Below are 56,959 nucleotides of genomic sequence, written 5' to 3'. Positions count from 1 at the left end.
CAGAAGATGCTCTCGCCGTTGTAGGTGAAGTAGGCGACGAACTCGCCAGCCTTGTTCTTCTTGATCAGGAACTTGTGGGCCATCTGGTGCTCCCGGGATGATGACTTGTCGTTGGTCGACGAGCCGACGTAGCGACCCTCGCGCCCCTGACGCGACCCTGTCAACCGCGTTGCGGTGAAGCCCGACGCACGGAATGATGGAGAGGCACCAAGCCGGACGGACCCATGAGCGCGGACAAACTCGACCACCTTTCGCGCACCCTGCTGGGCGAGGCCTATGCCGAGCTTTCCGCCGTCAAGCGCAGCGTCATCGACCTGATCGCCGCCGAGGCGCCGACGGGGCTCGCGCCGGGCCTGGCCGAGAAGGAAGGCAGCTTCTGGGAGCGGCTGGCCGACCGTGTGGCGGCGATCGGCGGCTCCTGGGGCTTCATCGGCGGCTTCTCGGCGGTGCTGGCGGCCTGGGTGATCCTGAACCTCGCCCTGATGCCGTTCCACAAGGCCTTCGACCCCTATCCCTTCATCTTCCTGAACCTGGTGCTCTCGACCCTGGCGGCGATCCAGGCTCCGATCATAATGATGAGCCAGAACCGCCAGGCCACGAAGGACCGCGAGGCGGCCGAGCACGACTACGTCGTCAACCTGCGCGCCGAGCTTGAGATCATGCGCCTGCACGACAAGCTTGACGCCCTGCGGATGGCCGAACTGTCCGAGCTTGCCCGCGCCAACACCGTCTGCCTCGACGAGTTGCGCGCCGAGGTGAAGGCCCTGCGGGGCGCTTAGCCCGCCTTCGCCGCCCGGCGCAGCGCCTGGGGCGGCTGGCCGTAGACGCGGATGAAGGCCCGGCGCATGCGCTCGGAATCGCCGAAGCCGGCCTCCAGGGCGATGTCCTCCACCTGCAGCGGGGCGCTGTCGAGCAGGGTGCGGGCGGCCTCGACCCGCAGGCGCTCGATGGCCTTGGCCGGGGTCGAGCCGGTCTCGGCGGCGAACAGCCGGGCGAAGTTGCGCGGGCTCATGGCCGCCCGCTCGGCCAGGTCCTCCACGGAAAGGGAGAGGGCCAGGTTCTCGCGCGCCCAGGCCAGCAGGGCGTCGAAGCGCCCGCCTTTCAGCTCCAGCAGGGCCGAGAACTGCGACTGGCCGCCTGGCCGGCGGTGATAGACCACCAACTGCTGGGCCGTGCGCTTGGCGATCGCCTCGCCCAGGTCCGCGCCGATCATCGCCAGGGCCAGGTCGATGCCGGCGGTGATGCCGGCCGAGCTCCAGATCGGGCCGTCCTGCACCCAGATCCGGTCGGCCTCCAGCCGCACGTTCGGGAAGCGCTTCTGGAAGTCCTTGGTGCGACTCCAGTGGGTGGTCGCGCGCTTGCCTTCCAGCAGGCCCGCCGCCGCCAGCACGTAGGTTCCCGAGCAGACGCTGGCCGTCCGCCGCGCCGCGCGGGCGCTCCCGCGCACATAGTCGAGGGTCGCTTCGCAGGTGGAGGGCGCACGGACGCCGTCGCCGCCGGAGACCAGCAAGGTGTCGAAGGTCGGGGCCTTGTCGAAGGCGACCGTGTCGAAGGCCGCGCCAGAGCTGCTGGCCGTCCAGCCGCCGTCGCGCGACACCACCGTCAGGCCGTAGGCGCCCGGATCGAACCGGGCGGCGATCTCGAAGGCCGAGATCGGTCCGGCGGCGTCCAGAAGCTGGAAGCCGGGATAGACCAGCATGCCGATCGCGCGAGGCATGGCATTCCCTCGAATGGTGGCGGAAATCGAGGGATCTCCGTCATTTCCGCCGCACGCTATCTGGGAGAGCATCGGTCGTCAAACGAGGAGCCCGACCATGGCCGACCCGATCCGCATCGTCTTCGCCCTGTTTCCGGGCGTGACCCATCTCGATTTCACCGGTCCGCACCAAATCCTGGCGCGCCTGCCGGGGGCTCAGATCACCGTCGCCAGCCTGGCCGGCGGCGAGATCGAGGCCGATGGCCTGATCTTCGCCCATCTGGCGCGGCTCGACCAGATCGAGGCGTGCGACATCCTCTGCATTCCCGGCGGCTTCGGCACGACGCAGGCCATGGGCGATCCGGCCTTCCTCGCCGAGATCAAGCGGCTGGCCTGGAGCGCGCGCTACGTCACCAGCGTCTGCACCGGTTCGCTGGTGCTGGCGGCGGCCGGACTGCTGGAGGGCAAGCGCGCGGCCTGCCACTGGGCCTGGCGCGAGCAGTTGGCGCTGTTCGGCGCGATCCCCGACGAGGCCCGCGTGGTCCGCGACGGCCGCTTCGTCACCGGCGGCGGGGTCACGGCCGGCGTCGACTTCGCCCTGACCCTGGTCGCCGAGATCGCCGGGCCAGCCGTCGCCCAGGCCATCCAGCTGGCCGTGGAGTACGCGCCCGACCCGCCGTTCCAGTCGGGGCGGCCCGAGCTGGCCCCGCCCGAGATCCTGGCCCGGGTGCGCCGCATCTATGACAACGGCATGGACGAGCGCCGAGCCGCGGCCGTGGCGGCGGCGGCGAGGTTGGGGAAGGGGGCGCTGGAGAGGGCTTGAGAACGGCGTCTCCATGCTCCCGTCATTCCCGCCCTTGTTGCGGGAAACCCTCGTTCCGCTCGCAGGGGCATGCAAGCGGCGTGCTGAGCACGCCGCCCCTCCCGCACCTGCGGCTGACAGAGAGGTTCCCGCCACATGGGCGGGAATGACGGGAACTTGGGAGGGGCTTTGGCTACCCCACCTGCACGCCCGTCATCGAGATCGCCGCGAACACGTCGTCGGCGAAGAACGACACCGACTCGCCGGGCTGCTGCGCGCCCAGCACGTAGAGCAGCGGCAGGTAGTGTTCGGCGCTGTTGATCGACAGCGCCGCGTCCGGGCCCAGGCTCTCCCAGTCGATCAGCGGCTGGTGGTCGCCGGCCGCGATCAGGGCCTTGGCGCGCTCGTTGAAGCGCGGCGCCCAGTCGGGGGTCTCGCCGGTGCGGAAGTTCACGGCCCGCAGATTGTGGACGATGTCGCCGCTGCCGATGATCAGCACGCCCTCGTCGCGCAGGGCCGCCAGCCTGCGGCCGGCCTCGTAGTGCCAGGCGTTGGGTTGGCCGCGGTCGATGCTCAGCTGCACCACCGGCACGTCGGCGTCGGGATACATCGGCAGCAGCACGCTCCAGGCGCCGTGGTCGAGGCCGCGGGTCGGGTGCTGCACCGTGCGCTGCGGGGCCAGCAGGTCGGCGGCGCGCTGAGCCAGGGCCGGATCGCCCGGGGCGTTGTAGCGAACGTCGAACAGCGCCTGCGGGAAGCCGCCGAAATCATGGATAGTCTCGGGACGCTCGGCGGCGCTCAGCGCGGTGCCGCCCATGGTCTCCCAATGGGCGCTGACCATCAGCACGGCCTTGGGGCGCGGCAGGTCGCGGCCCAGCTGCGCCCAGACGCGGCTCCAGGCGTTGTCCTCGATGGCGTTCATCGGCGAGCCGTGGCCGATGAAGAGGACGGGCATGCGGGTCATGGCGGCGATATCCGAATAGAAACTTGTGCAGTTACAGATGGGCGCTCGCGCCTCGGTGGTCAAGCATGGCCCAGCGCGACCTTCCGCCGCTTCCCCCGGGGGCTCGGCTTTGTTAAGGCCTCCCCTCGTGAGCACGTCCCAGTCATCCTCGGAGTCGGCCGCGTCCCCGTCGGGATCCGCCGTCCCGGTCGCGTCACCCGTCGGCCATTCGTCCCGTCCGGCCACCCGTGGCGGCGCCCTGGACCTGCTGCGCCTGCTGGCCGCCCTGCTGATCGTGGTCTACCACTTCGGCGCCGAGAGCCCGCTGCGGATCGAGCGCTTCCACCCGGTGTTCGCGCGCGGCTATCTGGCCACCGACTTCTTCCTGATGCTTTCGGGCTATGTGCTTGGCCGCGCCTACGGGCCGTCGGCCATCTCCGGCCGCATCACCCACTTCCAGTTCTGGCTGCGCCGCGCCGCCCGCGTCTGGCCCGGGCACCTGATGGTGCTGGCCGCCATGGCCGGCCTCGTCTTCGCCCTGAACCTGGTCGGCACCGACGCCCACAAGCCCTCGCGCTTCGCCTGGGATCAGCTGCCGCTTCAGGCCATGCTGATGCACGCCTGGGGCTTCAACAGCGACGGCTGGAACCTGCCCAGCTGGTCGCTGTCGGCGCTGATCGTCTGCTACGCCCTGTTCCCCTGGTTCTGGCGCGCCGCCAGCGCCACGCGCCGGCCCTGGCTGCCCATCGCCCTGGCCGCCGTCGTCGTGGTGCTGTTCGACATTGCTGCCCGCAGCACCAAAGGCTTCGGTTTCGCCGAGGTCCCGATCGGCCTGTCCGACCTGCCGCTGCGCATCGGCGTGCTGCGCGCGATCCCGCTGTTCCTGCTGGGCCTGTGCCTGGCGCGGGCGGTCGAGCTGTCCTGGCCGAGCGAGAAGGCCGCCAAGGTCCTGCTGACGCTGGGCTGCGCCGGCCTGGTCATATTGCAGATGATCGGCCGCTTCGACCTGCCCAGCCTGACCTGCCTGGCCGCCATCATCCTCGGCGCCGGACGCCTGCCGGTGAAGCATCCCAAGGCCTGGATCGAGGAGGGCGCCAAGCTGTCCTTCGCCCTGTTCATCACCCACATCCTCGTGGGCGTGATCTACTGGAGCGCCGTTCACAAGCTGATCGACACCGTGCCGATCGGCATCGGCTGGCAGTGGCTGATGTGGCTGGCCGGCTTCCCGCTGGCCATCGGCGCGGCCTGGCTGTTCCACACCTATGTCGACCAGCCGGTGCAGGACCGCATCATGCCCTGGGTGCGCGGCCGGGGCTGAAGCGCGCGTCGGGCGTCTTGCTCCCCGGTGAGTCGTAGCCTCCTATCCTCTCCACGCAGAGTTTCGTGGGGAAGACGATGTCCGATGCTCCGAGCCGCCGCGCGCTGATGACCGGCGCGGCCGCCGCCACCCTGCTGGCCCCCGGCCTGGCCGCCGCCAAGCCGTCCGCGCGCGAGGCCGACATGGCCGCGATCCGCAAGGCCGCCGAGGCCGGCTACGACGCCTCGGTCAAGCGCATCCAGGACTGGATCGCCCTGCCGTCGATCGCCGCCGAGAACCGCGACATGGACAAGGGGGCCGACTACATGGCGGCCCTGGCCAGCGACGCCGGCTTCACCAACGTCGAGAAGATCCCAACCGACGGCGCGCCGGGCGTGTTTGGCGTGCTCGACGTCGGCGCCAGGCGCTGGCTGGCGATCTACTTCATGTACGACGTCAAGCAGTACGATCCGGCCGAGTGGAGCTCGCCGCCGCTTGAAGCGCGCATCGTCGACAAGCCCGGCTTCGGCAAGGTCATCGTCGGGCGCGGCGCGGTGAACCAGAAGGGCCCGCAGGCCTCGCTGCTGGCCGCGCTGCACGCGATCCGCGCCGCCGGCAAGAAGCCGCCGGTGAACCTCGTCCTGGTCTGCGAGGGCGAGGAAGAAATCGGCAGCCCGCACTTCCGCCAGATCGTCACCCGGCCCAACGTGCTGGCCGCGCTCAAGAAGTGCGAGGGCGTGATCATCCCGGCCGGCTGGCAGAGCCCCAGCAACGGCGGCGTCAGCGTCAACCTGGGCGCCAAGGGCGTCGTCGAGTTCGAACTGGTCGCCAGCGGCGAGAAGTGGGGCAGGGGTCCCAAGACCGACATCCATTCCAGCGAGAAGGCCCGCGTCGACAGTCCCTCCTGGCGGCTGGTCCAGGCCCTGACCACCCTGGTCACGCCCGACGGCAACACGCCCGCCGTCGACGGCTATTTCGAGAAGGTCCGGCCGCTGACCGCCCGCGAGAAGGAGCTGATCTCGCTGGCCGCCCAGCGCATGACCGAGGCCGACGCCAAGAAGGCGCTCGGCGTCGACCGCTGGATCGACGACCTGCCGTGGGAGAAGGCGCTGGAGCGCCTGGCCTCGCAGCCGACGATCAACATCGAGGGCCTCGTCTCGGGCTATACCGGTCCTGGCGGCAAGACCGTGCTGCCCGGCCGCGCCGTGGCCAAGATCGACCTGCGCCTGGTGCCGAACATGACCATGGACGACGCCGTGGCCAAGATCCGCGCCCACCTCGACAAGCGAGGCTTCAACGACGTCGAGATCAAGGTCAGCGGCGGCTACGACCCGACCGAGACGCCGGAGGACAGCCGCCTGATCCGCGCCCAGCTGGCCAGCTACAAGCGCCTGGGCGCGCCGGCGACGCTCTATCCGCGCCTGGCCGGTTCATGGCCGGGCACGGTGTTCACCTCGCCGCCGGTCAGCCTGCCGGCGGGCCAGTTCGGCCTTGGCCACGGCAGCGGCGCCCATGCGCCCAACGAGTATTACGTTATCGACAGCAGCAATCCGAAGGTCCAGGGCCTAGTCGGCGGCGCGATGAGCTATGTCGACCTGATGTACGAGATCGCCGAGGCCAGGTGAGGGAGCTCCCAGGCTAGTCGAGCCTGGCCCTGACCCGGTCGTAGAGCGAGGTCCCCGCCAGCGCCGCTTCCAGGCGCTCGATCGCGGCCAGGGCGTTGGCCGCCTCGTCATTCAGCTCGATGGCGGCCGCGTTCAGGGCGGCCCACAGCGGCGCCAGGCGAGCCGCCAGGTCGCGGCCCTTCGGTGTCAGGCGCAGTCGGCGCAGGCGGGCGTTCCTGGCGTCGATCTCCCAGGCTATCAGGCCGGCCTTGGCCAGGCCGTCGCGGATCTGGCTGATCGAGGCGTGGCTGACGCCGAGCGCCGCCGACAGGTCGCCGACCGACAGCGCGTCCTGGCGGCTCAGCAACTGGACGACCCCGTACCAGCGCTGTTCGAACGCTTCCCCGCTTTCCTGGTAGAGCCGGGCGGCGTCACGGTCGATCCGCTCGGACAGCCGGCGCAGGCGCGCGCCTATGGCGGCCGCGCCGCTGCCTTTGCTGAAGTCGGAGGGAGGTGGGAGCGGCTCGGTCATTGACTCTCGTCGTAACTAGTTACAACGGTTTCGCGCAAGCGATTTCGGGGCAGGGGGGGGCGGCATGCGGCGTCGGGAGTTCATGGTCGGGGGCGCCGGGGCGGCGGCGTCGGCCGGCGCCGCGCGGGCCCAGGCCGGTAGCGAGGCGGATCGCATGCGGACCTGGCTGAAGCGCTGGCTGGCGGCCTTCAACGACGCCGACCTCGCCGTCTACCAGGCCTTCGTGACCCGCACGGCCCCAAGCGTCGCCCCCTATCTCGACGACGACCTGTCCGTGCGCGAGATCAGCGGCGGGTTCGACCTGATCGCGGTCGAGGCGGTCACGGCCGACAGCATCACCGCCCTGGTTCGGGATCGGGCCTGGGATCGTCGCTCGCGCCTCACCTTGCAGGCGTCGGGCGACCAGAGGCTGGACGATATCGCCTTCGCCGGCGCGCCGGCTGGCGAGCCGATCCCTCGCCTGAGCGAGGCGATGGCGCTGAAAGCCGCCCGGGACAAGATCGAGGAGGAGGGGCGGGGCGGCCGCTTCAACGGCGCGGCGCTGGTCGCCCGAGGCGACCGGGTGCTGTTGCGCCAGGCGCGTGGCCTGGCCGACGAGGCCGCGCGGACGCTCAATCGCCCGGACGTGCGTTTCTGCATTGGCTCGATGGGCAAGATGTTCACCGCCGTCGCCGTCATGAGGATGGTCGAGGCGGGGAGCCTCACCCTGGATGCGCCGATCCGGGCCTATCTTCCCGACTATCCCAATGCCGCCGTCGCCGATCGCGTCACCGTTCGCCACCTGCTGACCCATACCGGCGGAACCGGCGACATCTTCGGTCCCGGCTATGACGGCCGCGCCGGCGCCAGCGCCGAGCCGGCCGCCCTGGTCGCGATGTACGGCGGCCGGGATCCGCTGTTCGAGCCGGGCTCGCGGTGGGGCTACAGCAACTACGGGTTCGTGCTGCTGGGACGGATCCTGGAGCGTGTCGGCGGCCGGCCTTACGCCGCGCTTGTCGACGCCCGGGTCTTCAAGCCGGCGGCCATGACGGCGACCTCGCTGAACGCGGACCATGCCGGGATCACGGCCGCCGCCTATGCCGGCGCGCGGGCCACCGGCCTGAAGCCGCTGGGGCCCTATGTCGGCCTGCCGGCCGGCGGGGCCTATTCGACCGTCGACGACCTGCACGCCTTCGTGGTCGCTTTACGGGCGGGCAAGCTCGTGCGGGCCGAGACGCTGCGGGCCATGACCCAGCCGCTGGTGGTCGCCGGAAGCGCGCACTGGGGTCTGGGCCTGGCGATCCGCGAGCGCAACGGCCTGCGCTACTACGGCCATGGCGGCGCCGCGCCCGGGATCAACGGCGACCTGGCGGTCTTCCCGGACTTCACGACGATCACGCTGTGCAACCGCGGCCATCCCGCCGCCGCTTGCCTCGCCGACTTCATCGGCGCGCGGCTGCCGGCCAAGGCGGAACGGGCTTAGAGCGTAACCCCTGACTTCCAGATCGCGATCTCGCGCTCGCCGTTGCGCTCGGCCTTGGTCTCCTGGCCCGAGGCGGTGGCGACGACGAGGTCGAGCAGCGAGTCCGCCGCCTGGTCCATGGTCTGGCCGTCGAGCACCACGCCGGCGTCGAAGTCGATCCACGACGGCTTGCGGGCGGCCAGGGCGCTGTTGGAGGCGATCTTCAGGGTCGGGGCGGGGAAGCCCAAAGGCGTTCCCCGGCCGGTGGTGAACAGGATCACCGTGGCGCCGGCCGCCGTCAGGGCCGTGGACGACACAGCGTCGTTGCCGGGCGCTTCGAGCAAGGTGAGCCCGTGCGGACCGACCCGCTCGCCATAGCGCAGCACCTCGACCAGCGGCGCGCGGCCGCCCTTCTGCACCGCGCCCAGGGATTTCTCCTCCAGCGTGGTGATGCCGCCGGCGATGTTGCCGGGCGAGGGGTTCTCGTAGATGGGCTGGTGGTTGTCGATGAAGTAGCGCTTGAAGTCGTCGATCACCTCGACGGCCTCGTCGAAAACCTCGCGGCTTGCAGCTCTTTGCAGCAGCACGTTCTCGGCTCCGAACACCTCGGGGATCTCGGTCAGCACCGGCGTGCCGCCGGCCGCGGCCACCTTGTCGGCGATGCGGCCGACCAGCGGGTTGGCGGTGACGCCCGAGAAGCCGTCCGAGCCGCCGCACTTGAGGCCCACCACCAGCTCGGAGATCGGGGCGGGCTCGCGGCGGTCCTTCTCGGCGATCTCGATGAGCGCCTCGATGGCCTCCAGCCCCTGTTCGTACTCGTCTTCCACGAATTGGGTGGTGAACGAGCGCAGCCGCTCGGGATCGAGGTCCGGGGCGCTGTCGAGCAGGGCCTTCAGCTGGTTGTTCTCGCAACCCAGGCCCAGGATCAGCACGCCGCCGGCGTTGGGGTGGGCGGCCAGGCCCGCGATCAGCTGGCGGGTGTGGGAAAGATCATCGCCCAGCTGCGAGCAGCCGAACGGGTGGGGGAAGGCGAAGACGCCGTCGACGCGGCCGGCGAAGCGGGCATTGGCTTTTTCGGCGATGCGGCGGGCGGTGTTGGCCACGCAGCCGACGGTGCACAGCACCCAGATCTCGTTGCGCGTGCCGACCCGGCCGTTCTTGCGGCGATAGCCCAGAAAGGTTCGGTCGCCGACCACTTCGGTGTTGTCCGTCTCGGCCGGGGCGTAGGCATAGCCTTCGACGCCTTCCAGCCGGGTCTCGACATTGTGGACGTGCACGTGGTCGCCGACGGCGATGTCGACCGTGGCCCGGCCGATCGGCCAACCGTACTTCAGCACGTCCTCGCCCTTGGCCGCCGGCCGCACGGCGATCTTGTGGCCCTTGGGAATGTCGCTCCGCACCAGGATCTGCTCGCCGTGCAGGTCGACGCTTTCGCCGGCCGACAGGGGGCGCAGGGCGGTGGCGACGTGGTCGCGCGGATCGACGCCGTGGATCGATTCGCCGGGAAAGGTGGCCGTTTCGCTCATCTGGGGTCTTTGTCTTTGCGACTTTTTGTGTTGCCATCCGGTCCTAAGGGAGTGGAAACCGGTGTCAAGAGCTTCGCCAGCGCGCTTTTAGCCGCAGATTGGCTACGCTTTCGACGCTGGAGTATGACAAAAGAAAAGAACGCCCGCCGCATGGAAACGCCGTGACCTCGTCAAAGACGCCCAAAAAGTCCGCCGACGAGTCGGATGTGAACGCAGCGCTGGAAAGCGGCCGCCGCCGCGCCACCATCAACGACATCGCCCGCCTGGCCGGGGTCTCCAAGAAGACCGTCTCGCGCGTGATCAACCAGTCGCCCTTCGTTCGCGAAGAGACGCGGGTGCGGATCGAGGCGGTGATCGCCGAGTGGGGTTACGCCCCCGATCCCCAGGCCCGGGGCCTGGCCTTCCGCCGCTCGTTCCTGATCGGCATGATCTACGACAACCCCAACCCGCAGTACGTCGTGAACATGCAGCTGGGCCTGCTGGACGGCATGCGCGGCTCGGGCTTCGAGCTGGTGGTTCATCCGTGCGACCGCTCCAGCCCCACCTTCCTGCAGGATGTGCGGATGTTCATCGAGCGGCAAAAGCTGTTCGGCGTGATCCTGCCGCCGTCGGTGTCCGAGGACGAGCGCGTCGCCGACCTGCTGCGCGACATCGGCTGCGAATACATCCGCATCGCCTCGGTGCCGCTCGACGAAGAAGAGCACATGATCGTCGGTCACGACCGGCTGGGCGCCCAGGCCATGGGCGAGCACCTGGTGGGTCTGGGCCACGAGCGCATCGGCTTCATCACCGGCCTGCCCAGCTTCCGGTCGTCGCACGAGCGGCGAGGGGGCTTCGAGGACGCGCTGACAAAGGCCGGCGTGAAGCTCGATCCCGACTATGTGGTGCAGGGCGCCTATACCTTCGAATCGGGCCTGGCCTGCGGCGAGGCGCTGTTGGCCAAGACCCCGCGTCCGACCGCCATCTTCGCCGGCAACGACGAAATGGCCGCCGGCGTGCTGCAGGCCGCCCGCCGCGCCGGCCTGACGGTGCCGGCAGACCTGACCGTGGTCGGCTTCGACGACTTCCAGATCGCCCAGGCCGTCTGGCCGCCGCTGACCACGATCCACATCCCGACGAGGGAAGTGGGCCGCATGGCGGCCGAGAAGCTGATCGCCCGCGACGGCTACGAGCCGGGCGATCCGGCCAAGACCATCCCCTATCTCGTGGTGCGCGAGTCTTCCTCGTCACCGAAGAAAGTGTAGGGTGCGCGCCGCGCCCTGCACCTTGCACCGAACTTTGACACCGGTTACCAAGCGCCACGAAGCGGCCAGTTAGCAGCCGCCGGCGAAGGGACGAGGAGACACGCCATGGCCCGGCCCCTGATTTTGCACGACGATCGCCTGTTCCCGGCCGATCCCACCGTCCGCGGCATCGCCCGTGAGCTCTATTCGACGGTCGCGGCCCTGCCGATCATCAGCCCACACGGCCACACCGACCCGGCCTGGTTCGCCACCAACGAGCCGTTCCGCGACGCCACCGACCTGCTGCTGGCGCCCGACCACTACGTCTTTCGCATGCTCTACAGCCAGGGCGTGGCGCTGGACGACCTGAAGGTGCCGCGCAAGTCGGGCGTGCCGGCCACCGATCCGCGCGCGGCCTGGAAGCTGTTCGCCCAGAACTTCCACCTCTTCCGCGGCACGCCGTCGTGGATCTGGCTGAACCACGTGTTCAGCAAGGTGTTCGGCTTCACCGAGTTCCTCGGCGAGGACAACGCCGACGCCTATTTCGACGGCATCAACGAGGCCCTGGCCACCGACGCCTTCCGTCCGCGCGCCCTGTTCGACCGCTTCAATATCGAGACCCTGGCCACCACCGAGGGCCCGCACGATCCGCTGAAGCACCACAAGGCCATCCGTGAGAGCGGCTGGGGCGGCCACGTCATCACCGCCTATCGCCCCGACGCGGTCATCGACTTCGAGGACGAGCGCAGCCCGCGCGCGTTCGAGCGCTTCGCCGAGATCTCGGGCCAGGACGTCTACAGCTGGAAGGGCTATCTCGAAGCCCACCGCATCCGCCGCAAGGCCTTCATCGAGGCCGGCGCCACCTCGTCCGACCACGGTCACCCGACCGCCGCCACCGCCGACCTGAGCGACGTCGAATCCGAGGCCCTGTTCGCCGATCTGGTGAAGGGGAACGTCACGCCGGAGAAGGCCGAACTGTTCCGCGCCCAGATGCTGACCGAGATGGCCAAGATGAGCCTCGAGGACGGCCTGGTGATGCAGATCCACCCCGGCTCGCACCGCAACCACAATGTGGGCCTGCTGGAATCGCACGGCCGCGACAAGGGCGCCGACATTCCGATGCGCACGGAATATGTCGATGCGCTGAAGCCGCTGCTGACTCGCCTGGGCAACGACAAGCGCCTGTCGGTGATCCTGTTCACCCTGGACGAGACAACCTACAGCCGCGAGCTGGCCCCGCTGGCCGGCCACTATCCGGTGCTGAAGCTGGGTCCCTCGTGGTGGTTCCACGACAGCCCGGAAGGCATGATGCGCTTCCGCGAGCAGGTCACCGAGACCGCCGGCTTCTACAACACCGTCGGCTTCAACGACGACACCCGCGCCTTCCTGTCGATTCCCGCCCGCCACGATGTCGCTCGCCGCGTCGACAGCGCCTTCCTGGCGCGCATGGTGAGCGAGCACCGCATGGATTTGGTGGAAGCTCAGGAGCTCATCGTAGACCTGACGTACAATCTGCCTAAGAAGGCCTACAAGCTCGATCAGCCGCGGCCGCTACCGGCCCCGGCGCTCGCTGCCGAATAAGAACACCACTTCCGGAGTAAACTCGATGTTCGCCAAGACCTACCACGCCACCCATCCGGACATGATGTTCGCCGTCAGCAACGACGACCTGCGCGACCGCTACCTGATGCAGGACCTCTTCGTCGAAGGCGAGATCGTCCTGAACTACAACCACGCCGAACGCTTCGTGGTCGGCGGCGTCGTCGCCTCGACCGCCGTGAAGCTGCCCGACCAGACCGAGCCCGCCTCGGCCGCCGGCCACCCCTTCCTGGAGCGCCGCGAGCTGGGCGTGATCAATGTCGGCGAGACCACCGGCAAGATCACCGTCGACGGCGTCGTCTACGACATCGTTCCGCGTGACGGCCTGTACGTCACCATGGGCGCCAAGGACGTGACCTTCGAAGGCGTGAACGGCGAAGCTGCTCGCTTCTACCTGGTCAGCCTGCCGGCCCACGCTTCGTTCGAAACCAAGAAGCTGGCGTTCGCCGACGCCATCCCGCTGGAGCGCGGCGCTCTCGAGACCAGCAACGAGCGCACGATCTACCAGTACATCGTCCCGACCACCTGCAAGTCGGCTCAGCTGCTGCTGGGCATGACCGTCCTGAAGCCGGGCAGCGTCTGGAACACCATGCCGCCCCACCTGCACGACCGTCGTTCGGAAGCCTACTTCTACTTCGGCCTGGGCGAGAACGACCGCGTGTTCCACTACATGGGCGAGCCGGACGAGATGCGTCACATCGTGATCGCCAACGAAGAGGCCGTCATGAGCCCGCCGTGGTCGATCCACATGGGTTCGGGCACCGCCAACTACACCTTCATCTGGGCGATGGGCGGCGAGAACCTCGACTACACCGACATGAACGTGCTGGACATCTGCCAGCTGAAGTAGGGCCAAAGCCCCTTCCAGTTTTGCTTCGGTTGTCATCCCGGCCGAAGTGGAGCGTAAGAGCCGGGACCCGGAGGCGCGACGTCGTCCCCGGGTCCCGCGCGGCTTTCGGGCCGCCGGGATGAAGCAATTGGGATTCAGGAAACTAAGCATCATGGCCAATCCGTTCAGCCTCGAAGGCAAGGTCGCGCTCGTCACCGGCGCCAACACCGGCATCGGGCAGGGGATCGCCATCGCGCTCGCTCAAGCCGGCGCCGACATCGCCGCCGCCGGCCGCAGCGAACCGACCGAGACCAAGGCCGCCGTCGAGGCGCTGGGCCGCAAGTTCGTGTCGATCAAGGCCGACTTCTCGACCACCGAGCCCGTGCAGCGCGTGATCGACGAAACCGTCGCCGCCCTCGGCAAGGTCGACATTCTCGTGAACAACGCCGGCATCATCCGCCGCGCCGACTCGATCGAATTCTCGGAAGCCGACTGGGACGCGGTGATCGACACCAACCTCAAGGTCGTCTTCTTCCTGACCCAGGCCTTCGCCAAGCAGGCCCTGGCGCAAGGGACCGGCGCCAAGGTGATCAACATCGCCAGCCTGCTGTCGTTCCAGGGCGGCATCCGCGTGCCGTCGTACACGGCCGCCAAGTCGGGCCTGGCCGGCCTGACCAAGATCCTGGCCAACGAGTGGGCGACCAAGGGCATCAACGTCAACGCCATCGCGCCGGGCTACTTCGACACCAACAACACCGAGGCCCTGCGCGCCGACGCCGACCGCAACGCCTCGATCCTGGCCCGCATCCCGGCCGGCCGCTGGGGCCGTCCGGAAGACCTCGGCGGCGCCGCCGTGTTCCTGGCCTCGTCGGCGGCCGACTACGTGCAGGGCGTGACCCTGCCGGTCGATGGCGGCTGGCTGGCCCGCTAAGTCTCCAGGTCTTCGGGCCTGCCGAGCGTTGGATCCCCGCGAAGGCGACTTCGCGGGGATTTTTCGTTTCCGGGGCGCGATCACGCTCGACCACGCACAAAATGCGCGCCGCTGAACGATGGTAGCGCAACCATCGCATCGCCCCGCTTCCCCAAGGCGAAGAAGGGCGCTAGAGCCCGCACAGCGTTCGACCGGGCCGGGCTGAACGCGAGAACCGTTAGATCTGTTCTTACAGTCCCGACGATCCGCCGTTCTCCCTGATGGCGGTGATGGAGCATGCGCATGCGCGACTCGGCCCTCTCCCTCGGCGCCAGCCGTCCCACCAGCCGTGATGTCCGGCAGAACGCCAACCTGCTCGGCGACCTGCTGATCGAGGCCATCGGCTATCTGGAAGGGGAGGAGGCCGCCGGCCTGGTCAGCAAGGCCCGCAAGGCCGCCGCGCATGAGACCGCCGAGGGCGAGGCGCCCGGCCTCGACCACCTGTTCGCCGATCTCTCCAACGACCAGGCCGTGTTCCTGGCGCGGGCTTTCGCCAGCCACTCGCTGCTGGCCAATATCGGCGAAGACGTCGCCGGCCGCCGCCGCCACGCCGAGGCCGACGCCCGTCCCGGCGACGAGCGCGCCCGCACCCTGGTCGACGCCGTCGCGGCCCTGAAGGCCTCGGGCAAGACCGACGCGGAACTCGCCAAGATCTTCGCCGCCATGAACGTGGTGCCGGTGCTGACCGCCCACCCGACCGAAGTGCGCCGCCGCAGCATGGTCGACCGCGAGACCGAGATCTCGCGCCTGATGACCCTGCGCCGCCATCACCTGCCGGCCGACCTGGAAGCCGACATCCGCGAGCGCCTGTTCCGCGAGATCGCCCTGATGTGGCGCACGCGCCTCTATCGCCCCGAGCGGATCACCGTGAAGGACGAGATCCGCAACGCCCTGTCGATCGTCCGCACCTCGATCCTGCCGGCCATGGTCGATCTCTACGAGGAATGGTCGGGCAAGATCGGCAGCCATGGCCATATCGCGCCGCTCCTGAAGATGGGCTCGTGGCTGGGCGGCGACCGCGACGGCCACCCCGGCGTCAACGGCGACACCCTGAAGCTGGCCCTCTCGTCGCAGTCGCGGGTGATCCTCGACTGGTACGCCGGCGAGGTGCGCAAGCTGTGGTCGAACCTCGCCGTCTCGACCGCCTACACCCCCGTCTCCGACGAACTGCTGGCCCTGGCCTCCCAGGCCAAGGACCCGTCGGTGCATCGCCTGGACGAGCCCTATCGCCTGGCCCTGGAGCTGATCTTCGACCGCCTCACCGCCGTGTCGCAGAAGCTGACCGGCCAGTGGGTGGCCTACGCCACCAGCCGCACGGACGTTGCGCCCTACGCCCACCCCGACGCCTTCGTCGCCGACCTGCAGATCATCATCGAGTCGCTGGAAGCCAACGGCGGCGAGCGTCTGGTCGGCGCCTCGCTGCGCACCCTGGTGGCCGTCGCCAGGGCCTGCGGCTTCCACTTGATGAGCCTGGACCTGCGCCAGAACGCCGATGTCCACGAGCGCACCATCCACGAGCTCTATCAACGCTCGGGCTCGGGCGTGCGCTACCTCGACCTCGACGAGGAGGCCCGCTCCAAGCTGCTGATCGAGGAGCTTTCGCACCAGAGGCCCCTGGTCTCGCCGTTCACCGCCTATGGCGAGGAGACGGCCAAGGAACTGGCCACGATGGAAGCGGCCGCCCAGGCCGTGCGCGACTACGGCCACGCCTGCATCGGCGCCTACATCATCTCCAAATCCGCGACCCTGTCGGACATCCTCGAGCCGCTGGTTCTGCTCAAGCAGGTCGGCCTGGTCTGGGGCGGGGCGGCGCCGCGCTCGTCGCTGAAGATCGCCCCGCTGTTCGAGACCATCGAGGACCTGGAGAACGGCCCGCGCGTGCTGCGCCAGTGGCTTGAGCTGCCGATCAGCCGCACCATCCTGGGCGACCGGCCGGTGCAGGAGATCATGCTCGGCTACTCCGACAGCAACAAGGACGGCGGCTATGTCGCCTCGCGTCGGGGCGTGGCGCGTGGGGCCTCGGCCCTGGCGTTCGAGGCCGACCGCATGGGCGTCGGCATCCAGCTGTTCCACGGTCGCGGCGGCAGCGTCGGGCGCGGTGGTGGTCCGGCCGCCGAGGCCGTGCTGGCCCAGCCGGCCGGCACCGTCCAGGGCCGCATCCGCATGACCGAGCAGGGCGAGATGATCGCCCGCCGCTTCGGCGACCAACCCACGGCCCGCCGCAACCTCGACGGCCTGGCCGCCGCCGTGGTTCAGTCCAGCCAGCGCGACGTCAATCGCCCCGATCCCAAGGTCGAGACCGCGATGACCGCCCTGGCCCAGGCCTCGTTCGAGGGCTACCGCGCGCTGGTCTATGATGATCCGGCCTTCGAGGACTTCTTCTGGTCGGCCACCCCGATCGGCGAGATCGTCGGCCTGAACATCGGCAGCCGCCCCGCGTCGCGCACCGCCAGCCGCAAGATCGAGGACCTGCGGGCAATCCCGTGGGTGTTCTCGTGGTCGCAGGCCCGCTTCATGCTGCCGGGCTGGTACGGCTTCGCCTCGGGCGTCGAGCGCGCGGGCCTGTCGACGGGCCAGCTGCAGGACCTTGCCGGCGACTTCGACTTCTTCGCCTCGCTGCTGTCGAACATGGAGCTGGCCCTGGCCCAGAGCCACATGGGCATCGCCGCCCGTTACGTGGCCCTGTCGCCCGACCAGGAGAACGCCCAGCGGATCTTCGACACCATCAAGCGCGAGCACGACGCGGCCCAGAGCATCGCCCTGGCCATCCGCGGCGGCGCCAGCCTGCTCGACAACCAGCCGGAGCTGGCCGAGTCGGTGGCCCTGGCCGGCCACTCGGTCGATCCGCTGAACCACCTGCAACTGGAGCTGCTGGCCCGCCGTCGCGGCGGCGAGCAGGCCGAGGACGTGCGCCTGGCCATCCAGTTGACCGTGGCCGGTATCGCGGCCGGCCTGCGCAACACTGGCTGATCCCGACTTGAGCAGGGCACGCGGGATGAATCCGCGCGCCCGTCAAAAACGCGACGCTCGGGAACCTGCGTTTTCTACAGGCTTGCTCAAATGCCGAAACTGCGCTTATCTGTCTATGACACCGGTGACAAAACGAGCCGAGCTCTTGTTGCTACCGGTGTCACGACGTTTTGGGTCGGCTCCCCCGATCCGGCGTCCTGCGGCTCTTTGAGTTCGCTCCTGCGCAAACTTTTCCAGGGCGTCGAGCTTTAGCTCGACGCCCTTCATTTTACCTTGGGGTGCGCGCCGGGCCTTGGCTCGGCGCCCTTTATTTCGCCGGGGGCGGGGGGCTCGCGGAAAGTGACGCGGCGGCAGCCACGCCCTGTGGCGCAAGTCGCGCGCGCGGGCTAAGGGATCGCCCGAACAGATCTTCCACGCGCGGCGCGCCACGGCGGCGCCTCGCGCAAGAACGGCCCTTTCCGGGAGGAGTACGAGAATGCTGAAGAACCGTATGGCGGTGCTGCAGGCCCTTGAGACCCAAGGCGTGGTGCCGGTGTTCTACCACCCGGACGTCGAGATCTGTAAGAACGTCATCCAGGCCTGCGCCGACGGCGGCGCGCCCTGCATCGAGTTCACCAACCGCGGCGATTTCGCCGCGAACGTCTTCTACGAAGTCACCAAGCACTTCGCCTCGGCCGATCCGCGCGTGATTATGGGCGTCGGCTCGATCGTCGATGCGCCGACCGCCGGCCTCTACATCGCCAACGGCGCCAAGTTCATGGTCAGCCCGATCGTCAACGCCGACGTGGCCAAGCTCTGCAACCGCCGCATGATCCCCTACAGCCCCGGCTGCGGCTCGGCGACCGAGATCTCCTACGCCCAGGAACTGGGCTGCGAGATCGTCAAGGTGTTCCCCGGCTCGTCGGTCGGCGGCCCGGACTTCATCAAGGCCGTCATGGGCCCGATGCCCTGGACCAAGATCATGCCGACGGGCGGCGTCGATCCGGACGAGGCCTCGATCAAGAAGTGGTTCGGCGCGGGCATCGTCGCCGCCGGCATGGGTTCCAAGCTGATCACCCAGGAAGCCCTCGACGCCAAGGACTACGCCGGCATCTCCAAGAAGGTGCGCGAGACGGTCGACCTGATCGCCAAGGTGCGCGGCAAGGCCTGATGAGCGACCCGATCCTTAAGCTTCGCCCGGCGTCGGAGACCCGCTGGGACTGCGCGGCCCTCGGCGAGGTGATGCTGAGGCTCGATCCCGGCGACGGGCGGGTGCGCAACGCCCGCCAGTTCCAGGTCTGGGAAGGCGGCGGCGAATACAACTTCGCCCGCGGCATGAGCAAGTGCTGGGGCAAGCGCGCCACCGTCGCCACGGCCCTGCCCGACAGCGACCTGGGCTGGCTGGTCCAGGACCTGATCGGCCAGGGCGGCGTGGACATAAGCCACGTGGTCTGGCGCGAGTTCGACGGCCTGGGCCGCAACACCCGGGTCGGCCTGAACTTCACCGAGCGCGGCTTCGGCGTGCGTCCGGCCCTTGGCGTCTCCGATCGCGCCAACTCGGCGGCCTCGCAGCTGCGTCCCGGCGAGATCGACTGGGAGCGGCTGTTCGGCGAGGAAGGCGTGCGCTGGTTCCACACCGGCGGCGTGTTCACGGCCCTGGCCTCCAACACCGCCGAGGTGGTTCTGGAGGCCCTTGAGGTCGCCAAGAAGCACGGCGTCATCGTCAGCTTCGACCAGAACTACCGCGCCTCGCTGTGGAAAGACCGCGGCGGCCTCGACGCCGCCCAGGCCCTGAACCGCAAGATCGCCGCCATGACCGACGTGATGATCGGCAACGATCATGACTTCGTGGTGTGCCTGGGCATGGAGATCGACGGGTTGGTGAAGGGGCTCGAACCCACCGATCCGGCCAACTTCAAGACCCTGGCCCCGCAGGCGGTGAAGGCCTTCCCGAACCTGAAGGTCCTGGCCACCACCCTGCGGGCCGTGCGCTCGGCCAGCGTCAACGACTTCGGCGCCATCCTGTGGGCCGGCGGGGCCTTCTATGAGGCCCCGATGCGCGACGGCCTGGCCATCTACGACCGCATCGGCGGCGGCGACGGCTTCGCCTCGGGCCTGGCCTACGCCCTGATGGAGAACCTGGGTCCCCAGGCCGCCGTCGATTACGGCGCGGCTCACGCGGCCCTGGCCATGACCACCCCGGGCGACACCTCGATGGTGCGCCTGAAGGAGGTCGAGGCCCTGGTGAAGGGCGCCGGGGCTCGGGTTATTCGATAGAGAACCTCCCCCTTTGGGGGAGGCGGCCGAAGGCCGGTGGGGGGACGTTTTCAGCTTCCGTTGAATTGGCCGGCCTCGCAGCCACTCCCCCCACCGATCGCTTCGCGATCACCTCCCCCACAGGGGGAGGTTCCCAAGAAAAAGCCCCGGTCCTGCGACCGGGGCTTTTCCATTTTCAGCTCGCGAGAGCCTTACTTGCCCGCGCTGACCGCCGGCCCGTACAGCATGCCGTTGAACAGGAACTTGAAGGTCCCGTACGACTGCGCCCGCTGGGTGATCTCCGGGCCCATGACGAACAGCTTGCCCTTGCCCACGTCGACGTCGAGGATCGCCGTGGTGTCCTTCAGGCGCTCCTGGCCGACGGCCCAGCCGCTGCGCAGGGGCCTGTCGCTGTCGAACCACGAGACCTTCGACACGCCCTTGGCGTCCGACTTCAGGGTGAAGGTCGGCGAGCGGTCGTAGAAGATGTCCACGTCCGCCGGGATGCCGTAGGCCAGCGGCTGGGTGACGTCGACCTTGGCCCGCAGCACCGAGCCGGGGATGTAGAGCTCCTTGGTCGACAGGCCCACCAGCTTGCCGTTCTCGGTCTTGGCCGTGGCGACCTCGACCGGCGCGCCGAAGGCGGTGGCCAGGCGGGTGGAGGCGCCGATGGCGATCACCGTGCCGCCGTTCTCGGCGAAGGCCTTGAGCTGCGGGATGGTGGTCTCGTCGGTCACCGTGCCCAGCCACGAGTGGTACTCGGCGGGGATCTCCTCGGCCTTGGGCTGCGGATAGCCGCGGCCGGCGCGGAACGGACCGCCGGGCGTGGCCGGCACCACGCCGTCGGCGAACACCAAGACGTCGAAGTCCTTGGCCAGGTCGCCGGCGTCCAGGCGCTGCGGGTAGACCACCTGGAAGGGGGCTTCGAACTTCTCGAACATCCAGCGGTTCCAGCCCGAGGGCATCGAGCCGCCATAGACGTCCACCAAGCCCACGCGGATCGGCTTCAGCGGCAGGGCCGAGCCGCCCGGCTTGGCGCCCACGGCCCAGGCGTCGATGCCCAGTTCCTTGACGCCGGCGCCGATCACCTCGGCAGCGGCGGGCGAGTAGGGGACCCAGATGGCCCCGGCGGCGAAGCTCTGCTTGCCGGCCTTGGCCCCGTTCTTCAGCCACGAGACCTGGGCGCCGGCCTTCAGCAGGCGGTTGGTCAGGGTGAAGGCGTTGTTGGGCGCGTGGTCGATCAGCCAGCCGGCCTTGCCCGAGCCCTTCACGGCGCCCGGCTTGACGGCGATCAGGTCGGGCACGCGCTGGAACGGCCCGTCGAAGCCGTCGAGCACGCGGTCGAACTTCACGCCCGTCTGGTAGGCCAGGGTGTAGCCGGTGACGTCGTAGGGGGCCTTTGGCGGGCCGCCCGGATACTCGGCGTCGTGCGGGTGGTCCTGCGGCTCGAACATGTCGAGGATGTGCGGGCGATAGGCCTGGCCGGTCTTCACCACATAGGAGCCGGCCGGATAGGTCTTGCCGGCCACGGTGAAGGGCTTGGTGGCCTCGTCCACGTCGACGCCGGCCTTGATCAGCGCGTTCAGGAACGCCACCACGGTCGGCTTGTCGGCCTGGTCGGCGGTCAGGATGTAGCCGCGCGGATCACGCTTTTCCGGGGCCTGCAGGATGGTCTTGTAGAGCGACGGATCGACCGAGGCCGAGGTCGGCGAGCCGGTGACGCGGCCCTCGAACTTCACCTTGGCGCCGGCGGCCTTCAGGTCGTCGATCTCGGTGGGCGTGATGGTCCAGCTGTCCTTGCTGCCCTTGGCGATCGAGTTGCTGGCCATCTTCCAGATGTTGAACAGCATGCGCTCGCGGTTGCGCGAGGCGTAATCCATCACCGCGCGGTCCAGGCTCCACTGGTACTCGACCGTCTGGGCCAGATGCCAGGTCTGCGGCGGGGCCGGCATCGGCCGGTCGCCGTTGGGCAGCTGCACGTCCGGCACCAGGTTCAGCGGCATCGGCGTCGGCGAACCGGTGATCTCGGTCAAGAGGCCCACGGCGTTGTGGAAGTAGGCGATGGAGCGTTCCATGCCGTTGTGCCAGGTCGAGTAGGGGGCGGCGCTGCGGGCGCCCGAGCCCGGCTTGTCCTCGGCCACCAGGCGGCTGTGCATGGCCATGCCGACTTCCTGCAGCGAGGTCATGACCAGCGGGTCGTAGTTGTAGTTGAAGGGGTCACGGAACGGCGGGACGAACACCACCATGCCGTTCGGGGCCGGCTGGTGCTGGTTGTAGATGATCTGCGGATACCACTCGCGGAACAGCACCTTGTTGACGTTGGTGGTTTCCGACATCTGCGACATGAAGCTGTCGCGGTTGTTATCGTGGCCGACGTACTTCTGATAGAGGCGCGGGATCGAGTTGTACTCGCGCTTCTGCGGATCGGCGTTGCGCATGTACCAGTCCGAGACCAGCTCCATGCCGTCGGGATTGTCGTGGCCGAACAACACGATGACGTCGTCGAGGATGCGCATCGTCTCGGGATCGGTCTTGGTCAGCATCCGGTACAGCACCTGGATCTGGCCCTGCGAGGTCACCGTTTCGGTGGCGTGCATGCCCGCGTCGATCCAGACCACTGCCTTGCCGGTGGCGGCCAGCTTCTCGGCCTCTTCCTTGCCGACTTCGCCCTTGGCCAGCTTGCGGGCGACGGCCTTGTATTCGTCGAGCTTGGCGAGGTTCGCCGGCGAGGAGACGATGGCCACCCACTGGGTGCGGCCTTCCTCGGACTTGCCGATGTCGACCAGTTTCATGCGGTCCGACTGGCCGGCCAGGGTCTTCAGATAGGCCTCATAGGCGGTGTAGTCGGCCAGGAAGTAGTCGCTGCCCGGGTCCTGGGCGAAGGCTTGGGCGGGCGGGGTGATCTCTGCCGAGTAGGCGGCCTGGCCGCCGAAAGTCATCACCAGCGCCAGGGCGGCCCCGGCCATCGCTACGTGTCGCGTCATCGCACTCCCCATCCACCAAAGCGGGGCGTGCTTTTTCGCCGGCCCCCTAAGCTTGACGCAGGCGGAGCACGAAACCGCAAGTTGGGCCACCATCGACGGAAAAATAGTTCGCGGACGGGGTGCTTGCCCCGCGCGGCCGGATGCGGCATCAGCAGGCCGCACAACGGATCCGGCCTCGCCGGATGGCTACCCCGGGCGCCGATCCCCCGGGAAACCTTCGCGGCGCCCGTCTCGTCGCACCACGCAAGACAGATCCCATGAGCTTCCTCGCCAAGACGCGCCAGCAATGGCTCGCCAATCCTGGCCGCGACCTGCTGGCCGGCACGGTCGTCGCCCTGGCCCTGATCCCCGAGGCTTTGGCGTTCGCGTTCATCGCCGGCGTCGATCCGGCCGTGACGCTCTACGCCTCTTTCGTCATCGCCATGACCATCGCCTTCGTCGGCGGCCGGCCGGCGATGATCTCGGCCGCCACCGGGGCCATGTCGCTGCTGATGGGCGGCCTCGTCCGTGACCACGGGATCGAGTACCTGTTCGCCGCCAGCGCGCTGACCGGTGTCATCCAGATCGTCATTGGCCTGCTGCGGCTGGGCCGCTACGTGAAGTTCGTCTCGCGCTCGGTGATGAGCGGCTTCGTCAACTCGCTGGCGATCCTGATCTTCATGGCCCAGCTTCCCCAGTTGATCGGCGGCAACTGGCAGACCTTCGCCCTGGTCGGGGCGGGCCTGGCGATCATCTATCTTTTCCCGCGCCTGACGAAGGCGGCGCCCTCGTCGCTGGTGGCGATCCTGGCGCTCAGCGCCGTGGCCATCGCCCTGAACCTGCCGGTGCGCACCGTCGGCGATATGGGCCAGCTTCCCACGGCCTTGCCCGGCTTCCACCTGCCGGCCGTGCCGCTGACGCTCGAGACCCTGAAGATCATCGCCCCGGTGTCGCTGACCCTGGCGTTCGTGGGCCTCCTGGAAAGCCTGCTGACCGCCAACCTACTCGACGACCTGACCGACAGCCCATCCGACAAGGACCGCGAGACCCGGGGGCAGGGGATCGCCAACATCGTCTCGCCGCTGCTGGGCGGCATGGCCGGCTGCGCCCTGATCGGCCAGTCGATCATCAACGTCAAATCCGGCGGCCGCTCGCGCCTGTCGACCTTCTGGGCGGGCCTGTTCCTGCTGATCCTGATCCTCGTCCTGCGCGACTGGGTGGCCCGCATCCCGATGGCCGCCCTGGTGGCGGTGATGATCATGGTCGCCTTCACCACCTTCGACTGGAACTCGGTGCGCAAGCTGCGCTCGACGCCGCTGCAGTCGACCATCGTCATGCTGGCCACGACCGTGACGGTGCTGATCACCCACGACCTGGCCAAGGGCGTCGTGCTGGGCGTGCTGCTCAGCGTGCTGTTCTTCGCCCGCAAGGTCGGCAAGATGATCAACGTCGCCGAGCGCGCCGACAGCACGCAGACCGCCCGCCGCTACGTCGTCGAGGGCCAGCTGTTCTTCGTCTCGGCCGAACTGTTCGCCGCCGGCTTCGAGTTCCACGGCCATCCCGAGCGCGTCGAGATCGACATGACCGGCGTGCGCCTGTGGGACCTCACCGCCGTCGGCGCCCTCGACAAGGTGGTCCTGCGCTATCGCCGCCAGGGCGCGGCGGTGGAGGTGCTGGGGCTGGACGAGGCGGGCGCGGCGCTGGTGGCCAAGTTGGGGACGGCCTAAGAACTCTCCCTCTCCCTCTGGGAGAGGGTAACGTTCTCACCCCTGCGACAGGCTCAGCACGTTGCCGTCGGGATCGGCGAACCAGGCGACCCTGGCCGCCCCGCCCGGGGCGGTCCAGATCCCCAGGGCGTCCTGGCCGAAGCCCTCGTAGATCGTGAAGACCACGCCCCTGTCGGTCAGCGCCTTCACGCCGACCTCGATGTCCTCGACGTGCCAGCCGAATACCGGATGGGCCCCGGCCTTGTAGTCGGGCAGGGCGGTCAGGCGGATCAGCGCCGCGCCGACCTCCAGGAAGTCGCCGAACGGATCGGAGCTGCGGACTACAAGGCCCAGCTTGCCGACATAGAAGTCCAGCGCGCGCTGGCGGTCGCTGACATGGATAAAGGCGACGGGCGTTCCGGAGGCGGCCGGCATGGTCTTTCACTCCCCGCGAGGTGCTTTCCGCGAATCCTGCCGCGAAAGCTAGGGCTTGGCGATGGACCCGCTCAACATGACCTGGGATTTGAACTGCGCATTGCGGCCCGTCGCCCCCGCCGCGCCTTGGGGACCGTTCGGTCCGAGGGCGTTGCTGTCGCATGCGGGCTGGACGGGAACACCGCTGCCGCCCGCGCCGCCTGGACCGCCGAAACCCCCGCAGATGTGGCCGCCGCAATCCTGAGGCTGCCCGGCGGCGTTCGTGTCTGTGAGCACCTGGAAGGCCGCCAAGTTCGACTGCGATATGGTGGAGATGGAGACACTGCCCGCGTCACCACCGTTCTGTCCCGGCCCGCCGGGGTTGCCCGCCGAGGCGGCGGCGTCGGCTGCGCAGGTGGATTGGTCGCGAGGCGAGGCATTGGGGCCTGGCAAGCCCGGCGTCCCGGCGTTGAGGATCGAGAGACCGCTGCCGGCCACGGCGCCGACCGTCAGCTCGATTGGGTCGGTGTTGAGCCCCGCGGGGGTGTTGGCTATTAGCTCGGCCGTGTCTTCGATGATCAGGACCTGGATCTGCAACTGCACCGAAGCGCCTCTGGTGATGATCTGCGCACCGGGCCCGAGCTGCAGCTGGCCTATTAGCGTCAAGCCAGGGTTCAGAATAAGCGTCGAGCCCTGCGGAACGGTGATGTCCTCGATGGCCTTCGCCTTGTCGGCTTCGGCCGCTGCGGCGGCCGTCGAAAGCGCCAGAAGCGCCAGTCCTAGGCCGAGCCTGCACGCATATGGAACACGCACCATTTTCAAGAAGTCTCTCCTGCTGCTGCAAGCAAGAGTTTAGCTGTTGCCGCGAGCGGTCAAGCTTGTTGGGTCGTTTTTGTCGACAGGACGTCTCTACGCCACCGCGTAGTCGCGCACCTGCATCGGGCTGCTCTGGCTGATCGGCAGGGTGAAGCTGACCGTGGTGCCGTCGCCGGGGGTCGAGACCATCTCCAGCGCGCCGTCGTGCATCTCGACCAGCGACTTGGTCAGCGCCAGGCCAAGGCCCGTGCCTTGCGTGGTCTTGGAGTGCTGGCTTTCCACCTGCTCGAACGGGCGGGCCAGGCGCGCCAGGTCCTCGGCGGCGATGCCGATGCCGGTGTCGGTCACCGAGACCTTCACGCGCTCGCCCAGCGGGTCGCGGCGGATCTCGGCGCGGACGACGACGCGGCCCTGGCGGGGGGTGAACTTGATGGCGTTGCTGAGCAGGTTCAGCAGCACCTGCTTGACCGCGCGATAGTCGGCCTCGATCTCGGGCAGGGGCGGGAAGTCGACCTCTAGCTTCAGGCCCGCCGCCTCGGCGCGGTTGCGCACCAGGCGCACGGCGTCCTCGGTGACGTCCTCCAGGTGGAGCGGCTCGAACTTCAGCGCCATCTTGCCGGCCTCGATCTTCGACATGTCGAGGATGTCGTTGATCAGGGCCAGCAGGTGCTGGCCGCTGTTGTGGATGTCGAGGCTGTAGCCCTTGTAGCGCTGGTCGCCGAGCGGGCCGAACATCTCGTTCATCATGATCTCGGAGAAGCCGTTGATGGCGTTCAGCGGCGTACGCAGCTCGTGGCTCATATTGGCCAGGAACTCGCTCTTGGCCTTGTTGGCGCCCTCGGCCTTGACCTTCTCCATCTCGTACTTGCGGGCCAGCTCGGCCAGCTGCTCCTGGCTGCGCTCCAGGCCGGTGACGGCGTTCTGCAGTTGCTCCTCGTTGCGGCGGCGGGCCTCTTCCTGGGTCTTGATGGCGGTGATGTCGGCGGCGGTCATGACGAGGCCGCCCTCGGCCGTGCGCCGTTCGCTGATCTGGATCCAGCGGCCATCGTTGAGCTCGGCCTCGCGCACGCCCTTGGCGCCGGTGGGGTCGGGGATCTCCTGGCGGATGGCCAGGGCCGCGAAGCGGTTGACCTCGGCGCGGGCCGCGCCCGGCTTCAGCAGCTTGGGCTCCAGCGAGAAGACGCTGCGGTAGTTCCTGTTGCACATCAGGAGGCGCCCCTGACGGTCCCAGAGCACGAAGGCCTCCGACACGCTCTCGATGGCGTCGCGCAGGCGGTTCTCGGCGGCCTGCGCGCGGGCCTGGGCCAGGCGCTCCTCGGTGACGTCCAGGGCAACGCCGATGATCCGCGAGTAGCCGTCCTCGCCCGGCTTGCCGAAGCCCTGGCCGCGGGCGTCCACCCAGATCGAGCGGCCGCCGTGCTCGCGGGCCGGGATGCGGAACGAGACGTCGAAGGCGCCGAACTGGGCGGCGTTGGCCAGGGCCTGGCGCACCCGGTCGCGATGATCGGCCGAGATCCGCTCGACCAGGTCCTGGCCGGGCGCCACGCCGCCGCCGCCCCAGCCGAACATCGCCCCGGTGACGTCGGACATGTAGACCTCGTCCGAGCGCAGGTCCCATTCCCAGATGCCGCAGCGGGCGGCTTCGACGGCCAGGCGGAAGCGCTGCTCGCTGTCGATGAATTCCTTCTGGGCGCTTTCGGCGCGGCGGCTTTGCAGCATCAGGATCAGGGCCAGCGCGATGCCGGCGGCCAGCGGGATCAGCAGGGTCAGCGCGCCTTCCATGACGCGGCGATCGACATTGGCCACGGTGTGGCTGGGGGTGCTGACGGCGGCGATGACCGCGCCCTGGGCCAGGGGCTCGAAGGCCACGTCCAGGCTGGAGCCGTCGACGCCGCGGCCGGTGAGGGCGGCCGCGCCGCCCTGCAGGTCCTCGACGGAGAGGGTGTAGGCCTGGCTCAGGCTGGCGGCGCCCTGCACGGCGCGCCCGGCGCCGACCAGCAGGCCGCCGTCGGCCAGGAACAGCGCCACCGAGCGCTCCTTGGCGGGCTCGCCCAGCAGGCGCGAGGGATCGCCGGCGGCGATGACATAGCCGCGGCCGGCGCTGGTCTGGGCGGCCATGGCGACATAGAGGCGGCCGGTGCGGCCCACGCCCCCGACCCAGACGCTGCGGCCGGAAGCGGCGGCGGCGCGGGCGGCCAGGCGCCAATCGGCCGATGGGTCGCGGCCCGCGACGGCCAGCACCTCGGCGTTGGTGGTCACGGCCACGGCCATGGCCTCGCCGCCGGCGGCGCGCAGGGCGGTCTCGGCCGCGTCGATGGCCGAGGTCGGGTCGCGCTCCAGCATGTCGGCGGCGGCCGACAGGCCCGCGCGCTGGGCGGCCAGGTTGGTCTCGACCTTGCCGGAAAGGATCTGGGCTTCTGCCGCCAGGCCCGCGCCGCCAGGGGGAGCGGAGGCTTCCTTCTGCAGGTTGTGCAGGCCAAGGGCGGTATAGACGGCCAGCAGCAGCAGCGCGGCCAAAATCACGATGCGGACATAGGCCTGCGACGACCGGGCGGCGCGCATGCGGGCCACGCCCGCAGCCGAAAGTCCGGCCTTGGCCGGCCTTCCGGGTTTCGCCCCGCCAATTCGCAACGCTTGAACCTCTAGCACCCCAGGCGAGTCAGTTCGCCGACATGGTGAATCTACCGTACCCGTTCATGCGCCGTCACCCGGGGGAGAGGCGAATAAGCGGGGTATGAGCGCTTTGGTCGCAACCGTTGCGCGGAGGAATCACCTCAGGCTCGCCGCCTGAGGGAACCTCCCCCGTGGGGAGGTGATCGCGAAGCGATCGGTGGGGGGAGTGATCCGGAGCCCGGCCGATGCATCGGACGCTGAAACGTCCCCCCCCCCCACCAGCCTTCGGCCGCCTCCCCCAGAGGGGGAGGTTTCGCTACTCCAGCGCCCGCGTCGCCAGCTCCAGCACGTTCTTCGACAGGCCCTGAACGGCCTTCACGCGCTCGAGTTCGCGGCGCATCAGGTCGCCCAGCGCCGGGACGTAGCGCCGCCAGCCGCCCAGGGGCTCGACGAGGCGCGCGGCGGTCATCGGGTTGAACCCGTCCACCGCCAGGATCTGGTCGGCCAGGAAGCGATAGCCCGCGCCGCTGGCGTCATGGAACCGCGCCGGGTTGGCGCTGGCGAAGCCCTGCACCAGGGCGCGGAAGCGGTTGGGGTTGCCGGCGTCGAAGTCGGCGTGCTCGGTCAGGGTCAGCACCCGCTTCAGCGCGTCCGGCGACGGATCGCGGGCCTGGACCGAGAACCACTTGTCCAGCACCAGCGGCTCGTGCCGCCACTTGGCGTGGAAGGCGGCCAGGGCCGTCTCGCAGGGCTCGCCGCCCACCGCCAGCAGGGCCGACAGGCCGCCCATGGCGTCGGTCAGCGCCGCGGCCGCCTCGAAGTGGCCGACGATGCGCTGCACGTTGTCGGCGTGCGGATCGGCGGCCAGCAGGTCGACGCAAGCGTTGCGCAGCGCCCGGCGGCCGGCCGAGGCCGCGTCGGGCGAGAACTCGCCGTCGCCCTGCATGGCGCCGTGGATGCGGGCCAGCTGTTCGCCCAGGTGCACGGCGATGCGGGCGCGCAAGAGCCCGCGGGCCTCGTGGATCGTCGCCGGATCCACCGGATCGACGGCCAGGGCCAGGTCGCCCTCGCTCGGCAGGGCCAGCAGCAGGGCCTTGAAGGCCGGGTCGGCGGCCGGATCATCCAGCGCCCGGCCCAGGGCCTCGGCGTAGCGTTCCTCGCCGACCTCGTCGGGCGTTCCGGCGGCGCGCGCCAGGATCAGGCCGCGGGCCAGGCCCTGGCCGGCCTCCCAGCGGTTGAAGAGGTCCGGATCGGCGGCGAACAGCACATAGGCGTCGGCCGGCCGCGCGTCGGTGGTCAGGGTCACCGGGGCCGAGAAGCCGCGCAGGGCCGAGATGACCGGCGCCTCCTCGACGCCCTCCCAGCGCACCGTCAGGCTATCGCCCTCCAGCAGCACCACCTCGCTGTCGCGCAGGGGGCTGCCGTCCTGGGCCAGCAGGCCGATGGTCACCGGGATGGGCAGCGCCTTCTTGACCGGCTGGCCGCTGGTCGGCGCGGTCTTCTGGCTCAGGGTGATCGACAGGGCCTTGGCGGCCGCGTCATAGGCGTGGGTCAGCGACACCGACGGCGTGCCGGCCTGTTCGTACCAGGCAAAGAAGCTGTTCAGGTCGCGACCCGAGGCCTCGGCGAAACAGGCGATGAAGGCCTCGACCGTGGTCGCCTCGCCGTCGTGGCGCTCGAAATAGAGATCAAGACCGGCCCGGAACGCGTCGGCGCCCAGGATGGTCTTCAGCATGCGGATGATCTCCGCGCCCTTCTCGTAGATGGTCGCGGTGTAGAAGTTGTCGATCTTCAGATAGCTCGACGGCCGCACGGCGTGGGCCAGCGGGCCGGCGTCCTCGGCGAACTGCCGGGCGCGCAATGCCTTGACGTCCTTGATCCGCTGCACGGCCGCGCCGCGCATGTCGGCGCTGAACGACTGGTCGCGGAAGACCGTCAGGCCCTCCTTCAGGCACAGCTGGAACCAGTCGCGGCAGGTGATGCGGTTGCCTGTCCAGTTGTGGAAATATTCGTGGGCGACGACGCTCTCGATGCGCTCGTAGTCGAAGTCGGTCGCGGTCTCGGGCTCGGCCAGCAGGAGGGAGCTGTTGAAGATGTTCAGCCCCTTGTTCTCCATGGCCCCGAAGTTGAAGTCGCGCACGGCCACGATCATGAAGAGGTCGAGGTCGTATTCGCGGCCGAAGGCCTCCTCGTCCCACTTCATCGAGCGCTTGAGGGCGTCCAGGGCATAGGCCGCGCGCGAGGCCTGGCCAGGATCGACGAACACCTTCAGGGCGACGGTGCGGCCGCTCATGGTGACGAAGTCGTCCTCCAGCACGTCCAGCCGCCCGGCGACCAGGGCGAACAGGTAGGCCGGCTTGGGGAAGGGGTCGTTCCAGACGGCGTAGTGGCGGCCGCCGTCGAGCTCGCCGGCCTCCATCAGGTTGCCGTTGCTGAGCAGGTGCTCGAACGCCTGGTCGGCCTCGATCCGCACGGTGTAGCGGCTGAGCACGTCCGGCCGGTCGGGGAAGAAGGTGATGGTGCGGAAGCCCTCGGCCTCGCACTGGGTGCAGAACCGGCCGCCCGACATGTAAAGGCCCATCAGCGCCTTGTTGGCCGACGGATCGATCTCGACCTCGGTGACCAGTTCGAACACGTCGGGGACGTCGGCGATGGTCAGGCGCTCGTCATCCAGTTCGTACTGGTTGGCGTTCAAGGCCTGGCCGTCGATGGCGATCGACTTCAGCGTCAGCCGCTCGCCGTTCAGCGCCAGGGCCTCGCCGGCCGCGCCCGTGCGGCGCACCTTCAGCGTGGCGGTCACGCGGGTGGCGGACGGCGCCAGCTGGAACGACAGCTGCGTCGTCTCGATCTCGAACGGGAACGGGCGATAGTCGGAGAGCCGGATCGGCTGGGGCGTTTCGGTGCGCATCACCGCAATGTAGTCGCCCGTCCGCGCGGCGGCGAGGCCGGCGGTTGCGCGACTTGTCGATTTATCGGCTAAGTTTCGAAGCTAGACCGGAGGCGCCGTCCATGCTCGAAACGCTCGCCCAAGGCGGCCGTATGTCGCTGGGCCGCTGGGTCATGGCCCTGGTCTGGACGATCATCCTGACGCTGGCGCCCTGTATCGCGGGCGTCGCCGCTGTGACGGCGGTGTCGGTCATCGGCGACTTCGTTTTCGTCGAACTTGCGACACGCTGCGATTGTTACGAGCCCCTTCTGGTCAAGACGCCCGTGGCGGTCCTGGCGGCGATGGTCGTCGCGCTTGGGACCTATGTCCTGGCGGTTCGGCTGGGCGAAAGGCGCTGGCCGTCCGAATTGGCGCCGGCTTCGGCGATCCCGGGACTGGGGTTTGGGATCATCCTGGCCGTGCTGGCCTTCGGCCTGCTGATGGGCGTGCTTGTCTTGAGCGGCGACGTGGTCTGGCGGTCGCCGGCGACCGTTGATTGGCGTTGGGCGCTGGACGGCTCCAGCAACGGCGCGCTCGGGGGCTTGCTAGTGGGCTTGGCCGTGCAGGGCGGAGGCGCACGCTTGGCGACCCAGGCGTTCGGGCCGGTCGTCGGCGTGGTGTTGGCGGCCCTGCTGGCGTCCTGGCTTGTATCGTTCGGGGAGGCGCTGCCGCCGCTCCAGTGGGTGAACGTAGCGCTGGGCGGGGCCATCCTCGGCCTTTTCTGGCTGCGCTACGGGCGGCTGTGGCCGGGGCTTGGCCTGTCGACGGGGTGGGGCGCGCTGTCCGGCGTGGTGATCGCCGGCTATCCGGTGGTCGACGGCGAGGATACGTCCATCTACGAGCCTTGGCAGGGACACCTGATCGCCTGGCTGCGAGGGACGGGCGGCCCGGAAAACTCGGTTCCCTTGCTGGCGGGATGTGTCTTGGCCGTCGCCTTCCTGGCCTGGCGCGCCCGGAAGGAGGGCTGCTTCTCGGACACTTGAGGCGGATCAAGGTACGCCCTGGCGAGCGGGCGCATCACCCCTGGCGACGCCTCGACGCGTCGAAGTCCAAGGGGATAAGACCATGACCGCCCTCCGCACCGCTCGCCTTGCTTTGGGCGCCGCCGGCCTCGCGCTCGCCGCCGTCGCCACGGGCGCTCACGCCCAGGAGGCCTTCACGCCCGCCGCCAAGGGGACCTGGCAGGTCAACCTGCGCGCCACCAGCGTCTCACCCGACGCGGGCGACCCGATCGTCACCGCCGCCGGCGCCGCCAGCGGCCTCAAGGCCGACGTCGAGGACGACGTCATGCCGACGCTGGGCGTCTCCTACTTCCTCACCGACAAGCTCGCCGTCGAGGTGATCGCCGGCACGACCCAGCATACCGTCAAGGCCGTGGGGCCGGGGACCGACGTCGTCGTGCACAAGACCTGGGTGCTGCCGCCGGTGGTCTCGGCCCAGTACCACTTCGCGCCCAAGGCCCGGTTCAATCCGTATGTCGGCGCGGGCCTGAACTACATGATCTTCTACAGCGGCAAGGACAGGAACGGCTTCACCGTCGATCTCGACGACGGCTTCGGCTACGCCCTGCAGGCCGGCGCCGACATCGCCGTGAAGGGCCCCTACGTCGTCAATGTCGACGTCAAGAAGGTGTGGTTCGAAACCGACGCCAAGATCAACGGCGGCGCCCTGAAGTCCAAGGTGAACCTGGACCCGATGGTGGTGTCCGTGGGCGTGGGGCGGCGGTTCTAGGCGGTGCGTGGCCCTCGTCCTTCGACAAGCTCAGGATGAGGACCATTTTTGGGGCCGTGCAGTAGAAAACCTCACCCTGAGCTTGTCGAAGGGCGTGGTTTTCGCCTGGCTCAGCCCTCCACCGTCCCCGCCGCCGGGGTCTCGTGCAGCTCCCGCTCGATGGCCGCGGCCTTCTGGGCCAGGGCCAGCAGGGCTGGGGGCGCGTCCTCGGGATGGTCGCCGACCAGGGTCATGATCTCGCGTGACAGCGCGTGCAGGCGCGGGGCGGCGGCGATCAGCTTGGCCTGGAACTCGATCTTGCGCGGGTCGCGGTCGTATTCCGCGCCCGGCGTGCGCCAGCCGCCCCAGTCGTTGGGGTCGGTGACCACCACCGGATAGGTGCCGGGGAAGGGGTGGTGCAGGCAGTCGCTCTCCTGCTGCCACTTGTTGCGCGCCCGCAGCACCCGCCAGTTGGACAGCACGCCGCCCTCCTGCGGGTCCATGCGGTCCTCGGGCTTCAGCTCGTGGGCCAGGAACTCGCGGCCCAGGCCCACGTCGTAGGTCACCCGCACCGGCTCGTCGAAGCCCTTGGCCCAGATGGGCACGATCTTCTCGATGATCGCCCAGGCGCCGACGCTCTCGACCCAAACCTTCTGGTTCCGCTGATAGACGGTCTTGGCCATGGGATCTCGAACGGCTCCAAATACTGGGCGGCCATAAGAACCTGAAATTCTTGACGCCGGGTCAATCTTTCCACGCACGTAAACGTGGTTCATCGTCGTTTCCAACGGCCGTCGACAAGAACGGCCAAGGGAGAAAGCGGCCGTGGATTTCGACTATTCCGACGACCAGAAGTTCCTCAAGGACGAGGCCCGCAAGTTCCTGGGCGGCCGCTGTCCGCCCGCGGTGGTGCGCGGGGTGCTCGACGATCCGGCCAAGAGCTACGACGCGCCCCTGTGGGCCGCGGTGGCCGAGCAGGGCTGGCTGGGCGCGGCCATTCCCGAGGAGCACGGCGGCCTGGGCCTTGGCCGCGTCGAGCTGTGCGCCATCGCCGAGGAACTGGGCCGGGCCGTCGCCCCGATCCCCTTCGCCTCCACCGTCTACATCCTGGCCGAGGCCGTCATGGCCCACGGCACGGCCGCCCAGCAGGCCGCCATCCTGCCCCGCGTCGCCGCCGGCGAGCTGATCGGCGCCCTGGCCGTCAGCGAGGGTCCGGGCGTGCTGACCTCCTCGGCCCTGTCGGCCCGGGTCGAGGGCGGCAGGCTTTCCGGCGTGAAGATCCCCGTCACCGACGGCGACATCGCCCACGTCGCCATCGTGCTGGCCAGCGAAGCCGGCAAGCCCGGTCTGTTCCTGGTCGACCTGACCGGCGCCGGCGTGAAGCGCGAGACGCTCGAGAGCCTCGATCCCACCCGCAGCGTCGCCCGCCTCTCCTTCGAGGGCGCGGCCGCCGAGCGGCTGGGCGGGGCGGGCGAGGGCTTCGACCTCGTCCAGTCGATCCTCGACCGCGCCGCCGTGCTGCTGGCCTTCGAACAGCTGGGCGGCGCCGACCGCTGCCTGGAGATGGCCAAGGAGTACGCGCTTGGCCGCTACGCCTTCGGCCGCGTGATCGGCGGCTACCAGGCCATCAAGCACAAGCTGGCCGACATGTACGTCAAGAACGAGGTCGCCCGCTCCAACGCCTATTACGGCGCCTGGGCCCTCAATGCCTCCACCCTCAAAGAAAATGGGGCTCCCGAACTGCCCACGGCCGCCGCCGCCGCCCGCATCGCGGCGTCCGAGGCCTTCTGGTTCGCCAGCAAGGAAAGCGTCCAGGTGCACGGCGGCATGGGCTTCACCTGGGAGGTGGACTGCCACCTCTACTACCGCCGCTCGCGGCAGCTCTCCCTGGTCGCCGGCTCGCCGAGGCTCTGGAAGGAGCGGCTGGTCAGCGAGCTCGAGAAGAAGAACGCGGCTTAGCAGCGGCGCGAAATCCTCGTCCTTCGACAGGCTCAGGATGAGGATTTCGAATGTGATCGCGGAGCCAGCAGTAGTCCTCATCCTGAGCTTGTCGAAGGACGAGGCGGACCAACGGAAGATCATCGCCATGGACTTCAACGACTCCCCCGCCGAAGCCGCCTACCGCGAAAAGGCCCGCGCCTGGCTGGTCGAGGCCGCCGCCGCTCATCGCGCCGAGCATGGCGAGCCGAAAGCCAACACCCCCGAGCACATGGCCGCCGCCAAGGCCTGGCAGGCCCGCAAGGCCGCCGCCGGCTACGCCTGCATCACCTGGCCCGCGGCCGTGGGCGGCGGCGGCGGCACACCGATCGAGTCGGTGATCTTCGGCCAGGAGGAGGGCAAGGCCGGCGTCGCCTACGGCTACTTCACCATCGGCCTTGGCATGTGCGTGCCCACGGTCATGGCCTTCTCCGACACCGACACCAAGAAGCGCTTCGTTTCCCCCGCCGTGAAGGGCGAGGAGATCTGGTGCCAGCTGTTCTCCGAACCGGCCGGCGGCTCCGACGTCGCGGCCCTGCGCACCCGCGCCATACGCGACGGCGACGACTGGGTGATCAACGGCCAGAAGGTCTGGACCACCGGCGCCCACTACAGCGACTTCGGTATCCTGCTGACGCGGACCGACCCCGACGTGCCCAAGCACAAGGGCCTGACCATGTTCTGGATCGACATGCGCGATCCGGCCGTGGAGTGCCGGCCCATTCACCAGATGTCGGGCGGACGCGAGTTCAACGAGGTCTATTTCAGCGACCTGCGGGTCAAGGACAGCCAGCGCCTGGGCGAGGTGGGCCAGGGGTGGCAGGTCGCCCTCGTCACCCTGATGAACGAACGTCTGGCCGTCGGCGGCTCGGCCGGTCCCAACTACCGCGAGGTGCTGGAGCTGGCCCGCGCTCTGCCAGGCGCCGATGGCCCCGCCTTGGCCAACGACGCCTTCCGCGAGAAGCTGGCCGACTGGTTCGTGGCCTCGCAGGGGCTGAAGTTCACCCGCTTCCGCACCATGACCGCCCTGTCGCGCGGCCAGACCCCCGGCCCGGAAAGCTCGATCGGCAAGATCATCTCGGCCAACCAGCTGCAGGACCTGGCCAACACCGCCGTCGAGATGCAGGGCGAGTATGGCGTCCTCACCGGCCCCGAAGCCGCCGCCAGCGCCGCCTTCCAGCAAAGCCTGATGTGGGCGCCGGGCCTGCGCATCGCCGGCGGCACCGACGAGATCCTCAAGAACATCATCGCCGAACGGGTCCTGGGCCTGCCGGGGGATGTGCGGGTCGACAAGGACGTGCCGTTCAAGGACATGCCGACGGGGCGGTGAGGGGGCTGCTCCCTCTGGCCTCGCCCCAGCGCTTCCTGGCGATTGATCCGAGATTTCCAACAAATCTATAATTTGAAATTTCGTAGAGGCCGCCATCCTGGATTTGATAGACGGCCTCTACGAAATATTGTTTATAGGTTGGCTTGTGTGATTTTAAACTCGCGACATCATTTCTGTAAGTATGGCCTGTCGCTTTAAGCGATCACTGCTGACTTCTCCTAGTTCTTGGCATATTTTTGTGGCCTTTAGGAATATATCTGTCGCTTCAATACTGTGTTGTCCCATCATGTTTGCTATCGCCGTGGCGGCTTTTTCCGCGGAGCGAGAGTTGAGTGGTGGGTTGTCCTTTCCGGTAATAATTGCTTTTACCAGGGCAAGCATGTGCCATTTAAATCTTTTCATATTTTGAGGAATTACTCGGTTCGAAACGAGCAGGGAGTACCTGTACATTGTGATGCATGCTGAGGAAAATACAATTTCCTTTACGTCATCGGCGAAAATTGTGTCTGTCAGCTCGGCATACATAGTCTTTGTGTATCTGGATGATAATTCTGGTCGATTGCAATACATCGCGGCAACGCATTTTGCGGCATTGTGGAGGGAAAATATTCTTGTTCCCGGTATGTCTTGTCCCACGTATTGCCTATCTCTGCGCTCAAAATAGAGCCTGCCCTCTCTTTCGTATGTGTTAAAGTACTACTCTACTCTTTTTATTATTGGCTTTAGCGACAAAAATTGATTATCTTCAACCTTGCTTTGGCTGTTCGTGGCTCTAACTAACTCTGAAAATACATCCTCATTCTGTGTTTCTACAACCTTAATGTTTACCATAATGTCATCAAGGTTATCCTTGTTCTCAAAAAGAACATTGGATGTTTGGCATCCATTTACTATTTGAAAATTTGTGAGGTGGAGTGTGTTGCCTTGAAGTCTGACATCTGGGCTTACAATGGTTATTCCGTTGTTTAGTACGGGAAATCTTGTTGAGGCATCTGAATTTATCGTTGAAGATATGGATGAGTTCACGGGATTTTCTAATCCAAGAAAAGATCTAACGTTTTCCTCAAATACCTGAGTTCTTAGGTTTCCGTCTGTCGTAAGTAGTAAATTTTTGACGAAGTCGCTAGCCTTGACTACGGCTAGGTACGCTTCATCGATGCCGGATATTGACGGTAGTGCGGCTGTGCTAAATAGGTTCAAGCTGGCGCTAGATCCTGAATAGCTATCAACCCAGAGATTTGTTAGTTCATTTCTATCTATAAATCTAATGTCTACCTTTGAAAAAAGTCCAAGGTCGTCGAGTTGTGTGCAAAAGTCTTTTGCTGCCGTTTCCAATGCTTCTGGATGCCGATATATGCCCGTGGTGACAAAGCGAGCTGTTATGGCAGGTTTTCCGTTTCTCACCTTTGGGACTTCATTTAGAACGACGTCGAAAATATCACGAGCATCTTTCATGACATCATCTGTAACTAAATACGGTGTTTGAGTTGAGAATCTAAGGATGGATTCTTTAAATTTCAGAAAATCCCCTAAATCAAATCCTTCCGATCTTTTTGATTGTATAAATACGATTTCTACATCATGATTTCTACGAATTCCCGAAAATATGGATTCGCTATCCTCTTTAGATACAACAATTTCTTCGTCGATAATTATCGCTATACCGTCGGTTCCGTCATCTCCACCGCCTGTGGTGATATCATCAATATCGTATGGGCTTGAACATAGCGAAGAGATGACTGAAAAATTGACAAACTTTTCAAATTGTTTTGCTTCATCTTCGGCTTCAAGGCCGTTGCTTTTAACAAAGCTTTCAAGGTGAGCCTTGACAATACGATGCATTTCCATGATTTATCCAAAGAATTTACTTTCCCTTATATGGTGTATTTTGGAGTGGCTTGGGTCAAGCTACACTTTTGGGTTGCTTCGCTTTGTACCAATGGCTAACTGCCATTCGACCTCGCCGGACTAGCGACGAGCTCTGGTGATCCTTGGGCGGTGCGGGGCTTAGCGCCATCTCCTGGCGGCCGATGCAGCTGACCCACGTTAAGTTCGAAGCGATGGGTACGCGAAGATGGATTCGGCGAGAGTACTCAAGTAACTTAGAAAATTTCGTGAAAATACACGGGCTTCCGGCGTAGATCCCGCCAAAACCCGTTCCATTTCAGGCACGTCAAACAAGAGTTGATGAACGTCGGTCGGCGAGCTTGACAGTCTCGGGGCGGGCGGCTCATGAACGGACTTCCGATCATGGTTAACGGCGTGCTGGAGGGGGAGCGATGCACGAGGCCGGCGATGCTGTTGCGCTCCTCCGCCGGCTGAGGCGCGCGGGCGTCCATCTCCTCGAGAACAGGCGTCGCCTGATCCGCCGCGTGCCGCTGGGCGCGGTGGCGGCGGTCGCCGTGCTGCCGCTGTTCGGCTGCGACTTCTCCGCGCCGCAGCTGTTCGCCAAGCGGGCCACGGCCTGTCCGCGCCCGCAGGTGGCGCAAGGGTCCTCGGGCCAGTTCAACCAGCAGCAGATCGAGATCCGCAACCTGCGCCAGGGCGGCTTTCGCGGCGACTTCTTCGCCCAGCTGGAGCTGGCTCGCCGCTACGAGGGCCAGCGGGCCAGCGACAAGAACCTCGACGATCCGGTCGAGGCGGCCGCCTGGTACGCCATGGCCCTGGCCAACCCGTCCGGCTATGCGCCGATCGCCGCCTACGAGCCGCGCGGCAAGCCGGGCAAGGCCGTCTCGCGCTTCGACGACTGCCGCGCCTATGAGCGCCACGCCGCCTATGGCGCGCTCGACCGCCAGCTGTCGCGGATGTCGACCGAGGAACGCGAAGAGGTCAGGAACCGGGTGATCTACATCCTGTCGACGCAGGGGGCCGACGGCTACCGCACCCTGGCGCGGATGCATGACGGCTATTTCGGGCCCTATGGCGAGCCGTCCGACAACCTGCAGGCCGTCGAGGCCTATGGCGACCGCCGCCATGTCGGCGCGCCGGCGGCGCTGGACCTGTTCCGCCGCAACGACATCGACGCCTATCTCTACAACTACCTGGCGGTGCAGACCGGCGACGTGTCGGCCTATGTGATGCTCAAGGACTTCGAGCGCTCCTCGCCGCAGCGGGCCTCGTACGGAACCTTCGTAGAGACCAAGGCCAAGCGCTGGATCCCGCCCTACGAGTTCTATCCGCCGGACTCGCCGGACTCCGGCGTGCCGCATTCCGACGAGAGCGATCCGGCCGGCGAGGCCAAGGAGGCGGCCCTGGCCCGCCTGCACGAGCTGCCGTTCGTGCACATCGGCGAGGCTTTGTCGTACCTGCGCATCCTCCCCGCGCCGCTGCTCGACGAGCGGCTGCTCTCCCTCAACGACGCCCAGACTTTCCAGGCTTCGATCGGCCGCCCGACCACGGGCCGCCTGTCGCCGATCGAGAAGGTGAGGGCGGTGCAATACGCGGCGGTCAACGGCTCGTCCAAGGCCCAGCTCGTTCTGGCGGTGATGTATTCCGAAGGGGTCGGCGTGCCGCGCGACTACGCCCGGGCCTACCACTGGTACGAGGAGGCCGAGCGCCAGGGCTCGCCCGAGGCCAAGTACGCCATGTCGACCTTCTTCTCGCTGGGCCTGCAAGGCGTGGCCGACCAGGACCGCGCCAAGGCGGTGGTCTACCAGCTGGACGCGGCCCTGGCCGGCTTCAAGCCGTCGGCCTGGCGGCTGCAGCAACTGCTGGCCCAGGTCTCGCGCCCGCCGCGCGGCCCGGGCGAGCGGCCCCAGCCCTATGCGGCGCGCGCCTATGTGGCCCCGGCCAACGCCGGCCCCGTCGACGCCGTCCCGGTCAACGCCGCTCGTCCTGACGCTGAAAGGGACTATCGATGAAGCGCCTGGCTTCCTTCGCGGCGGCCCTCGTCGTCCTGGGCCTAGTGGGCGCCGCGCCGCAGGTCGCCCAGGCCTCGCCCGACGCCCGAATCGACCAGCAGATCCGCCCATGCTTTGGCCTGCTGCTCGAACCCAACCTGTCGAAGGGCTGCGGCGCGCGCCGGCCGGTCAAGCGCAAGCCGCCGCGCCGGCCCCATTATCCCGGCGGCGGCTACGGCCCGTATCGCACCGTCGTCGACTGCGACATCGCCTATCCGGGCGAGGTAAACGACGTGCTGGCCCGGCTGTATGACGGCGACACCCTGACCCTGGTCTCGCGCAACGGCGGCGCCTGCCTGGAGTCGCTCAGCGTCAACCGCTCGGTGTTGATCACCGCCCGTGACTACAGCCCGGCGCGCACCCGGCCGATCCTGGTGGCGCCGGCCGACCAGCCCTGCATCCGCATCGCCCCGGGCGTCGCCTTCGTGGTGTTGCAGAACCTTGGCCTGGAAGCCTCGCGCGGCGGAACCGCCTCGTGCATCGTCGGCCGCGCCACCGAGCTCGCCCTGAAGGGCGTGGTCGTGCGCTATGACGGCGAGGCCTCGGCCATCGACGTCGCCGACAGCCGGGTGGAGATGATCCAGACGGCCTTCGTCGGACGCACGCGGGCCCCGGTGGTCAAGCTGTCGGGCAGCCTGCAGGCCCAGGACATCGACGTGGCCGCCACCGCCATCGGCATGGCCGTCGAGACCGGCCGCGACAGCCGGCTGCGCGACATCCGCGTCGTCCGGTTGGGCGACTGGAGCGGCTCCTCGCGCACCCGAAACTCGGCTGGTTTCGTGCTGACCGGCGTCAACCGCGACCAGCTGGTGCAGATCGACGGCCTGGCGACCGACGGCTTCTCGCGCGGCATCTACATCAGCGGCGGCGAGACGACCTTGCAGCGTCCCGTGGTCCGCGACAGCGACTGGGCGGTGGTGCTGGAAGGCGCCGACCTGCGGGTGCTGGACGGCCGGCTCGAGGCCGCCGACGTCGGCATCTACGCCGCCTCGGGCGTGGTCTACGCCTCCGACAACGCCATCGCCGGGGTGATGCGCGCGGGTCTGTTCGCCGACAGCGGGGCCCAGATCCGCGCCCGCGACAACCGCGTCTTCGCCCGTCCCGGCGGCTGCGAGGCGCTGGTCACCGGCTATTTCGACGGCGCCCTGACCTGCCGCCCGTGGTTCGAGGCGCCGGAACTGTTCCGCACGCCCCGCGATCGCGCCCGCGCCGATTACGACAGCTACTGGCCGGCCGGCGCGGTGGCCGTGCTGTCGGGACCGCCGTCGAGCGCCCTGGCCGGCGGTCCGGTCGATCCGTACGAGGCCTCGGCCGCCGCCGGCGGGCCGGTCGGCGCCCAGCCCGTTGGTCCTCAAGGGAGCCCGCGATGATCCGCCTGTTCGCTGCCAGCGTTCTCGCCCTGGCCCTCGCCGCCGGCGCCGCCCAGGCCCAGCCGGCGGGGCCCGCCAAGCGTCCCGGTCCGCCCGGCCGCGTTCCGTGCGGCGCGCCCCTGACCGGCCAGGCCCCCGACGTCATGACCTACGATCGCGCCACGGGCACCCAGGTGTTCGTCAGCGGCCAGGGCGGGACCGAGGTCTCGGCCTTCAACCAGCGCACCGGCTCGTCGGCGGGCCTGCGGGGTGATCTCTCCAAGCCGGGCGTCACCGAAAGCTGCGCGTCGGACGCCCTGACCGGCGACGGCTACGCGGTCACCTCGCGCGGGCCGGGCGACATCGCCGTGGTCGGCCGCGACGGCCAGACCGGCGAGCGCTGGGCCATCAAGCGCTCGGACGGCACGACCGAATACTGGGATCCGCGCGGCGAGCACCGCTGCTTCCGCGGCAGCCTGGGCATCTTCCCCGGCGCGCGCGGATGCTGAGCCGCCTCGTGCTCCTGGGCCTGTCCGCCGCCGTCCTGGCCGCCTGCGCGACCCCGCACGGCCACCGCTCACCCCCGCCGCCGCACCCGTCGGAAGTCACGCCGCCCCCGCCGCCGATCGACGCGATCCGCCCGAAGGTGTGATCTGCGCGATCCCTCTCTCTTCGAGAGAGGGAGGGGCCCGCCGCGAAGCGGTGGGAGGGTGAGAGGTTTCACCATTGGCCGGATGGTGCGCGGCCTCGAAGACCAAATCTTTCGTCATCCCGGAAAGCCCGGAGGGCCTATCCGGGACCCAGGGGCGAGCGCAGTGCGGTGACGCCCGGGTCCCGGCTCTACGGTCCGCTACGCGAACCTTCGGCCGGGATGACGAGCTGGGGCGGTGTGTCGAGCGTTGAGTCGTCCGGCCGGCGACTTCACCTCTCACCCTCCCATGGCTTCGCCATGGGCCCCTCCCTCTCTCAAAGAGAGAGGGATCAAACCTACGGCCCCACCGTCGCCTTCAGCACCGGCGGCCTGCGCCGCATCGTCGCCTGTTCGTAGGCGTAGCCTAGGCTCAGCAGGCTGGCCTCGCTCCAGGCCAGGCCGATGAACGACAGACCCACCGGCAGGCCCTCGACCTGGCCCATGGGCACGGTCAGGTGCGGATAGCCGGCCACGGCGGGCAGGGTGGTGGCCGAGGCGCCGTAATGGTCGCCGTTGACCGGATCGATGGTCCAGGCCGGTCCCGTGGTCGGGGCGACGATGGCGACCGCGCCGGTCTCCTTGAGGATCCGGTCGATGCCTTCGGGGCCGGCGAGACGTTTCGCGTCGGCCTTGGCCTTCAGGTAGTCGGGATCGCCCAGGCCCTTGGTCGCTTGCGCCTTCTCGAAGGTCTCCTGGCCGAACCAGCGCAGCTCGTCGGGACTGGCGGTGTTGAAGGCGATCAGGTCGGCCAGGGTGCGCGGCTTGACCGTCTTCGGATCGGTCGAGGCCAGATAGGCGGCGATGTCGGCCTTGAACTCTGTGAACAGCACCAGCCCCTCGGCCTTGCCGATCGGTCCCTCGTCGAAGGCCTTGACCTCCACCAGCGTCGCGCCCTGGGCGGCCAGGTCCTTCAGCGCCTGTTCGAACACCGCGTCGGTCTTGGGGGAATCTCCGGTGTAGAACCGCGCCACCGCCAGGGTGACGCCCTTCAGCGCGTCTTTCGACAGGGCGGCGGCGTAGTCGGTCTTGCGGGCGTCGGCCTCCAGCGTCGCCGGATCGGCCGGGTCCGAGCCGGCCATGGCGGTCAGCAGCAGGGCCGCGTCGCGCACCGTGGTGGTCATGGGCCCAGCGGTGTCCTGGCTGTGGCTGATCGGCACGACGTGGGTGCGCGAGACCAGGCCCACCGTGGGTTTCAGGCCCACCAGGCCATTCATGGCGGCTGGGCAGGTGATCGAGCCGTCGGTCTCGGTGCCGATCGCGGCGGCCGCCAGGCCCGCGGCCACCGCCGCGCCCGAACCGCTGGACGAGCCGCAGGCGCTGCGGTCCAGGGCGTAAGGATTACGGGTCAGCCCGCCGACGGCGCTCCAGCCGCTGGTCGAGCGCGACGAGCGGATGTTGGCCCACTCCGACAGGTTGGCCTTGCCCAGCACCACCACGCCCGCCGCCCGCAGCCGCGCGACCAGGGGGGCGTCACGGCCGGTGACATTGTCCTTCAGCGCCAGCGAGCCGGCGGTGGTGGCCATCGGGTCGATGGTTTCGATGTTGTCCTTGACCAGGATCGGCAGGCCATGGAGGGGCCCGCGCGTCTTGCCCGCCTTGCGCTCGGCGTCGAGGGCGCGGGCGATCTTCAGGGCGTCGGGATTTACGGCGAGGACGCTGTTGAGGCGCGGGTCGAGCGCCTCGATGCGCTTCAGAGCCGTCTCTGTCGCTATGCTCGCCGAAGGCTCGGCGGCGGCGGGGAGGGCCATCAGGGCGGCGGAGCCAGCGAGCAGGATAAGACGCTTCAAGTTTCTCTCTCCTGTGCCGACCTCTGGCCCGCCCTCGTCCTTCGACAAGCTCAGGATGAGGGCTAAGTCCGGCGTCGCAGTAGAAATCCTCACCCTGAGCCTGTCGAAGGGTGAGGATTTCGTACTGGCGCTATTTCCCGATCACTCGCCCCCGATCATTGGCCCTTGAGCTTGCGGTCGAAGAAGTCGAGATGCGTCTTCATCACGTGCAGGCCCTTGGACCGGCTGCGGATGACGCTGTGGCGCTCGCCCGGATACAGCATGGTCTCGAAGGCGACCCCCTTCTTCTGCAAGGCCGCCAGCACGCGGGTGCTGTTCTCGAAGATCACGTTGTCGTCGGCCATGCCGTGGATCAGCATCAGGCTGCCGGGCTTGAGCTTGTCGACGCGGTTCAGGAAGTCCGAGGCTGCGTAGCCGGCCTTGTTCTCGTCGGGCTTGCCCATGAACTGTTCGGTGTAGTGGGTGTCGTAGAGGCCCCACTCGGTCGGCGGCGCGCCTGCGACGCCGGCCTTGAAGGGCGTGCCCTCGGCGGACAGCATCATCAGGGTCATGAAGCCGCCGTATGACCAGCCCATCACGCCCAGGCGATCGGCGTCGACGTAAGGCAGGGTCTTGAGGAAGGCCGCGCCGACGAACTGGTCCTCGACCTCGACCGTGCCCATGCGGCGGTCCAGGGCCGTCTTGAACGCCGTCGAGCGGTTGGACGAGCCGCGGTTGTCGAGCTTGAACACCACGTAGCCGGCGTTGGCGAAGGCCTCGTCGCTGACGTTCCAGGCCTTGGTCACGCGCTGGGCGTGCGGGCCGCCATAGACCGAGACGATCACCGGATACTTCTTGCTGGCGTCGAAGTTGGCCGGCTTCAGCAGCGAGTAGTGCAGCGCCTGGCCGTCGGCGGCCTTCAGCACGCCGAACTCCGGAACTAGATGGTCGGCGGCGTAGGGCGCGTAGGGGTGGGCGGCGTCGAGCCTGTTCTCCTCGATCCAGCGCACGCGCTTGCCGGCCGGGTCGTAGAGCGCGGTCTGCGGCGGGGTCTTCGGATCCGAGTACGAGCCGACGAAGGCGCCGGTGGCGGCGACCTTCGTGGTCCACCAGCCGCCGGCCGGGGTCATGGCCTTGGGCGCGCCGGGCTTGGTGTACGACACCGAATAGAGCCGGCGCTCGATCGGCGTGTCGATCGAGGCGCTGAAGAACACCAGGCCGCGCTTTTCGTCGACCTCGTCCACGGCCTCGATCTTGTCGACCGGCCAGTCGCCCTTGGTCACCTGCGCCAGCAGCTTGCCGTCGGCGGCGTAGTGATAGAGGTGCTTGGCGCCCGACTTCTCCGACGACCACAGGAAGCTGCCGTCCTTCAGCGGGCGGAAGTCGTCGTGCAGCTCCACCCAGTGCGGGTCGGTCTCGGTCAGGATCGTTTTGCCCTGGCCGCTGGCCGGGTTGAAGGCGATCAGGTCGAGGGTCTTCTGGTCGCGGCTCTGGCGCTGGACGTAGAGGGTCTTGCCGTCCTTCGACCAGGCCACGCGGGCCAGGTAGATGTCCTTGTCGGCGCCCAGGTCGATCTGCACCACCTTGCCCGAGGCCAGGTCCTTGACGAACAGGTCGACGATGGCGTTCGGGCGGCCGGCGCGCGGATAGCGCTGGTCGATCACGGTCGCGCCCGCCGGGCCGATGTCGGCGCGCGGCACGATGTCGACGCCGCTCTCGTCGACGCGGGTATAGGCGATCAGGCGCTCGTCGGGCGACCACCAGTAGCCGGTGTCGCGGTCCATCTCCTCCTGGGCGATGAACTCGGCCACGCCGAACGACAGGGCGCCCTTGCCCTCGGCGGTCACCGCCGTCTCCTCGCCGCCGGCCAGCGGGCGGACATAGAGGTTCTGGTCGCGCACATAGGAGACGAACTTGCCCTTGGGCGAGACCTTGGCGTCGACCTCGTCGCCCGGGGTCTCCGTCAGGCGGGTCACTTTGCCGTCGGCGACGCTGTCGACATAGAGATCGCCGTCCAACGGCACGAGCACGAAGCGGCCCTCGCTGTCCCAGCTGTATTCGACGACGCCGCGGGCCAGCACCCGGGCGCGCTCGCGACGGGCCAGCTCGGCCTCCGACAGCGCCTTGTCGCCCGACGACAGGGCGTTGGCGTCGATCAGCCGGTAGGGCTCGCCGCCTTTGACGTCCACCGCCCACAGGTCCTGCACGTTGGCGGCCTCGGGCTTGGCCTTCAGATAGGTCACCCGCTTGCCGTCCGGCGACAGCGCCACGCCCTTGGCGGTCGGCCCGTTGATGTCCGGGTCGGAGAACAGGCGCTCGGGGGTGAGTTTTTCGGCCATCACGGGGGAGGCCAGGGCGAGACAGGCCGAGAGGGCCATGAGCGAGGGACGGATCATGGCGCGGACGCTAGAGCGCAGCGTGGCCGTTGTCAGCCCCCGTGCGTGCGATCCGAAGCTCTGCTTGAGAATCGTTACAATATAACATAACGGAAATGCGCAACGCGGATCGGCTCAGGCGAGCCGTCGCGTTTCCCTGCCATTTCCTTCCCGGACAGCGTGCCCCCTTGCGTAGATTTCTGCTCGCCTTCGCCTCGCTCCTGCCGCTCGCGGCCGTTCCCGCCCATGCGGAGGAGGGCGGCGCGGCGCCCACCGCCGTGCGGCCCGTGCTGGTCGAGAGCGCCCAGGACGAGCTTGGCCCTGTCCTGACCGCCTCGCGTTCGGTTTTGGCGGGCGAGGCGCTGGCCCGCGTGCGCGCCGCCAGCCTGGGCGAGACCCTGGCCAAGACTCCGGGCGTGCAGAACAGCGCCTTCGGCCCCGCCGCCGGCCGTCCCGAGATCCGCGGCCAGTCGGGCCCGCGCGTGGCGCTGCTGGTCAACGGCATGCCGTCGCGCGACACCTCGACCCTGTCGGGTGACCACGCCGCGCCCATCGAGCCGTTCCTGGCCGACCGCATCGTCGTCTCCAAGGGGCCGGCCTCGGTGCTAAACGGCGGCCAGGCCATCGGCGGCGCGGTCGACGTGAGCGACGGTCGCATCCCGACCCGTGCACCCGGCCAAGCCTTCTCGGGCCGGGCCGAGATCAGCGGCGGCTACAACACCGGTTCGGCCGCCATGGCCCGGCTGGACGGCGGCCAGGGCGAGTGGGCCTGGCATGTCGACGCCCTCTATCGCGACGTTCCCGACCTGCGCATTCCGTCCGGCTCCAAGGACGCGGCCTGCCGCACCTGGAAATCCCTGGTGTCCAGCACCTACGTCCAGACCCTGTGCCAGGTGCGTCTGTCCAATCCGACCTGGGTGCGCGACCCGGCCACCGGCCTTTGGGTCGACGGCACGCCGCCCGAGCGCCAGGTGATCACCGACCGCAATCCCGGCGCCGACGGCCGGCTGTCGAACAGCGGCCTGACGACCAAGGTCGTCACCCTGGGCGGTAGCCGGATCACCACCGACGGCTATTTCGGTGCGTCTGTGCAGCGCTATGTCAGCGACTACGGCGTGCCGGGCTTCGCCTACATCACCTCCAGCCATCCCCAGCCGTCGCCGATCGGCCTTCAGGTCCGCTCGACCCGCTTCGACGTCAAGGGCGGCCTGACGCCCGACGCCCTGGGCGTGGCGCGCATCGACTTCGCCCTGGCCCGCACCGAGGGCGACGACCGCGAGGTCATCGACGGAGTGGCCCACACCCGCCTGCGCACCGAGGCCGACGACCTGCGCATCGACGTGACGCACAAGCCGTTCGCGGGCTTTACGGGCCTCGTCGGCGTGCAGGCCAGCCAGCGCGACCTCTTCACCGACGGCGCCAAGGCCTATCTGCCGTCGGTCGCCACCCGCGAGGACGCCATCTACTGGGCCGAGCAGTTCGCCTGGCGCGCCCTGACCGTGAAGGCCGGCGCCCGCGCGGGCCGCACGCGCTACGACGTCGACGAGGCCACCATCCGCCCCGGGCGCGGCCTCGGCTCACTGGCCAAGGACCGCGACTACTCGACCACCGACCTGTCGGGATCGGTGCGCTACGACGTGCTGAAGGGCCTGTTCGTGGAGGCGCGCTACGATGAGACTGAACGCGCCCCGTCGCTGATCGAGCTCTACGCCAACGGCGACCACTTCGGCATCCTCACCGAGGAGCAGGGCGACTCCCGCCTGAAGGTCGAGCGGGCCAAGACCACCGAGCTCGGCGCGGGCTTCCAGCGCGGCCGCTACCGCCTGACGGCGGCGGCCTATCGCACCGACTACGACAACTATCTCTATCTGGGGAACACCGGCGTCTCGCGCACCCTGCCGGTGCGCGAATGGCGCCAGGGCGACACCCGGATCGAGGGCCTGGAGATCGAGGGCTCGGTCGCCTTCCGCGGCACGGCGGCCGGCGACATCGTGATCGGCGGCTTCGTCGACCGGGTGCGCAGCAAGCCGCGCTACACCCTGCCGGACGGCTACAGCCCCTTCACCTCGTCCAAGACCACGGCCGACTGGGACAAGGAATACTTCCGCCGCAACCTCGACGGCGACTACCTGCCGCGCATGCCGGTCTCGCGGTTCGGCGGTGACGTCTCGTGGTCACGGGGCGTCTGGAGCGCCAGCCTGGGCGCCGTCCATTATGAGAAGCAGGACCGCGTCGCCAAGAACGAGGCTCCGACCGCGGCCTACACCCTGGTCGACGCCCATGCCGCCTACGCCTTCGAAGCGCGCGGCGCCAAGTGGGAGGCCTTCGTCGACGCCACCAACCTGCTCGACGAGGAGGCCCGGGCCCACAACTCGTTCCTGCGCTACCGGGCGCCGATGGCGGGCCGGGCGGCGCGCGTGGGGCTGCGGGCTAGGTTCTAGCGCTTGCCGCCCCGCAACTTCCATCAGGGCTGTTTGTAGGCTGGAATGGAGGCGGCGTTCGGACGTCTAGGCCGAGGCGGTCTTCAGCCGCCCTGAGTGGTCCTCGCCCTTCGACAAGCTCAGGGTGAGGACCATTTACAGGCCCGATCGCTGGAAAAACCTCATCCTGAGCTTGTCGAAGGACGAGGTTTTCGCCCCGACGCCCAATGTGATCGGACGCCTCACCCCTTCGCAAACCGCCGCCCCAGCCAGTCGATGATCGCCGCGTTCACGGCCTCGGGCTTCTCCTGCTGGGTCCAGTGGCCGCTGCCCTCGACCAGCACCTTCTCCAGGTCGTCGATCTGGTCGCCCATGCGGTCGGCGAGCGAGGGCGGCAGCACCACGTCGTGCTCGGCCATGATCATCAGGCAGGGGATGCCGTCGATGCGGCGGGGCAGGGGTTCTGAACGCTCCCAGTTGCGGGTGAAGTTGCGGTACCAGTTGATCGGCCCGGTGAAGCCGCCGTTCTCGAACGCCTCCACATAGACCGCCCGCTCCTCGTCGCTGAGGAACTGCTTGTCGTCGGCCGCCGGGTCGTAGTGCTCTAGCGCCAGTTGCAGGGCCAGCGAGCGGCGCTCGGCCGGGCGCGACGAGAAGCCCACCACGCTGTCGCCGGGCAGGCGCATGAAGAAGCGCATGGTCTTGTCCACGTCCTGGGCGAACAGGGCGTCGGCCGCGCCGGGCGTCTGGAAGTGCACGATGTACATGTCCGGCCCGTAGGCGGCCTTGAACATCTCGATGGGATCGATCGGCAGCCGCGGCACGAACGGGGTGTTCAGCCCGATGATCCCGGCCACGCGGTCCGGATGCAGCAGCGGCATGGCCCAGACGACGATGCCGCCCCAGTCATGGCCGCAGAAGATCGCCTTCTCCACGCCCAGGTGGTCGAGCAGGGCGACCAGGTCGCCGGTCAGGTGCTCCATGTCGTAATCGGTGACCGCGGCGGGCTTGTCGGTCAGGCCATAGCCGCGCTGGTCGGGGGCGATCACCCAGTAACCGGCCTGCGCAAGGGCTGCGACCTGATGTCGCCATGACCAGGCCAGCTCGGGAAAGCCGTGGGAGAAGACGATGGGAACGCCCTGGCGCGGTCCGGCCTCGTAATAGGCCATCCGCAAGCCGTTGATGTCGGCGAACTGCGGCTGCGGCCAGGTCTGCGCGGCGGCCATCGGCGTCTCCCTTGTTATGTTATCAGCGGTCAGATTGCGGGGCGGTGATCGACCGGGCAAGCGATAAAGGGTTCCCGTCGCGGCGGACGGGAGTAGAAGGCGCCCATGACTTCCGCCGCTCCCGCTTCCCCCTCCGCCACGCCCTGGCGGCTCGTCCTGCTGTTGGGGGCGCTGACGGCCTTCGCGCCGATGTCGATCGACATGTACCTGTCCAGCTTCCCGGCCATCGGCCAGACGCTGAAGGCGGGTCCCGAGCAGGTGCAGCTGACCCTGGCGACCTTCTTCGCCGGCATGGCCATCGGCCAGTTCCTTTACGGCCCGGCGTCCGACCGCCTGGGCCGTCGCGCGCCGATCCTGCTGGGTGTGGTCATCTACACCGTCGCCTCGGTGACCTGCGCCCTGGCGCCCAACATCGAGGTGTTGCTGGGCGCCCGTTTCGTCCAGGCCCTGGGCGGCTGCGCCGGGGCGGTGGTGGCCCGCGCGGTCGTGCGCGACCGCTTCGACCATGCCGAGACGGCCCGGGTGCTGTCGCTGATGACCCTGATCATGGGCTTGGCGCCCGTGCTGGCGCCGCAGCTGGGCGGGCTGATCTTCGCCCTGGCCGGCTGGCGGGCGGTGTTCGGGGTGATGGCGCTGTTCGGCCTGGCCATCGGCCTTTGGGTGCTGCTGGGTCTGAAGGAGTCGCGCTCGGAAGAGACCGCCGCCCAGGCCCGGGCCGAGAACCCGCTGCGCGCCTTCGCCTTGCTGCTGCGCGAAAAGCGCCTCCTGGGCTACGGTATCGCCGGGGCGCTGAACGGCTCGGTGCTGTTCACCTACATCTCGACCTCGCCCGACCTGGTGATGGGCACCTACGGCCACTCGCCGCTGGTCTTCAACATCGTCTTCGCGGCGAACGCCGTGGGCATCATCGGCGCCAGCCAGGTCAACCGCCTGCTGCTGCGCCGGTTCAAGCCCGACGAGGTCCTGACCCGCGCCAGCCTCGCCTCCACGACCCTGGCCCTGGTGCTGAGCTTCTTTGCCTGGACCGGCCTTGGCGGCGAGTGGACCGTGCTGCCGGTGCTGTTCCTGGCGCTGTCGACCTACGGCCTGATGTCGGGCAACACCATGGCCGGCGCGCTCAGCGTCGATCCGCGACGGGCCGGCTCGATCTCGGCCCTGATGGGCGGAACCTCGTTCGGCGCCGGCGCCGTGGCCGCCTGGGCTGGCGGCCTGCTGCACGACGGCACCCCGCGCCCGGTGGCGATCGTGATGTTCGCCTGCCTGGTCGGTTCCAGCCTGGCGATCTTCCTGCTGGCCGTGCCGAAGAAGGCGGCGGCTTCGGCCTGATCGGCGAATATAGAACGAGCCTCCAAACCCGTCGTCATCCCGGCCGTAGCGATGCGGAGAGCCGGGACCCAGGGGACTGGGCTCTGCATATGGATCCTCCACCCGGCGACGGCTGAAGCATTGCCGGCCGCCCCTGGGTCCCGGCTCTTCGGTCCGCTACGCGAACCTCCGGCCGGGATGACGGCTAGGGGGCGGCTAACAGCTATCGCGGCCGCCTAAGGCGCCGTCGGCCTCAGCCCGAACCAGCCGCCGTCGGCGTCGAACAAGACGTCGACGCGGCGCAGCGCGTGCCGGCCGGTGTTCACGAACGCCGTCGGCATCGGCGAGTTGACCAGCACCTGGGTGGGGGCGACGGCGTCGCCCTGGCCCGTCGTGAAGGCCAGGGTCGTGACCGGCTGGGTCGGCACGGTGATGGTCACCGTCTGGCCGTCCGCCAGCACCGTCGACTGGGCCTTGTCGTTGTTATTGGTCTGCGTCCGCGTCTGCAGGGCGGCCGGATCGGCCACGCCCAGATACATGGTCGGGATGCCGGTATCGATCAGCAGCGCGCCGGGCTGGGCGGGCAGGCCGCCGGCGGCCACCTGCATCGGCGCCTGCGGCCAGTCCAGCGGTCCGTTGGGGCCCTGCTGGCCCAGCTTCACGAACCGGAAGCCGCCGGTGTTGGCCGGGGTCAGGCCCACATGCACCCCGTCGCGGGTGACCACATAGCCCCGGCGATAGGTTCCTGCCGCGATCGGCCGGCTGTCGATGGCGGCAAGGTTCAGCAGCGGGTTCTTCTGCGGCGTGCCTTGCGTCTGGCCGTTGCCCTCGCGCCCGAAGCCGACGCCCATATAGGCGATGCCCTTGGGCATGTTGATCGTGGCCTTGGGCGCGGCGCAGGTCCCCGGCGAGGTCTTCACGTCGTAGCCGGGGCATTTGTGCTCGATGTCGACCACCAGGATCGGAACCTGGGCCCGGGCCAGCTCGGCGCCGCCCGCATCGACGAAGGCGACGCTGGTCGGGATCCAGTGGCCGACCCACAGCCGCTTGCTGCTGCTCAGGAACTCCCAGCCGCGCGGATAGGCCTTGGCCTTGTCGGGAGACCAGCCGGGCAGGTCGGCGGCTGAGATCACCACGCCGGTCGAGCCGGTGTCCATCACCACCGGCGGCGGCTCATAGGCGCCCAGCGGTCCGTCCAGTCGCAGCGACACGGTCGGCGGCCCGTCGAACGGCGCCTGTCCGGCCGCCCTGGGCGTGAAGGGGATGAAGCGGCCCTGGTCGTAGGGCTGGAAGTCGGGCCGGGCCTGCGAGCAGGCCTGGGTCGCCAGCGTGGTCGAGGCCAGCAGCACGGCCGCGCAGCCCTGGAATGTCCGGATCGGTCGCATGAAGCCTGTCCTCCCTTGAGTGGAGTCGTGTCGCTTCATGCAGCTTAGAATGATCTATCCGCGCCTTTGCAAGCGTGGCTAGGCCTTGTCGGCGACCTTGCCGGCGCTCCAGGCCAGGGCCAGCCAGCCGGCCAGGAAGGCGACGCCGCCGATCGGGGTGATCGCGCCGAGGATGCGCGGGCCGCCGAAGGCCATGGCGTACAGCGTGCCCGAGAACACCAGGGTCCCCAGCAGGAAGAGGCCGGCGGCCAGCCCGCGCGAGCGTCCCGTGGCTCGGGCCACGGCGAAGGCGGCGAACACCGCCAGGGCGTGGGTCATCTCGTAGAGGGCGCCGGTCTTCAGCAGCTCGGCCGGGCGGGCCTCGTGCACGCCGTGGGCGGCGAAGGCCCCGACGGCCACCGAGACGAAGCCGCTGAGGGCGGCCAGGCGCAGATAGGTCTTCGGGGTCCAGATCTTCGCCATGGGCCTAGCGATGCTTCTCGTGCTGGGTCACTTCGTCGGGCTTGATGTCGATGACGCTCGGCGCGGCGGCGTTGTATTGCTCGGTCTTGTGCAGGTCCATGACCACGCTGCGGTGGCCTTCCCAGATCATGTGCAGGGCGACGTACAGCACGATGGCCAGGCCCACGAAGCCGATCCAGCGGTGCTTGTGCAGCAGCTTGGCGATGGCGTTGGCGGCCAGGCCCATCAGGGCGATCGACAGCAGCAGGCCGAACACGAGGATGCCCGGGTGCTCGCGGGCCGCGCCGGCCACGGCCAGCACGTTGTCCAGCGACATCGAGACGTCGGCGATCAGCACCTGCAGGAAGGCGCTCTTGAAGCTCTTGGCCGGCTTGGCGCGTGGCTCGGTGGTCGGGTCGCTGTCGAGCACGGCGGCGGCGTCGGCCTCGTCGTGCTGGGCCTGGTCGCGCAGCTCGCGCCACATCTTCCAGCACACCCACAGCAGCAGCAGGCCGCCGGCCAGCAGCAGGCCCACCACGCCCAGCAGCCAGGTGGTGATCAGCGCGAAGCCGATGCGCAGCACCACGGCCGCGCCCAGTCCGTAGAGGATGACCTTCTTGCGGTCCTTCACCGGCAGGCCGCCGGCCGCCAGGCCCACGGCCACGGCGTTGTCGCCGGCCAGGACGAGGTCGATCATCAGGACCTGGAGAAAGGCGGCGGCGGGGCCGTCGGGCGTGAAGAGCGTTTCGAGCATGCGGTCTCAATGAGGCAGGCCGCGCGCCCTGGCAAGGGCGTGAAAGCGGGCCGGAAACGAAAGCGGCGCGCCCCGGTCCGGGACGCGCCGCTGAAAGGGTTCGAGGTCTCCGGTCCTAGTGGACCGGCTCGGGCTCGCGACGGGTTTCCTCGCCGGCCGGCTCGGCGTGAATCACCGGTTCGGCGGCCGGCTCGACATGGGCCTGCTCGCTGACGTGCTGCACCTGCGGGCTGTCGTCGGCCGGGGCGGGGAAGGGCTCGTGCTCGGTCGCCTGGGCGGCGGCCTGCTCGGCCTTGGTTTCCTGGTGGTGGTTGAACATCGCCGTGGCCGCGGCCCCGGCGATCGCGCCGCCGGCGGCGGCCACCATCGGGTTCACATAGGCCACGTCCTGCGACTTGGGCGTGTCGAACTCCGGCTCGTTGCGGCCGTAGTCGGTGAGGGTGCGGAACTTGCGGCGACGCTCGGCCCGTTCCTTGGCCTTGGCGGCGTTGCGCGAGATCGCGACCAGGATGATCAGGGCCAGCAGGACCAGGCCCGCGCCCAGCAGCGACTTGCCCGGAACCTTGCCGATTCCCGGAACCTCGTACTGCGCGTCCAGGAAGGCGGGCAGCTTGAAGCCGGCGACCGCTTCCTTGGCCTTGGCCGGCGCGGCGGCGACCTGCTTGCTGATCGAGCCCAGCGAGAACGGCTGGGCGGGCTTTGCGCCGTCCAGCGAGGCGCCGAACGAGGTGGAGAGCTGGCCCTTGGCGTCCGGCGTCGGCTTGACCTGCCAGGCGAAGGTGGTCGGCTCGCCCGGCTTGACGGTCGCGGTCTGGCGGCCGTTCGGAGTGATCTCGTAGCCCTGGCCTTCCAGGTCGGCATAGGCGCTGACCTTCTTGGCCGGCTTGCCGATGCCCAGCTTGGCGGCCTGCTGCTTGATCATGTCGCCCAGGGTGGCGGGCAGCGACAGGGTGACCTGGCCTTCCTTGCCGGTCTTCAGGCTTTCGGCCGTGGCCAGCACCGCGCCGCTGGTGGCGGCGGGGGCGACGGCGGCCTGCAGCTTCTCGACCTTGGGCGGCAGCTTGGCGGCGGCGGGCGCGGCCGGGGCCACGACCGTAGTCGGGGCCTTGGCCAGCTGCGCCGGCTTGGCGGGCGGGGCGACCGGCTTCAGGACCGGGGCCTGGGCGACGGTCTTGGGCGCCGGCGCGACGGGCGCGGCCTTCACCGGAGCCGGAGCCGGCTTGGCGGCGACCACGGCGGGCTTGGCTGCGATCGGAGCCGGCTTGGCCGCGACCGGCGCGGGGCGCGCGGCGGCGACCTGGGCTGGACGGGGGTGGTGGGGCCTGGCGTGCGGACGCGCCGCCGGCTTGGCCTCGCGCGGGTTGGCGATCGGGCGCATGGCGGTGACCAGCGTGCCGTCGGCCCGGCGCCAGGTCTTCAGGCCTTTGTCGCTGCCGCTGACGATCACGCGCTCGGGCTGGGCGATCGGACCGCCCAGCAGGCCGTCGGCCGGCGGAGCCTCGGCCCTGGCGGGCGGCGCGCCCAGCAGTTCGGACTTCTCGACGGGCGGCGGCGGCGCCGGCTCGTTCAGAGCCGACGACGTATCAGCCGGTTGCTTGGCGCCGCACCCCGCCAGCGCCAGCACGACAACGGCGGACGAGGCCATGGCCGCCGTCCGGAACTTCACCTGCAACATCGGGTCCCCCGATCCCATGCTTCAAATCCTCCGCGAGCAAAGCTCGCGGAGGTACTCGTCCGCGAGGAAAACACGTCGTTGCGACGAAATCAAAACGGTTAATCGGGATTCACGAACCGATTTCCCCCGTGGCGCGAACTCGTGACGTTTCATAGAGCGCGATCGCCGCCGCGGCGGACACGTTCAGGCTCTCGAAGCCGCCGGGCATGGGGATTTTTCCCATCGCGTCGCAGTGCTCGGCCACCAGCCGGCGCACGCCTTCGCCTTCCGAGCCCAGCACCAGCACGGTCGGACCGCCGTCCAGCACCTCTTCCAGGCTCTGTTGCGCCTCGCCGGCCAGGGCCACGGCCCGCCAGCCCAGTTCCGCCAGCTCCTCCAGAGCCCGCGAAAGATTGACCACGCGCGCGTAGGGCACTTTGTCGACCGCGCCGACGGCGGTCTTGGCCAGCACGCCCGAGAGGGCGGGGGCGTGGCGATCCTGCAGCACCGCGCCCTTCACGCCGAAGGCGGCGGCCGAGCGGAAGATGGCGCCGACGTTCTGCGGGTCGGTGATCTGGTCGAGCATGACGATGACGCCCTGGGCCGGCGTGCCCAGTTCGGCCAGCGACAGCGGTTCGGGCTCGCTCACCTTCATGGCGATTCCCTGGTGCACGGCGCCCTGGGGTAGAAGCCTGGCGATGTCGCCGGGCTCGAGGATCTGCAAGGCGGGGTGGCGCTGCAGATTCGGCGCGAGTCGCTTGGCCCGGTCCGGGGTGACCAAAAGGCGCTTCGCAGGGGGCCTGGCGGGGTTCGAAAGCGCTGCTTCGACCGCGTGATTCCCCCAGATCCACTCCTTCTCGTCGCCGGACGGCTTGGAAAAGGCCTTGTTTTTCTGTGGCTTGGAGCGAATTTCACGTTCTGGCGCTTTTGGCCTTCTACGGTCGTTGCGTTCAGAATGAGAGGACACTATAAGACGCGCTCCGATTTGGGGGCCACGAGGTTCCGCGAGCCGGTCCGGCGGTGCTTAAGCACAGTCCGTTCCTGCTCAAAGAGCTTTTGTTCCTCGATCCACAGTAGCCGTTTGACACGGCCGCGAAGATCGAAGATATGGCCGCCTCTTCCGGTAGTTCACATCGCGCCGTGGGGGAATGTCCCGAGCGGCAAAGGGGGCGGACTGTAAATCCGCTGCGAAAGCTTCGAAGGTTCGAGTCCTTCTTCCCCCACCACGCGCGATGAACACCGGAAGGAGGGCTGAAGGCCCCCGAGCCAAGAGACGGGAGCCGATCGCGACCCCGCTGCCAGTTTTAGCTAGGCCCAGTTCTAGCTATCGAGGGCGGGTATAGCACAATGGTAGTGCAGCAGCCTTCCAAGCTGAGGATGCGGGTTCGATTCCCGCTACCCGCTCCAGCTCCCCCAAGACGTTATCCGTAAGCAACCAGCCGCCGGCGCGAAGGTAGAGACGATGGCCAAGGAAAAGTTCGAACGTAATAAGCCGCACTGCAACATCGGCACCATCGGTCACGTTGACCATGGCAAGACGACGCTGACGGCCGCGATCACGATCACGCTGGC

General features: G+C 68.4%; 45 protein-coding genes, 2 tRNA genes, 1 pseudogene and 1 other annotated feature (1 of these 49 cut by a window edge). Of the genes and pseudogenes, 27 read left to right on the top strand and 21 right to left on the bottom strand.

What is annotated here, in order from left to right; translation table 11 throughout:
• A protein-coding gene (locus DDF62_RS09985) for a YegP family protein (protein WP_116488979.1) crosses the window boundary here: on the bottom strand, positions 1 to 83 show its beginning. 97 nt of this gene lie to the left of the window's left edge; 83 of the gene's 180 nt are visible here — the first part of the coding sequence; the start codon lies at positions 81 to 83; its stop codon lies off the left edge, out of view.
• 141 nt (positions 84 to 224) lie between these two features.
• Here DDF62_RS09985 and DDF62_RS09980 point away from each other — a divergent pair, with 141 nt between their 5' ends.
• Complete coding sequence (locus DDF62_RS09980) at positions 225 to 779, top strand: DUF1003 domain-containing protein (protein ID WP_116488978.1); 555 nt, start codon at positions 225 to 227, stop codon at positions 777 to 779.
• On the opposite strand, the gene DDF62_RS09975 is transcribed toward DDF62_RS09980, so the two are convergent.
• Complete coding sequence (locus DDF62_RS09975; RefSeq protein ID WP_116488977.1) at positions 776 to 1,717, bottom strand: GlxA family transcriptional regulator; 942 nt, start codon at positions 1,715 to 1,717, stop codon at positions 776 to 778. The two genes, DDF62_RS09980 and DDF62_RS09975, sit on opposite strands and share 4 nt — an antisense overlap.
• A gap of 97 nt (positions 1,718 to 1,814) precedes the next feature.
• On the opposite strand from DDF62_RS09975, the gene DDF62_RS09970 reads away from it, so the two are divergent.
• A complete protein-coding gene (locus DDF62_RS09970; RefSeq protein ID WP_116488976.1) occupies positions 1,815 to 2,519 on the top strand; it encodes a DJ-1/PfpI family protein in 705 nt (234 codons plus the stop codon).
• 172 nt (positions 2,520 to 2,691) lie between these two features.
• Here DDF62_RS09970 and ygiD read toward each other — a convergent pair whose 3' ends face one another.
• Positions 2,692 to 3,462 (bottom strand): 4,5-DOPA-extradiol-dioxygenase, encoded by a 771-nt coding sequence (gene ygiD / locus DDF62_RS09965; protein WP_116488975.1) that lies wholly within the window; start codon positions 3,460 to 3,462, stop codon positions 2,692 to 2,694.
• A gap of 127 nt (positions 3,463 to 3,589) precedes the next feature.
• On the opposite strand from ygiD, the gene DDF62_RS09960 reads away from it, so the two are divergent.
• Both DDF62_RS09960 and DDF62_RS09955 read left to right on the top strand, forming a co-directional pair.
• Positions 3,590 to 4,759, top strand: a complete 1,170-nt coding sequence (locus tag DDF62_RS09960; protein ID WP_244286784.1) for an acyltransferase family protein — start codon at positions 3,590 to 3,592, stop codon at positions 4,757 to 4,759.
• Between the two features lie 77 nt (positions 4,760 to 4,836).
• The gene (locus tag DDF62_RS09955; protein ID WP_116488973.1) at positions 4,837 to 6,363 is read left to right on the top strand and encodes a M20/M25/M40 family metallo-hydrolase; all 1,527 of its coding nucleotides are present in this window, start codon (positions 4,837 to 4,839) and stop codon (positions 6,361 to 6,363) included.
• Between the two features lie 13 nt (positions 6,364 to 6,376).
• Here the strand turns inward: DDF62_RS09955 and DDF62_RS09950 are convergent, their stop codons facing one another.
• Positions 6,377 to 6,874 (bottom strand): MarR family winged helix-turn-helix transcriptional regulator, encoded by a 498-nt coding sequence (locus tag DDF62_RS09950; RefSeq protein ID WP_116488972.1) that lies wholly within the window; start codon positions 6,872 to 6,874, stop codon positions 6,377 to 6,379.
• A gap of 64 nt (positions 6,875 to 6,938) precedes the next feature.
• Between DDF62_RS09950 and DDF62_RS09945 the strand changes: the two genes are divergently transcribed.
• Positions 6,939 to 8,336, top strand: coding sequence for a serine hydrolase domain-containing protein (locus DDF62_RS09945; protein WP_116488971.1), 1,398 nt, complete (start codon positions 6,939 to 6,941; stop codon positions 8,334 to 8,336).
• Here DDF62_RS09945 and DDF62_RS09940 read toward each other — a convergent pair.
• On the bottom strand, positions 8,333 to 9,841 hold the full coding sequence (locus DDF62_RS09940; RefSeq protein ID WP_116488970.1) for a UxaA family hydrolase: 1,509 nt from the start codon (positions 9,839 to 9,841) through the stop codon (positions 8,333 to 8,335). The genes DDF62_RS09945 and DDF62_RS09940 overlap by 4 nt on opposite strands.
• Positions 9,842 to 10,002: 161 nt before the next feature.
• Between DDF62_RS09940 and DDF62_RS09935 the strand changes: the two genes are divergently transcribed.
• The 7 genes from DDF62_RS09935 to DDF62_RS09905 all read left to right on the top strand — a co-directional run bounded on the left by DDF62_RS09935 (position 10,003) and on the right by DDF62_RS09905 (position 19,688).
• Positions 10,003 to 11,085 (top strand): LacI family DNA-binding transcriptional regulator, encoded by a 1,083-nt coding sequence (locus DDF62_RS09935; RefSeq protein WP_116488969.1) that lies wholly within the window; start codon positions 10,003 to 10,005, stop codon positions 11,083 to 11,085.
• Positions 11,086 to 11,190: 105 nt separating this feature from the next.
• Complete coding sequence (gene uxaC, locus DDF62_RS09930; protein WP_116488968.1) at positions 11,191 to 12,645, top strand: glucuronate isomerase; 1,455 nt, start codon at positions 11,191 to 11,193, stop codon at positions 12,643 to 12,645.
• Between the two features lie 25 nt (positions 12,646 to 12,670).
• Positions 12,671 to 13,513 carry a 5-dehydro-4-deoxy-D-glucuronate isomerase gene (kduI, locus tag DDF62_RS09925; protein WP_116488967.1) on the top strand — a complete coding sequence of 281 codons (843 nt, stop codon included), beginning with the start codon at positions 12,671 to 12,673 and terminating at the stop codon, positions 13,511 to 13,513.
• A 151-nt stretch (positions 13,514 to 13,664) separates the two neighbouring features.
• Positions 13,665 to 14,423, top strand: coding sequence for a 2-dehydro-3-deoxy-D-gluconate 5-dehydrogenase KduD (gene kduD / locus DDF62_RS09920; protein ID WP_058348670.1), 759 nt, complete (start codon positions 13,665 to 13,667; stop codon positions 14,421 to 14,423).
• Positions 14,424 to 14,705: 282 nt separating this feature from the next.
• Positions 14,706 to 17,432 carry a phosphoenolpyruvate carboxylase gene (gene ppc / locus DDF62_RS09915; RefSeq protein WP_116489009.1) on the top strand — a complete coding sequence of 909 codons (2,727 nt, stop codon included), beginning with the start codon at positions 14,706 to 14,708 and terminating at the stop codon, positions 17,430 to 17,432.
• Positions 17,433 to 17,907: 475 nt separating this feature from the next.
• On the top strand, positions 17,908 to 18,582 hold the full coding sequence (locus DDF62_RS09910; RefSeq protein WP_058348668.1) for a bifunctional 4-hydroxy-2-oxoglutarate aldolase/2-dehydro-3-deoxy-phosphogluconate aldolase: 675 nt from the start codon (positions 17,908 to 17,910) through the stop codon (positions 18,580 to 18,582).
• Entirely contained in the window at positions 18,582 to 19,688 is a 1,107-nt protein-coding gene (locus DDF62_RS09905) for a sugar kinase (RefSeq protein WP_116488966.1), read from the top strand. Before DDF62_RS09910 ends, DDF62_RS09905 begins: the two co-directional genes overlap by 1 nt.
• Before the next feature lie 191 nt (positions 19,689 to 19,879).
• Here the strand turns inward: DDF62_RS09905 and DDF62_RS09900 are convergent, their stop codons facing one another.
• Positions 19,880 to 22,744, bottom strand: a complete 2,865-nt coding sequence (locus tag DDF62_RS09900) for a M14 family metallopeptidase (protein WP_425267038.1) — start codon at positions 22,742 to 22,744, stop codon at positions 19,880 to 19,882.
• Positions 22,745 to 22,813: 69 nt separating this feature from the next.
• Positions 22,814 to 22,867, top strand: a sequence feature (sul1 is cis-regulatory element that is thought to sense ions involved in sulfur or methionine metabolism; They are found in Alphaproteobacteria).
• Between the two features lie 41 nt (positions 22,868 to 22,908).
• Between DDF62_RS09900 and DDF62_RS09895 the strand changes: the two genes are divergently transcribed.
• Positions 22,909 to 24,357, top strand: a complete 1,449-nt coding sequence (locus tag DDF62_RS09895) for a SulP family inorganic anion transporter (RefSeq protein ID WP_116488964.1) — start codon at positions 22,909 to 22,911, stop codon at positions 24,355 to 24,357.
• A 36-nt stretch (positions 24,358 to 24,393) separates the two neighbouring features.
• Here the strand turns inward: DDF62_RS09895 and DDF62_RS09890 are convergent, their stop codons facing one another.
• The 4 genes from DDF62_RS09890 to pepN all read right to left on the bottom strand — a co-directional run bounded on the left by DDF62_RS09890 (position 24,394) and on the right by pepN (position 31,087).
• Positions 24,394 to 24,771: a VOC family protein gene (locus DDF62_RS09890; protein WP_116488963.1), complete on the bottom strand. Its 378-nt coding sequence runs from the start codon at positions 24,769 to 24,771 to the stop codon at positions 24,394 to 24,396.
• Between the two features lie 48 nt (positions 24,772 to 24,819).
• The gene (locus tag DDF62_RS09885) at positions 24,820 to 25,572 is read right to left on the bottom strand and encodes a hypothetical protein (protein ID WP_133244909.1); all 753 of its coding nucleotides are present in this window, start codon (positions 25,570 to 25,572) and stop codon (positions 24,820 to 24,822) included.
• A gap of 87 nt (positions 25,573 to 25,659) precedes the next feature.
• Positions 25,660 to 28,128 carry a cell cycle histidine kinase PleC gene (pleC, locus tag DDF62_RS09880; protein ID WP_116488961.1) on the bottom strand — a complete coding sequence of 823 codons (2,469 nt, stop codon included), beginning with the start codon at positions 28,126 to 28,128 and terminating at the stop codon, positions 25,660 to 25,662.
• 367 nt (positions 28,129 to 28,495) lie between these two features.
• Entirely contained in the window at positions 28,496 to 31,087 is a 2,592-nt protein-coding gene (gene pepN, locus DDF62_RS09875; RefSeq protein ID WP_116488960.1) for an aminopeptidase N, read from the bottom strand.
• 101 nt (positions 31,088 to 31,188) lie between these two features.
• Between pepN and DDF62_RS09870 the strand changes: the two genes are divergently transcribed.
• Together DDF62_RS09870 and DDF62_RS09865 are read left to right on the top strand one after the other, a co-directional pair.
• A complete protein-coding gene (locus DDF62_RS09870; RefSeq protein ID WP_116488959.1) occupies positions 31,189 to 32,088 on the top strand; it encodes a hypothetical protein in 900 nt (299 codons plus the stop codon).
• 82 nt (positions 32,089 to 32,170) lie between these two features.
• Positions 32,171 to 32,836, top strand: coding sequence for an OmpW/AlkL family protein (locus DDF62_RS09865; RefSeq protein ID WP_116488958.1), 666 nt, complete (start codon positions 32,171 to 32,173; stop codon positions 32,834 to 32,836).
• Between the two features lie 110 nt (positions 32,837 to 32,946).
• Here the strand turns inward: DDF62_RS09865 and DDF62_RS09860 are convergent, their stop codons facing one another.
• Entirely contained in the window at positions 32,947 to 33,498 is a 552-nt protein-coding gene (locus DDF62_RS09860) for a hypothetical protein (protein WP_116488957.1), read from the bottom strand.
• Between the two features lie 142 nt (positions 33,499 to 33,640).
• Here DDF62_RS09860 and DDF62_RS09855 point away from each other — a divergent pair, with 142 nt between their 5' ends.
• Together DDF62_RS09855 and DDF62_RS09850 are read left to right on the top strand one after the other, a co-directional pair.
• Entirely contained in the window at positions 33,641 to 34,774 is a 1,134-nt protein-coding gene (locus DDF62_RS09855) for an acyl-CoA dehydrogenase family protein (protein WP_116488956.1), read from the top strand.
• A 127-nt stretch (positions 34,775 to 34,901) separates the two neighbouring features.
• On the top strand, positions 34,902 to 36,122 hold the full coding sequence (locus tag DDF62_RS09850; protein WP_116489008.1) for an acyl-CoA dehydrogenase family protein: 1,221 nt from the start codon (positions 34,902 to 34,904) through the stop codon (positions 36,120 to 36,122).
• Between the two features lie 153 nt (positions 36,123 to 36,275).
• Here the strand turns inward: DDF62_RS09850 and DDF62_RS26555 are convergent, their stop codons facing one another.
• Both DDF62_RS26555 and DDF62_RS26550 read right to left on the bottom strand, forming a co-directional pair.
• Positions 36,276 to 36,647: a hypothetical protein gene (locus DDF62_RS26555; RefSeq protein ID WP_341871566.1), complete on the bottom strand. Its 372-nt coding sequence runs from the start codon at positions 36,645 to 36,647 to the stop codon at positions 36,276 to 36,278.
• 171 nt (positions 36,648 to 36,818) lie between these two features.
• A complete protein-coding gene (locus DDF62_RS26550; RefSeq protein WP_208866845.1) occupies positions 36,819 to 37,970 on the bottom strand; it encodes an AIPR family protein in 1,152 nt (383 codons plus the stop codon).
• A gap of 431 nt (positions 37,971 to 38,401) precedes the next feature.
• On the opposite strand from DDF62_RS26550, the gene DDF62_RS09840 reads away from it, so the two are divergent.
• Genes DDF62_RS09840 through DDF62_RS25570 form a run of 4 tightly spaced genes read left to right on the top strand, consistent with a single transcriptional unit; the run spans position 38,402 to position 42,022 of the window.
• On the top strand, positions 38,402 to 39,982 hold the full coding sequence (locus DDF62_RS09840; protein WP_116488955.1) for a tetratricopeptide repeat protein: 1,581 nt from the start codon (positions 38,402 to 38,404) through the stop codon (positions 39,980 to 39,982).
• A complete protein-coding gene (locus tag DDF62_RS09835; protein ID WP_116488954.1) occupies positions 39,979 to 41,391 on the top strand; it encodes a hypothetical protein in 1,413 nt (470 codons plus the stop codon). The genes DDF62_RS09840 and DDF62_RS09835 overlap by 4 nt, the downstream gene beginning before the upstream one ends.
• Positions 41,388 to 41,879, top strand: a complete 492-nt coding sequence (locus DDF62_RS09830; protein WP_240621486.1) for a hypothetical protein — start codon at positions 41,388 to 41,390, stop codon at positions 41,877 to 41,879. Before DDF62_RS09835 ends, DDF62_RS09830 begins: the two co-directional genes overlap by 4 nt.
• Complete coding sequence (locus tag DDF62_RS25570) at positions 41,873 to 42,022, top strand: hypothetical protein (RefSeq protein ID WP_165832219.1); 150 nt, start codon at positions 41,873 to 41,875, stop codon at positions 42,020 to 42,022. Before DDF62_RS09830 ends, DDF62_RS25570 begins: the two co-directional genes overlap by 7 nt.
• 335 nt (positions 42,023 to 42,357) lie before the next feature.
• Here DDF62_RS25570 and DDF62_RS09825 read toward each other — a convergent pair whose 3' ends face one another.
• Both DDF62_RS09825 and DDF62_RS09820 read right to left on the bottom strand, forming a co-directional pair.
• A complete protein-coding gene (locus tag DDF62_RS09825) occupies positions 42,358 to 43,809 on the bottom strand; it encodes an amidase (RefSeq protein ID WP_165832220.1) in 1,452 nt (483 codons plus the stop codon).
• A 194-nt stretch (positions 43,810 to 44,003) separates the two neighbouring features.
• Complete coding sequence (locus DDF62_RS09820; protein WP_116488952.1) at positions 44,004 to 46,223, bottom strand: S9 family peptidase; 2,220 nt, start codon at positions 46,221 to 46,223, stop codon at positions 44,004 to 44,006.
• Positions 46,224 to 46,390: 167 nt separating this feature from the next.
• Between DDF62_RS09820 and DDF62_RS09815 the strand changes: the two genes are divergently transcribed.
• Both DDF62_RS09815 and DDF62_RS26140 read left to right on the top strand, forming a co-directional pair.
• On the top strand, positions 46,391 to 48,643 hold the full coding sequence (locus DDF62_RS09815) for a TonB-dependent receptor (RefSeq protein ID WP_165832218.1): 2,253 nt from the start codon (positions 46,391 to 46,393) through the stop codon (positions 48,641 to 48,643).
• A 96-nt stretch (positions 48,644 to 48,739) separates the two neighbouring features.
• Positions 48,740 to 48,835: pseudogene (locus DDF62_RS26140) on the top strand (hypothetical protein); the annotation flags it as partial.
• Between the two features lie 29 nt (positions 48,836 to 48,864).
• On the opposite strand, the gene DDF62_RS09810 reads toward DDF62_RS26140, so the two are convergent.
• Positions 48,865 to 49,848, bottom strand: coding sequence for an alpha/beta fold hydrolase (locus DDF62_RS09810; RefSeq protein WP_116488950.1), 984 nt, complete (start codon positions 49,846 to 49,848; stop codon positions 48,865 to 48,867).
• A 105-nt stretch (positions 49,849 to 49,953) separates the two neighbouring features.
• On the opposite strand from DDF62_RS09810, the gene DDF62_RS09805 reads away from it, so the two are divergent.
• A complete protein-coding gene (locus tag DDF62_RS09805) occupies positions 49,954 to 51,174 on the top strand; it encodes a multidrug effflux MFS transporter (RefSeq protein ID WP_116488949.1) in 1,221 nt (406 codons plus the stop codon).
• 215 nt (positions 51,175 to 51,389) lie between these two features.
• Here the strand turns inward: DDF62_RS09805 and DDF62_RS09800 are convergent, their stop codons facing one another.
• The 5 genes from DDF62_RS09800 to rlmB form a co-directional block, all read right to left on the bottom strand.
• On the bottom strand, positions 51,390 to 52,538 hold the full coding sequence (locus DDF62_RS09800) for a hypothetical protein (RefSeq protein ID WP_116488948.1): 1,149 nt from the start codon (positions 52,536 to 52,538) through the stop codon (positions 51,390 to 51,392).
• A 78-nt stretch (positions 52,539 to 52,616) separates the two neighbouring features.
• The gene (locus DDF62_RS09795; protein ID WP_116488947.1) at positions 52,617 to 53,000 is read right to left on the bottom strand and encodes a DUF423 domain-containing protein; all 384 of its coding nucleotides are present in this window, start codon (positions 52,998 to 53,000) and stop codon (positions 52,617 to 52,619) included.
• Positions 53,001 to 53,004: 4 nt separating this feature from the next.
• Complete coding sequence (locus DDF62_RS09790) at positions 53,005 to 53,733, bottom strand: TerC family protein (RefSeq protein ID WP_116488946.1); 729 nt, start codon at positions 53,731 to 53,733, stop codon at positions 53,005 to 53,007.
• 115 nt (positions 53,734 to 53,848) lie between these two features.
• On the bottom strand, positions 53,849 to 55,426 hold the full coding sequence (gene stpX, locus DDF62_RS09785) for a stalk-specific protein StpX (protein WP_133244908.1): 1,578 nt from the start codon (positions 55,424 to 55,426) through the stop codon (positions 53,849 to 53,851).
• A 91-nt stretch (positions 55,427 to 55,517) separates the two neighbouring features.
• On the bottom strand, positions 55,518 to 56,354 hold the full coding sequence (gene rlmB, locus DDF62_RS09780) for a 23S rRNA (guanosine(2251)-2'-O)-methyltransferase RlmB (RefSeq protein ID WP_116488944.1): 837 nt from the start codon (positions 56,352 to 56,354) through the stop codon (positions 55,518 to 55,520).
• 175 nt (positions 56,355 to 56,529) lie between these two features.
• On the opposite strand from rlmB, the gene DDF62_RS09775 reads away from it, so the two are divergent.
• The 3 genes from DDF62_RS09775 to DDF62_RS09765 form a co-directional block, all read left to right on the top strand.
• Positions 56,530 to 56,613: transfer RNA gene (locus DDF62_RS09775), tRNA-Tyr, on the top strand.
• Positions 56,614 to 56,720: 107 nt separating this feature from the next.
• Positions 56,721 to 56,794, top strand: a tRNA-Gly gene (locus DDF62_RS09770).
• A 55-nt stretch (positions 56,795 to 56,849) separates the two neighbouring features.
• The coding region (locus DDF62_RS09765; protein WP_133149236.1) for a GTP-binding protein at positions 56,850 to 56,959 on the top strand (110 nt) is incomplete at its 3' end.

Origin of the sequence: Caulobacter radicis (assembly GCF_003094615.1) — a bacterium.
GTDB lineage: Bacteria > Pseudomonadota > Alphaproteobacteria > Caulobacterales > Caulobacteraceae > Caulobacter > Caulobacter radicis.
The sequence above is the reverse complement of the archived record's forward strand: the minus strand, read 5'-3'. Positions and strand labels throughout refer to the sequence as shown.

Coding starts and splice junctions, on each gene's coding strand:
- DDF62_RS09840 (WP_116488955.1), top strand. CDS start 38,402: ATGCACGAGGCCGGCGATGCTGTTGCGCTCCTCCGCCGGCTGAGGCGC.
- ppc (WP_116489009.1), top strand. CDS start 14,706: ATGCGCGACTCGGCCCTCTCCCTCGGCGCCAGCCGTCCCACCAGCCGT.
- DDF62_RS09835 (WP_116488954.1), top strand. CDS start 39,979: ATGAAGCGCCTGGCTTCCTTCGCGGCGGCCCTCGTCGTCCTGGGCCTA.
- DDF62_RS09830 (WP_240621486.1), top strand. CDS start 41,388: ATGATCCGCCTGTTCGCTGCCAGCGTTCTCGCCCTGGCCCTCGCCGCC.
- DDF62_RS09865 (WP_116488958.1), top strand. CDS start 32,171: ATGACCGCCCTCCGCACCGCTCGCCTTGCTTTGGGCGCCGCCGGCCTC.
- DDF62_RS09905 (WP_116488966.1), top strand. CDS start 18,582: ATGAGCGACCCGATCCTTAAGCTTCGCCCGGCGTCGGAGACCCGCTGG.
- DDF62_RS09955 (WP_116488973.1), top strand. CDS start 4,837: ATGTCCGATGCTCCGAGCCGCCGCGCGCTGATGACCGGCGCGGCCGCC.
- DDF62_RS09950 (WP_116488972.1), bottom strand. CDS start 6,874: ATGACCGAGCCGCTCCCACCTCCCTCCGACTTCAGCAAAGGCAGCGGC.
- kduI (WP_116488967.1), top strand. CDS start 12,671: ATGTTCGCCAAGACCTACCACGCCACCCATCCGGACATGATGTTCGCC.
- DDF62_RS09805 (WP_116488949.1), top strand. CDS start 49,954: ATGACTTCCGCCGCTCCCGCTTCCCCCTCCGCCACGCCCTGGCGGCTC.
- DDF62_RS09810 (WP_116488950.1), bottom strand. CDS start 49,848: ATGGCCGCCGCGCAGACCTGGCCGCAGCCGCAGTTCGCCGACATCAAC.
- DDF62_RS09820 (WP_116488952.1), bottom strand. CDS start 46,223: ATGATCCGTCCCTCGCTCATGGCCCTCTCGGCCTGTCTCGCCCTGGCC.
- DDF62_RS09900 (WP_425267038.1), bottom strand. CDS start 22,744: ATGGTGGCCCAACTTGCGGTTTCGTGCTCCGCCTGCGTCAAGCTTAGG.
- stpX (WP_133244908.1), bottom strand. CDS start 55,426: ATGGGATCGGGGGACCCGATGTTGCAGGTGAAGTTCCGGACGGCGGCC.
- DDF62_RS09940 (WP_116488970.1), bottom strand. CDS start 9,841: ATGAGCGAAACGGCCACCTTTCCCGGCGAATCGATCCACGGCGTCGAT.
- DDF62_RS09945 (WP_116488971.1), top strand. CDS start 6,939: ATGCGGCGTCGGGAGTTCATGGTCGGGGGCGCCGGGGCGGCGGCGTCG.
- DDF62_RS09870 (WP_116488959.1), top strand. CDS start 31,189: ATGCTCGAAACGCTCGCCCAAGGCGGCCGTATGTCGCTGGGCCGCTGG.
- DDF62_RS26550 (WP_208866845.1), bottom strand. CDS start 37,970: ATGGAAATGCATCGTATTGTCAAGGCTCACCTTGAAAGCTTTGTTAAA.
- DDF62_RS09975 (WP_116488977.1), bottom strand. CDS start 1,717: ATGCCTCGCGCGATCGGCATGCTGGTCTATCCCGGCTTCCAGCTTCTG.
- DDF62_RS09795 (WP_116488947.1), bottom strand. CDS start 53,000: ATGGCGAAGATCTGGACCCCGAAGACCTATCTGCGCCTGGCCGCCCTC.
- DDF62_RS25570 (WP_165832219.1), top strand. CDS start 41,873: ATGCTGAGCCGCCTCGTGCTCCTGGGCCTGTCCGCCGCCGTCCTGGCC.
- uxaC (WP_116488968.1), top strand. CDS start 11,191: ATGGCCCGGCCCCTGATTTTGCACGACGATCGCCTGTTCCCGGCCGAT.
- DDF62_RS09890 (WP_116488963.1), bottom strand. CDS start 24,771: ATGCCGGCCGCCTCCGGAACGCCCGTCGCCTTTATCCATGTCAGCGAC.
- DDF62_RS09895 (WP_116488964.1), top strand. CDS start 22,909: ATGAGCTTCCTCGCCAAGACGCGCCAGCAATGGCTCGCCAATCCTGGC.
- DDF62_RS09800 (WP_116488948.1), bottom strand. CDS start 52,538: ATGCGACCGATCCGGACATTCCAGGGCTGCGCGGCCGTGCTGCTGGCC.
- DDF62_RS09910 (WP_058348668.1), top strand. CDS start 17,908: ATGCTGAAGAACCGTATGGCGGTGCTGCAGGCCCTTGAGACCCAAGGC.
- DDF62_RS09980 (WP_116488978.1), top strand. CDS start 225: ATGAGCGCGGACAAACTCGACCACCTTTCGCGCACCCTGCTGGGCGAG.
- DDF62_RS09825 (WP_165832220.1), bottom strand. CDS start 43,809: ATGGCCCTCCCCGCCGCCGCCGAGCCTTCGGCGAGCATAGCGACAGAG.
- kduD (WP_058348670.1), top strand. CDS start 13,665: ATGGCCAATCCGTTCAGCCTCGAAGGCAAGGTCGCGCTCGTCACCGGC.
- DDF62_RS09790 (WP_116488946.1), bottom strand. CDS start 53,733: ATGCTCGAAACGCTCTTCACGCCCGACGGCCCCGCCGCCGCCTTTCTC.
- pleC (WP_116488961.1), bottom strand. CDS start 28,128: ATGCGCGCCGCCCGGTCGTCGCAGGCCTATGTCCGCATCGTGATTTTG.
- pepN (WP_116488960.1), bottom strand. CDS start 31,087: ATGCGCACCGAAACGCCCCAGCCGATCCGGCTCTCCGACTATCGCCCG.
- DDF62_RS09850 (WP_116489008.1), top strand. CDS start 34,902: ATGGACTTCAACGACTCCCCCGCCGAAGCCGCCTACCGCGAAAAGGCC.
- DDF62_RS09860 (WP_116488957.1), bottom strand. CDS start 33,498: ATGGCCAAGACCGTCTATCAGCGGAACCAGAAGGTTTGGGTCGAGAGC.
- DDF62_RS26555 (WP_341871566.1), bottom strand. CDS start 36,647: ATGTATGCCGAGCTGACAGACACAATTTTCGCCGATGACGTAAAGGAA.
- DDF62_RS09970 (WP_116488976.1), top strand. CDS start 1,815: ATGGCCGACCCGATCCGCATCGTCTTCGCCCTGTTTCCGGGCGTGACC.
- ygiD (WP_116488975.1), bottom strand. CDS start 3,462: ATGACCCGCATGCCCGTCCTCTTCATCGGCCACGGCTCGCCGATGAAC.